This window comes from Luteibacter aegosomatissinici, assembly GCF_023078495.1.
GTDB classification, from domain to species: Bacteria; Pseudomonadota; Gammaproteobacteria; order Xanthomonadales; family Rhodanobacteraceae; genus Luteibacter; species Luteibacter aegosomatissinici.
Genome location: NZ_CP095742.1, coordinates 3,103,289 through 3,160,959, shown reverse-complemented (window position 1 = coordinate 3,160,959; position 57,671 = coordinate 3,103,289). Strand labels below are relative to the sequence as shown.

Genomic DNA, 57,671 nt, shown 5'->3' with positions numbered 1-57,671 from the left:
GTATGACGGATGTGGAGTACCGCAGCCACTTCAGCCTGTGGTCGATCATGGCCTCGCCGCTGCTGATCGGCACCGACCTGCGTACGATCAAGCCGGAGGCGCTGCAGATCCTGCTGAACAAGGATGTGATCGCGATCGACCAGGATCCGCTGGGCGTGCAGGGGCATCAGGTGCGTGATGCCGATGGCATTCATGTGATCGTGAAGCCGCTTAAGGATGGCGGTAAGGCGGTGGCGGTGTTCAACGAGGGGGATTCGGCCAAGGATGTCTCGGTGGCGCCTTCGGAGATTGGGCTGAAGCCAGGTGGCAGCCATACCGTGCGGGATCTCTGGGCGCATACCGACGCCAAGGGCGATGGGGCGATCAAGGTGACGCTCGCGCCGCATGCCACGGTCATGTATCGCATCAGCAAATAACGCCTCGCGGGCCTATCGTTAGCCCAAAACGGCACATTTGCTTCATTCGCGGTGGCAGGTCACACATCGGTGACCTGCCGCCTGCGAACCTGCATGGTGTCCCGTGGCACCTCACCCCGTCACGACGACCTGGCCGCGCCTGCCTCCTCAGCAGGCGCGGCCCCCTTCATTGTGACTTCTCGCAGGAGAGTTGCCGTGCAGATGCAGATGCATATCACCGATGAGCGTGGTCGCCGCAGAAGGGCGACAGTCAGCTATGACGCCTTTGACCACCAGGTGGCCTGGGTCGCCGAGGTAGAGGGCGATGGGCAAGATGTGCCGTTGTCCGGCACGGCGGCGGATGAGGCCGGGGTCGCGCCTGCGGTGCAGGTGGCGGCGCTGCGGTGGGGGATTGCGTCGCGAAGGGGCTGAAGGGACATCCCTGTCCGTCCAGCCCCTACGCCTTCCTGCATCGCGAAAATCAGAACTTATAGTTCGCTTCCACGTACATCGTCCGGCCATAGATGTTGTAGTCCAGCTCGTTCCACGGGCTCGACTCGGTACCGAGGTAGGAATGATCCTTCGGAGGCATCTTGTTGAAGACGTTGTTCATCAGGAAGGACAGCTCCAGGTCCTTGAAGCCCTTGTAGCTGACCGACGCGTTGTAAACGATCCACGGCTTCAGCTTGCCGGCTTTGCCGGTCACGTAGTCACCCGACTGGGTGGCTGCGTAGTTCGGCGTGGCGCCGTACCTGTTGAAGTACGCGGTGGTGCTCCACTGGTCGTTCGGGCTTATCCACGTGACGGAGCCATTCACCTTCGACTTGAAGTCGGTCGACCAGTCCGGCCGGCGCAGCAGGTCGATGTAGTCATCACCTGGCAGCGGCTGGTAGGTGTGCTTGAACAGGTCGCTGTAGCTGGTGTCGAACATGAACGTACCGAAGTGCGGGGTCGGTAGCATGTAGCTGAAGTCCGCATTGAGCGCATTCACCTTTTCGTTCGAGACGTTCACCTTGGGCGTGCTGATCGTGTCGATCGTGCCGAGCAGGCCATCAATCGTCGCCGGGTTGCGGGTGATCTTCGTGAACGCGTTCGTGCAGGTCGGGCTGCTCGGGTCGTAGTCACCGTTGTAGCAGTGGTATTCATCCAGCGAGAGCTTGTCTGCCGATTCCTCGGCGACCTCGTTGGAGATATCCCAATGCAGGTAATCCACGGAGAACTTCATGCGGGCTACCGGCGACCATACGAAGCCATAGCTCCACACCTTGGCAGTGATCGGCTGCAGTGCGGGGTTGCCAGACTGCTTGCCACTGAACTGCGCGTTGCTGTAGTTGCCATCGCACTGGTCAGAATGGGCCGGATCGAAGCCAAGTCGGGCGCAGTTCGCGTAATCGGTCACGCTGCTGTAGTAACCCGATTCACCCATGAACTGATCGGAGAGGTTCGGTGCCTTGAATGCCGTGCCGTACTTGCCGCGCAACAGCAGCGTATCGAACGGGCGCACTTCGATGCCGAAGTTGTAGGTGCCGTGGGCGATGGTCTGGTCGGCCACCTTGTAGCCGTCGTAACGGCCCGATACGTCGAAAGTCAGCCACGACAGGACTGGCGCACGGAACTCGGACGTCAGCGCGTAACGGCTGCGATGGCCCGCACCCTGTACATCCGACGCACCCCAGACGTTGCCATCCAGCATGTTGTCCGAAGGAACATAGGCCCAGCCCTGGTTTCCGCCTTCGGCGACCATGGCAATACCCGCGTCACCACCCGGGAGCGAGAACAACTCTCCGTTCGTCACCTGGAAGCGGAGCATGTTGTCCCAGGTCTTCGCCTTGGTATGGTCCCGCGTGGTGAAGCTATCGAAGTCGGCGGGCGTGATCGGCCGGTAGAACTGGTCGTAATTGACCGCGTACGTCGGGTATGAACCGTCGTACGGGTCCGGTCCCAGGTCGGGGCCCATCGCCTTGTTGATGAAGAAGTTGTCCATCGGATCCGCCAGGCGGTCCACCGATGACGTGTTCAGATGGTCTTCGCTATGGGTGAAGCCCAGGTCCCAGTTCCACTTCTGGTCCCAGACGCCATTGGCGCCCAGGGTAGCCATCACGCTGTTTTCCTTCTGCTTGGTCATGATGTTCTTGTAGCCACCGACTTCCTCATCGGTGAAGCCACGCTGGAGCGCCACGTAGTCGTCCAGGTTTGGATCGTAGATCGGACCAAAGTCAGACTGTGAGCCCCACCACATGTAACCCGGGCCCGAGCTCCACTTCTGCTCGCCGTGATGAAACAGGAAATCGCCGTACAACTGGGTATTGGGCGTGGCGTCGAAGGTCGCATGCGTATAAAAGTCGGCGTTCTTCGAGTCGTTCTGCACGGTGCGGAAGCCGGGGCTATTGAACGAACCGCAGTAGGGGTTGGCCTGGCCGGAGCGATACTGCTTGCCTTCGCCGCCATGCATAAGGCCAACCGTGTTGGCGCAATCATTGGGGTCGGCGAAGATGTAGCTGTTCTTGCTGGTGGTCAGTGAGTTGACCAGGAAGTCGCGACCTGCGGCAGCGGGGCTATCGGGGTTGCCCGTGAAGTACTGCTTTGACAGGTTGCGCTGCGAACCCCAGATGGGATCAACCTTCTCAAGCTGGGCGCCCACCAGCACATTCAACTTGTCCCACTGGAAGCTGTCGGCGAAGGAGATGCGATGCGATTGGGCGCCGCCGTTCGTCGTCCAGCCGTAGCGGTAATCGATGGTGGGGCGATCCACCTTCTTCTTCAGCACGATGTTGATGACGCCGGCGATGGCGTCCGAACCGTACAGCGAGGACTGGCCGCCGGGCAGGATATCGATATGGTCGACCAGGTCCGCCGGGATGCCCGAGATCGAGTTGAACGAATCGCTGCCGTTATAGAGGGCAGGGAAATTGCCCATGGGGCGGCCGTCGATCAGGTACTTGGTAAAGCCGACCGGCAGGCCAAACATCGAGAGCGACTGCGCGCCGGGCGTGAAGCCCTGGGTGAACTGAGCGCCCTGCACGGAGCCCGTGGCGAACGACGATGACTGCAGTACTTCCGCGATCGTCGAGAAGCCTTTCGCCTTGATCTGTTCGGCGGTGATGGTAATCGTCGGCGTCGCCGTTTCGATCTGCGAGATCGGAATCAGTGAGCCGGTCACGGTTACCGCGTCGAGCTTCTGTGCGTTCTTTCCGTCGTTCGTGGCATCGTTTGCCGTAGTGTCCTGTGCGTAGGCATGAGCGCTCATTAGCGACGATGCGATGGCAATGCCCAGGATCGAACGACGGAGATTCTTCGAAATATTCAACATGCGTTCCTTATGCAGAATTCAAAGCAAGGGCCGTACTCCAGGCAGACTGGTGGCGTAGTTCTCGCATGTCAGATCCCCCTGAAACGTCGAATCTGCCTGGGGCCCCCTAAGCGCCCAGGCAGCGAAGCGTTGGCCGAGTGGCTCGACCAAGCTGAAGGCCAGCATAACAACTTGCGTAATAAAATATAAAGAGCGCAGTAATCAGCGTGACAAGATTATTTGAAAAGCCGCGTCTTGTCGGGTTTGACGCAATATATTGCGACCTCGTGATTCACCGCGCGCGTTGGCGCATCGCGTCGTGCGATCCGTGCGCGGATACGTGGCGCTTGGGTGATAAGCGCGCGTGAGCGCCTGTGTTTTCGGGATCCCCAAAAGCAAAACGGACCAACGTTTCATCGTTGGTCCGCTGCTGAAGTGGTGGAGATGGCGGGAGTCGAACCCGCGTCCGAAGGCGTTTAATCCCCAGATCTACATGCTTAGCTCACCGTTAAGTCTCGTCCACCGACAGCACGGCGTGCTAAGCGCACCGGTGGACATACCTGATTAATCTGGCGTCAGCCCCACAGGCGGAGAGGCTATCGGCGGTCCCATGATAGTGACCCTACACCGGCGAGCATGAGCACAAGACCGGTTCGGGGGTTTGGCCTTTTTTAGGGGCCGGACAGCTTAGGCGGCGAGAGCCACCGAGTTGTCACCGTAGTAGTTGTCATTGGCAACTATATGTTTTGCGGCTGGTTTAACGAGGAAAGCTGCCCCCTCGGCATGCACCAGTAGATCGCACTACCCCCGTCGAAACCAAAACATCCCCGGGGAAAACGTGGTGTATCTACAGCCCACAGTATATGGCCGGGGCTAGGGTGTCACAATGGGCGAATGGCTTGTTGGTGTGTCAGTGTTGGCGTACGTTGGGGTAGGCGCCATCGCGCGCAAGCGCGCTCCTACAGGGTGGTCATCACCCCAGGCGGTTGTGCGAGCGCATGACGCGCTGCTTGTCGATCGCCCACTCGCGTTCCTTGTCGGTGTTGCGCTTGTCATGTTCCTGCTTGCCCTTGGCCAGGCCGATCTCGCACTTTACCTTGTTGTTCTTCCAGTACAGGGCGGTGGGGACCAGGGTGTAGCCCTTGCGCTCGACGGCGCCGATCAGGCGGTCGATCTCCTCGCGGTGCAGCAGCAGCTTGCGGGTGCGACGGTCGTTGGCGACCACGTGGGTGCTGGCGCTGATCAGGGGCGGGATCTGGGCGCCCACAAGGAATACCTCACCATCCTGGATGATGGCGTAGCAGCCCTCGCCGAAGTTGATACGGCCGGCGCGTAGCGATTTCAGTTCCCAGCCCTGCAGCGCCATGCCGCATTCGAAGCGCTGGTCGATGTGGTATTCGTGGCGCGCGCGCTTGTTCAGCGCGATGGTGCCGCCGCCTTCTTTTTCCGTGTCCTTTGCCTTCGCTTTTGCCATGTCCGCTAAAATCTTCCGAATCGGTCCCTGATACGAGGCCGGCGGGTCCGTGAGCCGGCAAAACAAGACGAGGTCTATCCAGTGATTGAAATCCGCCGCAGTGCGATCGTGCCGTTCACGCCCGCGCAGATGTTCGACCTGGTCAATGACGTTGAAGCATACCCAAAGCGCTTCGGCTGGTGTGACACCGCCACGATCGTCGAACGGGACGACAACGTGCTGGTGGCCCGGCTCGATCTCAAGTTCGCCGGGATGAAGCAGAATTTCACCACCCGGAACACCATGGAGCGCCCGGCCAGGCTCACCATGAAATTCGTGGAGGGCCCGTTCCGCTCGCTGGATGGGGTGTTTACCTTCCAGGCCCTGGGTGACGTGGGCTGCAAGATCGCCCTGGAGCTGGATTTCGACTATGCCGGGCTCGGCGGCTCCGTGCTGAAGATGGGTTTCCAGCAGCTCGCGAACAAGATGGTCGACGATTTCTGCGACGAGGCGCGCCGGCAGTATGGCTGACCTTGGTGTGGAAGTCGCTTACGCCGGGCCTGAGGGGCAGGCCGTGGTCGCCCTGGCGGTGCCGGTCGGCACGACGGTATGGGAAGCCGTAGGGCTGGCCTTGCCTCAGCTGCCGCCGGGCATCCGCCCTGATCAGGCGCGCCTGGGTATCTTCGGAAAAAAGGTGGAGCCGGGGCAGGTGCTGGGGCAGGGGGATCGGGTGGAGATTTATCGGGCCCTGACTTTGGATCCGATGGAGGCGCGTCGGCGGCGGGCGGCGCGGTAGCGTTTGGCGCTTTCGCGGGGGTGATCGCGCGCAAGCGCGCTCCTACAGGGGTGCGGCCGGGGTGGTTGGCCCCGGCCGGGTCCGCTTCTGGCTTACTTCTTGTCGTCGTCGCTCGAGGAGCCGCCGCCGAAGATGCCGCCGTCGTCCTTCTTGTCGTTGGCGCTGGTGTTCTTGTCACCCTTGGCGTCGTCGATCGGGTTGGACTTGTACTTCTTGGAGTCTTCCAGCAGCTGCTGCGCGTCCTGCTTGAAGAAGTCGCCCTCGGTCTTCACCAGCGTGTCGTTATTGAAGGTGAGGGTGAGGGTGCGCGTGGTCATCGGCTTGCCACGGTGCGAGAACGTGGAAACGTAGTCCCAGCGGTCGTTATCGAACGGGGAGATGACCGACGGGGTGCCGAGCAGGACCAGGACCTGGCGCTTTGTCATGCCGGGCTGCAGCTGGTCGACGTTTTTCTTGTCGAGCAGGTTGCCCTGCTGCACGTCGGGGGTATAGACAAGGCCACAACCGGCGGAGGCGGTTGCCAGGAGAGCCATACCCAGCGTGCGGATGAGCAGCTTTTGCATGCGTAGTAACGTCCAGATCGTGAAGCAAGCGATGATACACTAAGCGCCTGACGGCACCGCGAGAAGAGGTCTGACATGGACCAGGAAACCCAAGAGCTCCGCAAGGCGGGCCTTAAAGTCACCCATCCGCGCATGCGGATCCTGCAGGTCTTCGAAGAGGCGGACGAGCGCCACCTCACGGCTGAAGACATCTACAAGCGCCTGCTAGCGCACCAGGAGGACATCGGGCTTGCCACGGTGTACCGGGTGCTGACCCAGTTCGAGCAGGCTGGCATCGTGATGAAGCACAACTTCGAAGGCGGCCAGGCCGTCTACGAGCTGGACCGCGGCAAGCACCATGACCACATGATCGACATTGACAGTGGAAAGGTGATCGAGTTCACCAGTGATGAGATCGAGCGCCTGCAGCATGAGATCGCTGACCGGCACGGGTACATCATCGAGGAACACAGCCTCGTGCTTTATGTGAGGCCCAAGAAGAAATCCCGCTAAAGCATTGGTTGAAAAGAAAAAGCCCCTCGATCGAGGGGCTTTTTTTGTGTCGCGCAAATAAAAACGCCGCCGGTGGACTCCTGTCCACCGGCGGCTGATCCATTGCCGGGTAGTTCGTGGACCGCGAGTTGCTCGCAAATCCCGGTTCGCTACCCGACGCCGGCGAGGCTGACATCCTGTCGCCTCTTCGAGCCGATCGTCCCCACGATCGACTCGGGCTCACCGTCTCTCGACGGCGGCTCCCCCACATCGATGGAAGAATCGTAACGAAGCGTTCACGAACCGGCTATTGGAAAATTTCCTATGCTAGTTCCGATACTTGTGCTGCGAAGCAACACGCGCAGGTGAAGTCCGACCGGCTCCGGAACGATGCGGAAAACACCCCCCAGGGCCGTGATTCGGTCGCTCATGCCCTGCAACCCGCGGCCGCCGCCATCGGTCCGAACCGGGCGCGGGGTGGAGGGCAGGCCGTGGCCGTCGTCACGAATGTCGAGGACCGCCACCGGGCCGCTGTCGCGCAGGCCGATACGCAGGCGCAGGCGCATCTCTTTTGCACCGGAGTGGCGCACCACGTTGGTGGCGCTCTCCTGGACTACGCGGTAGATGGCGGTCAGGGTATCGTCATCCAGCAGCCGGGGCTCCCCGCGCAGATCGGTCACATAGTGGATACCGGCCGCGGTGAGCATGTCCCGGATCGGGCCCTCGTCCAGGGCGCGTAGCAGGCCGAACTCATCCAGCACCGAGGGTCGCAGGCTATCCAGCATCTTGTGCAGGGCCCGGCGCATGTGGCCCAGGATGCCGTTGATGGCGCTGCCGATATCGTCCATGCCCGCGTTACCCAGGCGGTTCTGGGCCAGCTTCAGGTGGGTCTGGATGGCGGTGAGGTTCTGGCCTAGCTCGTCGTGCAGTTCGGCAGCCATGTGCCGGCGCAGGTCCTCTTCGGCCTGCAGGTTGCCGCGGGCGGCATCGCGCAACTGTCGGGCCAACTGGTCCAGGCGCTGGTTGGCGGCGGCCAGATGGGTGTTTTGCTGGGCAACGCGTTCACTGCTGCGGCGGAGCGCGTCCGTCGCAGCGCCCAGCATCAGGGTGCCGGTGCCGGCCACGGCAAGGAACAGGTGGGCGGCGGCCGTGGGTGCGCCGCGGCCGATCATGTCCTCGGTGACGTTCAGGCCGACGCTGGTGATCAGCATGGCCAGGCCCGCGCCACGCCAGCCGTGGCGGAACGCGAAGAACAGCACAGGGGCCAGCGAAAGCACGCGGGCGAACTGCGGCTGCGGCGAATACTCGGCCAGGGTGACCAGGATCGCCAGCGAGGGCAGCATGACCAGCAGGCCATCCAATAAGAGTTCGGCCAGCGCGGTCTGGGTGGGTCGCTCGCGAAATACCAGCACCATCACCGGAACGACCAGTAGTACGCCCAGGTAATTGCCGAGCAGGTCACTGCCGAACGTGGTGCCCAGCATCTCCACGGGGGCGGCGGGGTGCAGGGAGGCCATCATCGCGGCATTGCCGGCCGTGGCCACGGTGGCAGTGACCATGGCCGAGAGCAGCAGGCGCGCCACATCCTCGGGGGTGTTCAGGCTGGCATGCAGGTGGGCCCGGCGCAGCAGCCACAGGCACGCGGCCACCATCAGCGGCTCGGGCGTATCGCCCAGCACAAAGCCCGCGCCACCGATCGGCAAGCCGCTGCGCCACTCGCAGAACGCGCTTGCCGCGATCTCGGCGCCCAGGATCCAGAACCAGTCGCGCGAACGGGTAAGTAGTAGGGCACCAAAGCGCAGGCCGAACGGGAGCACCCAGTACGGCTGCTCCGTCGGCCACAGCATCACCCAGGCGAGTGCATAGGCAATGGCAATGATGGGGCCGGCGAAGCGGTAGAAGGTGCGAAGGCGCATGAGCGTGAATGTTACACGGCCGATGTGGCGTCCTGACGCGGATCGCAGGCATATGCGCACATTCGGGCGAGTACTGTTACATTCTGCCCCATGCCAAGAATCGTCCTCGTAGATGACCACGCCATCGTCCGTGAAGGTTTCAAGCGGCTGATCCAGCTGGAACCCGACCTGGATGTGGTCGCTGAAGCCAAGAATGCCGACGAAGCGGTCGATGCCGTCACCCAGCACCGCCCCGATCTGGTTGCGGTGGATCTTTCCCTGCCCGACGGTAGTGGCCTGCCGCTGATCGAGCACCTGGGCAGCATCGAGCCGGGCATGCGCATCATCGTGCTGAGCATGCACGATGGCGAACCGTACGTTTCCGAAGCCATGCGCCGGGGCGCGCGTGGGTACGTGACCAAGGGCGTGGCGCCCGAAGAGCTGGTGGCCGCTGTTCGTGCGGTGCTGGCGGGCGACCAGTACCTGAGCTCGGATCTGCGTGAGCGCCGTTCCAGCCGCTCCACGCAGGATCTGGACCCCTTCAGCCGCCTGACCGCCCGTGAGCGCGAGGTGTTCCTGCTGCTGGCGGCCGGCCGTGCCCCCAAGCAGGTGGCGGCCGAGCTCGGCATTGGCCAGAAGACCATCTACATCCACCGCGCCGCGGTGATGAACAAGCTAAACGCAGGTTCGGAACTGGATCTGTACCGGATGGCGCAGGAGCGCGGGTTGATCCGCACCTGAAGGCCGGGTGCGGGATCACTCATTAGCTGGTGAAGCGCACCCTTGTGCGCGATCGTGTTTGCGAAAGTGCCGGGGCCCTGAGCCGGTGATGCGAGAGATGTCGCCCACAGGGTGGGCTCCTACATCAGCCTTGGGCGCGGTCGAGCATCTTCTTTGCGTGGGCCCGGGTTTCCTTCGTAATTTCCACGCCGCCGAGCATGCGCGAGATTTCCTCGCGGCGGCCGTTCGCATCCAGTGAACGGATGCGGGTGCGGGTGGATTCGCCATCGCTTTCTTTCGCCACCTGCAGGTGATTGTGGCCTTGGGCGGCTACCTGGGGCAGGTGGGTGACGCACAGCACCTGCACGCGTTCGCCGAGCGCCCTCAGTTTCTGGCCGACCACTTCGGCGACCGCGCCGCCGATGCCGGTATCCACTTCGTCGAAGATCATGCAGCCGATGTTGTCGTTGCCCAGCGTGGCCACTTCGATAGCAAGGCTGATGCGGGCCAGTTCGCCACCGGAGGCCACCTTGCGCAGGGCGCGCGGCGGCTGGCCGGGGTTGGCGCTGACCAGGAGTTCGCAACGCTCGCGACCCTGCGGATCCGGATCGTCGCCCTCGGCGGGCTCCAGCGCGACTTCGAGACGGCCGCCAGCCATGCCCAGCTCGCCCATCAAGGCGGCCACGGATGACCCGAGGCGGGCGGCCGCGTCTGCGCGAGCCTTCGAGAGCGCCGCGGCTGCGGTGTCGTAATCCGAACGCAGGCGGTCGCGCTCTCGGCCAAGGCGCTCAAGGGCATCGCCGGCACCTTCCAGTTCGGCAAGGCGCTCACGCAGTTCCTCGGCCTTCGCCGTCAGCTCCTCGATCGGCAGGCGATAGCGGCGCGACAGGTCGTGTAGATGAGTGAGGTGGGTATCCACCTCGGCCAGGCGCTCGGGGTCGAGCTCTACGTCCTGCGCGTAACGGCCCAGGCCATCCACGGCTTCGCCGACCTGGATCTGCGCGCTGTCGAGCAGTTCCAGCGTGGGTGCCAGCGTGGCGTCCAGTTCGGCCAGGCGGGAGAGTTCAGCATGGGCGCGGAGCAGGGCGCGGCCAATGGCGAATTCGCTTTCGCCATCCAGCAGTTCCACCACGCCGTTGGCGCCTTCGGCCAGGCGGCCGGCGTTGGCGAGGCGGCGGTGCTGGGCTTCGAGCTCCTCGAGCGCGGCGGGGGCCAGGGCCCAGCGATCCAGCTCTTCCAGCTCGTGGGCGAGCAGTTCGATCTGGTGTTCGCGATCATCGCCGCCTGACAGTGTTCGAATCTTCGCCACGGCATCCCGCCAGGCCTTCGCCAGCTCGCGCACACGCGCCTGGGCCTCCTCGTTGCCGGCGAAGGCATCGAGCAGGGCCATCTGGTGCTGGCGCGAGAGCAGGGCCTGGTGTTCGTGCTGGCCGTGGATCTCGACAATGAGGGCGGCCAGCGCGGACATCTGCGCCAGGCTGGCCGGGCGGCCGTTGATCCAGCCCTTGGAGCTGCCCTCGGTGCGGATCACGCGGCGCAGCTGGCAGGTCTCGCCATCGTCCAGCTCCTCCTGGCGCAGCCACCCCAGGGCTTCCGGCAGGCCGGCTAGGTCGAACTCGGCGGCCAGTTCGGCGCGGTCGCTGCCGGCGCGCACCATGCCGCTATCGGCGCGGGCACCGGCCAGGAGCATCAAGGCATCCACCAGCAGGGACTTGCCCGCGCCGGTTTCGCCGCTGACCACGGTGAGCCCGGGGCCAAAGGCCACCTCGGCTTCTTCAACGACGGCAAACTGGCGGACGTAGAGCGAGGTGAGCATGGGCACCGAAAGTGGCGAATGGAATCACGCCGATTGTAGCGGCAGGCGCGTCGCAGGAACCGAGACTTGCAAGCCGGGCGCGCAGACCTTATTGATAGCGCCTGTTACCGGACCCTTTAGCCCACCACGCGCATGAACCCGTTCTCTGGCCAAGATATCGATGCGCGCGCGCGGCGGCTGTTGCGTACCCTGATCTCACAGTACCTGTCAGACGGCGAGCCCGTCGGCTCACGTACCCTGGCGAAGTCCTCTGGCCTGGAAGTAAGCCCAGCCACCATCCGTAACATCATGGCGGACCTGGAAGAGGCCGGCCTGGTCGCTTCGCCCCACACCTCGGCGGGGCGTATTCCTACACCGCGTGGCCTGCGCCTGTTCGTCGATAGCCTGCTCGAGCTGAAGCCGCTGCCGCGTGACGACATGGCGCGCCTGCAGGGCGGCCTGCCGGGCCACCAGACCACCACGCGTGACCTGCTGGGCAATGTGTCCCACCTGCTTTCGGCGATGACCCACTTCGCCGGCGTGGTCACCGTGCCGCGCCAGGGCGATTTCCCCCTGCGCCACATCGATTTCGTGAACCTGCCCGATGCCAGGGTGCTGGTTATCCTCGTTTTCTCGGATAACCAGGTGCAGAACCGGGTCGTGCAGCTTTCCCGGCCCATTGATGGCCGCGAACTGGAGCAGGCTGCCAATTACCTCAATGCCCATTTTGCCGGGTTCCGCCTGGCCGATATCCGCGCCCACCTGGCCGCGGAACTGCGCGAGGCCGGCGGTGAGTTGAACCGCCTGCTGGCCAGCGCCGTGGAACTGGCCACGGCCTCGTTCGGCGATGAAGATACCGACGACGTGCTGGTGAGCGGCCAGACCAACCTGATGGGCTATTCCGAATTGGCTGATATCGACCGCCTGCGCGACCTGTTTGATGCATTCCAGCAAAAGCGTGAGCTGCTGCAGCTGATGGAAAACTGCGTCAAGGCGCCCGGCGTTCGGCTCTTCATCGGCGAGGAATCGGGCTTTTCGGCCCTGGATGGCTGCAGCATCGTCACGGCCACCTATGGGACCCCTGGGCGCATGCTCGGCGCGATCGGAGTTATTGGACCGACGCGTATGGCATATGAGCGGGTCATCCCGGTGGTGCAGGCCACGGCCGGATTGCTCAGCGACGCCTTGAATCGCGCCGTGGCGACCTCATAAACCGCCTCGGGAGGCGGGTTTAGTAATCCCCGCGAATGTCCGGCCCCTTCACGGGGGCCGCAGGCTTACATTTGGAGTAAACATGCAGAACCACGATCCCCACGCGACGGATCCGGCACAGGACGGCGAGAGCAACGTCAACGCCGATTTCGACGCCCTGGCCGCCAAGCTGGCGGTTGTCGAGGCCGAACTGGCCAGCGCGCGCGAGACCGTGCTGCGCGAGCGGGCGGAGATCGAAAACCAGCGCCGCCGCCTGCAGCGAGACCTGGAGCAGGCCCGCCGCTTTGCGAACGAGAAGCTGCTGGGCGACCTGCTGCCGGTGTACGACAGCGTGGCCCTGGGCCTCGCCAACGAAAACGCCGATGCGAAGACCCTGCGCGAAGGCCTCGAGCTGACGCTGAAGCAGCTGGAAAAGGTCACCTCGTCGAACGGGCTGGTCCTGGTCGATCCGCTGCACCAGCCGTTCAACCCGGAGCACCACCAGGCCATCAGCGCGGTCGATTCCACCGAGCACGCGCCGAACACGGTGGTCGCGGTAGTCCAGAAGGGGTTTGTGTTGAACGATCGCCTGCTGCGCCCGGCGCTCGTCGCGGTCGTCAAGGACAACTGAACAAAGCCCTGCGCAGCGCCGTTTGCGGCACGCCAGGGAGTCTCACCACATATTGAATCGATGGGGCACGTACCCCATTTCCAAACCAGTCGCGGCCGCGGGGGCCGCATTGAAATTCGGAGCAACTTTTATGGCCAAGATCATCGGCATCGACCTCGGTACCACCAACAGCTGCGTTGCTGTGATGGAGGGCACCACGGCACGCGTCATCGAGAACGCCGAAGGCGATCGCACCACGCCGTCCATCGTCGCGTTCACCAAGGACAACGAAGTCCTCGTGGGTGCGCCGGCCAAGCGCCAGGCTGTCACCAACGCCAAGAACACCTTCTACGCCGTGAAGCGCCTCATCGGCCGCAAGTTCACGGATGCGGAAGTCCAGAAGGACATCAAGCTGGTCCCGTACGGCATCGTCGCGCACGATAACGGCGACGCCTGGGTGCAGACCGCTGATGGCAAGAAGATGGCACCGCAGGAAATCTCCTCGAAGGTGCTGATGAAGATGAAGAAGACCGCCGAGGATTTCCTTGGCGAGTCGGTTACCGAAGCGGTCATCACCGTGCCGGCGTACTTCAACGACAGCCAGCGCCAGGCCACCAAGGATGCCGGCAAGATCGCCGGCCTCGACGTCAAGCGCATCATCAACGAGCCGACCGCGGCTGCCCTGGCTTATGGCCTCGACAAGACCGGCACGGCCGACCGCAAGATCGCCGTGTACGACCTGGGTGGCGGTACGTTCGACGTCTCGATCATCGAAATCGCCAACGTCGATGGCGAGAAGCAGTTCGAAGTGCTGGCCACCAACGGCAACACCTTCCTCGGCGGCGAAGATTTCGATAACCGCGTCATCGATTACCTCGTGGAAGAGTTCAAGAAGGAGCAGGGCATCGACCTGCGCCAGGATCAGCTCGCCCTGCAGCGCCTGAAGGATGCCGCTGAGCGCGCCAAGATCGAGCTTTCGTCGGCCCACCAGACCGACGTGAACCTCCCGTACGTCACCGCCGATGCCTCGGGCCCGAAGCATCTGAACATCAAGCTGACCCGCGCCAAGCTGGAGTCGCTGGTGGAAGACCTGGTGAAGGGCACCATCGAGCCGTGCCGCACCGCGCTGAACGATGCCGGCCTGCGCGTTTCGGATATCAACGAGGTCATCCTCGTCGGTGGCCAGACCCGTATGCCCAAGGTCCAGGAAGCCGTTAAGGACTTCTTCGGCAAGGAAGCGCGCAAGGACGTCAACCCGGATGAAGCCGTCGCCGTCGGCGCCGCCATCCAGGGTGGCGTGCTGGGTGGTTCGGTGAAGGACGTGCTGCTGCTCGACGTCACTCCGCTCTCGCTGGGTATCGAAACGATGGGCGGTGTCATGACCAAGCTCATCGAGAAGAACACCACGGTGCCGACCAAGGCCTCGCAGGTGTTCTCCACGGCCGACGACAACCAGACCGCCGTGACCGTGCACGTGCTGCAGGGCGAGCGTGAGCGCGCCAACGCCAACAAGTCGCTGGGCAAGTTCGATCTGTCCGGCATCCGTTCGGCACCGCGCGGCACCCCGCAGATCGAAGTCACCTTCGATATCGATGCCAACGGCATCCTGCACGTGTCGGCCAAGGACAAGGACACCGGCAAGGAGCAGAAGATCGAGATCAAGGCCGGTTCGGGCCTCTCGGACGAAGAGATCCAGCGCATGGTGGCCGATGCCGAAGCCAACCGCGAGGAAGACAAGAAGTTCCACGACCTCGTGCAGGTGCGTAACAAGGCAGACCAGCTGGTCCACCAGACCCGTTCGCAGCTGAAGGAGCACGGCGGCAAGATCCCGGCCGAGCAGCTCGCCAGCATCGATGGCGCCGTCTCGGATCTGGAGAAGGCGAAGGATGGCGACGACAAGTCGGCCATCGAGTCGAAGATCGCCAACCTCGAGCAGGTGGCGCAGTCGCTGTACGCCGCGGCCCAGTCGGGCGGCGCGTCGGATACCGCGCAGCAGTCGGCACCGGGCGGCGGTTCGGCCCAGCCGGATGACGTGGTCGACGCCGAGTTCACCGAAGTCAAGGACGACAAGAAGTAAGTCCGTGAAGCGGAAGGCGTAAATAGTCAGTAGAATCGCGCGGTCCTTTGCGGCCGCGCGATCCTTTTGAGGAGGCAAGGATGTCTCGACCGCACCACGATTTGTTGGTTTGGCGGCGCACGATGGAGTTGGCGAAGAAGGTCTACGAGTTGACTTCGCGGTTGCCGGTTGAGGAGCGGTTTGGGCTGTCTTCCCAGCTCCGGCGCTGCGCGGTGAGCATTCCTTCGAATATTGCCGAGGGCGCATGCAGGGGATCTCAGCGTGAACTACTTCGCTTCGTCCTGATCGCCCGGGGATCCCTGGGCGAGCTTGAGACCCAGCTTCAGTTGCTGGCAAGTCTCGGAATGGCGAAGGTTGGAGACCTGCTTGCCGAAGTTGAGTGCATCTTCGGACTCATGGGGGGCTTGGTAAAGAAGCTCCGCACCCAAACTAACGATTCACAGGCGGCTAGCCGCCGACTTACAAGCCGCGCAAGCGGCTGACTGACGGCAAAATGAGCAAACGCGACTACTACGAAATCCTCGGTGTGGAACGTACCGTCACCGACGGCGATCTGAAAAAGACTTTTCGTCGCGTCGCGATGAAGTACCACCCTGACCGCAATCCGGATGACCCGGAGGCGATCGACAAATTCAAGGAAGCCAAGGAGGCGTACGACGTCCTCTCCGACTCGCAGAAGCGCGCGGCGTACGACCAGTACGGCCATGCCGCCTTCGAGGGCGGTGGCTTCGGTCGTGGCGGTGGCGCCGGGTTTGGCGACGTCGGCGACATCTTCGGCGATATTTTTGGCGACATCTTTGGTGGCGGCGGCGGTGGTCGCCAGCGCGCACGCCGTGGCGCTGATTTGCGCTACATCATGGAGCTCGATCTCGAGGAAGCCGTGTTCGGCGTCGAGAAGAAGATCGAGATTCCCACCCAGGTCAACTGCCACCACTGCAATGGCACCGGTTCGGAAGACGGCAAGGTTTCCACCTGTTCCACCTGCGCCGGCCACGGTCGCGTGCGCATGCAGAACGGCATCTTCTCCATCCAGCAGGCATGCCCCACGTGCCACGGCTCGGGCCAGAAGATCGACAAGCCTTGCAAGAAGTGCCATGGCGAAGGCCGCCTCGAGGAAGAGCGCACGCTCTCGGTGCAGATCCCCGCGGGCGTCGATAACGGCGACCGCATCCGCCTCACGGGCCAGGGTGAAGCCGGCCCGGCGGGGTCGCCTGCGGGTGACCTGTACGTCGAAGTACGCGTGCGCGAGCACAAGATCTTCCAGCGCGATGGGTCGGATCTCCACTGCGAGATGCCCATCCGCTTCGCCCAGGCGGCGCTTGGCACCGAGCTGATGGTGCCGACCCTGGATGGCGAAGTCGCGGTAAACGTCCCGCCGGAAACGCAGACGGGCCAGCAGATCCGCCTGCGCGGCCGTGGCGTCAAGTCGGTGCGCGGCGGCCGCACGGGCGATCTCATCTGCACGGTCGTGGTCGAAACCCCGGTGCGTCTGACCAAGGAGCAGCGCGAGATCCTGCAGCAGCTGGAAGCGACCTTCGTTGGCGAAGAGGCTGCCAAGCACACGCCGCGCTCCAACAGCTTCATGGACGGCGTGAAGGACTTTTGGTCCAAGGTCACCTCCTAAGCATCCTGCCCATCCCTGTAGAAGCGCACCCTGTGCGCGACATCTTTCGCCCCGGATTCCGGGCGTTGTCGCAAAAGATGTCGCGCACAAGGTGCGCTCCTACATTACGATGGCCGTCTTCGTTTTGTTGAGGCCGCGCCATGACCCGCCCCGTACGTCTCGCCATCAGCGGCGCCTCTGGCCGCATGGGCCTCGCGCTGCTCAACCTCGTGCGTGATGACGAACGCTTCGAGCTGGTCCGCGCGGTGGTTTCCGCGCAGTCAGCGCGGCTGGGTAAGGCCGCTTACGGTGATGTCTCGGCGCTGCGCTTTACCGGCTGGGATGAGCCCAGCGGTGTGGATGTCGTCATCGATTTCAGTGGTCCCGAAGGGCTCGCTGCCGCGCTGGATGTGTGCGAGGCCACCGGTGCGGCGCTGGTGACGGGCACCACCGGGCTCGATGCCGCGATGGAAGATCGCCTTGCGCACGCGGCGGAACGCATCGCCGTACTGCGGGCGGCCAATTTCAGCCTGGGCGTGGCCGTGCTCTCGCGCCTGTTGCGTGAAGCGGCGGCCGCACTGCCGGGTTGGGATATCGACATCGTCGAAGCCCACCACAACCGCAAGGAAGATGCGCCTTCGGGTACTGCGCTGGCGCTCGGTCATGCCGCAGCCGCCGGTCGTAACGTGGCGCTCGGGGATGTGGCTGTCTACGCCCGTGAAGGCCGGCCGGGTGCTCGCGAACTGGGCACCATCGGCTTCGCCGTGGTTCGCGGCGGCGACATCGTCGGCGAGCACCAGGCCTTGATCATGGGGCAGGGCGAGCGCATCGAGCTGGGTCACCGCGCCACGGATCGCAGCATCTTCGCCCGCGGCGCCCTGGAGGCCGCGGCCTGGATCGCCGGGCGCGCCCCCGGCACGTGGACCATCGAAGACGTGATCGCCGCGAAGGTCTGACGAAACCGTGTTAACATCCGCGGCGATGTCATTGGGGAGTAGCCATCCTCGTTCCCCCTGAGGAGTTCGCGTCAACAGACTTGGTAGCCCCCGGGCTCCATGGCGCGAACGGCAGTAGCGTGTGGAGAGCACGCTGCCGGCCCGGCGAGACCTTTGGCCATCGACATGCTCACCCGGCCGGGCGAGCGGTGTCGTTGTGCCATCGGTTTTCGTGCGCTCGCCCGGCCCGTTCCTGAATCATGCTGCTGACCACCTTCCTGTTCCTGGTTTCCGCCGGGGCTATCTATTTCACCTGCGAATACTTCGTAAACGGCGTTGAATGGTTCGGGCGCAAGCTCAACCTGGGTGCCACCGCGACCGGCACGGTGCTGGCCGCGTTCGGCACGGCGCTGCCCGAGAGTGCGGTCACCTTTGTCGCCGTCATGTTCGGCAAGTCCCCTGAAGCGAGAGATATTGGCGTCGGCGCCGCGCTCGGTGGCCCACTGGTGCTGGCCACGATCGCCTACGCCGTCGTAGGTTTTGCTTTATATGCAGGCCGCAAGCGCCTGAATCGCGGCGATAGCCGGGTCCGCGTCGATCACCAGCGTCTTGCCCGCGACCAGTCCTGGTTTCTTGCCATCTTCATCGTGAAGGTCGGCCTTGGCCTCATTGCGTTTGCCTGGAAGCCGTGGCTGGGCGTGTTGTTCCTGCTCGCCTATGGCCTCTACGTGTGGCGTGAGATCGGCGATGACAGCTCAGCCCCGGAAGAGGAAGAGCTCGAACCCCTGTCGTTCCGGCCGCGCGACGCCGATCCGGCCATGAAGTGGGTGCTACTCCAGACCGGCCTGGCCCTCGTCGTGATCGCGATCGCGTCCCGGGTGTTCGTCTGGCAGCTCGAGGCCTTCGGCGAGTTCTTCCACCTTTCGCCGCACCTGGTGGCGCTGGTGCTGAGCCCGGTGGCCACGGAGCTGCCCGAAACCGTGAACGCGCTGATCTGGGTCCGTCAGGGCAAGGAGCGGCTTGCGCTGGCCAATATCTCCGGGGCCATGATGATTCAGGCCACCATCCCCAGCTCGCTGGCGCTGTTTGCCACGCCGTGGCTGTTCGATACGCCGCTGATCGTGGCCGGCGTGATCACCATGGTGGCGGTGATCGCCCTGTGGGCCATGTTCCGCCGTGGCGCTGTCGAGGCGCGCTGGCTGATGCCGATCGGGGCGCTTTACGGCGTATTCGCGCTGTTTGTCGCCTGGTACTTCGGCGCCCGCTAAACCGCCAGCCACTAAACCGCCAACCACTAGACCGCCAACCACCCCGGTAGGAGCCCACCCTGTGGGCGATATGTTTTCGCGAAAGAGCCTCGGGGCCTGTTCCCGTGCCGCGTAAAGATGTCGCCCACAGGGTGGGCTCCTACGCGGCGGGCGGTTAGTCGCGGTGCGAGGCGCTGCGGTCGCGGTCAGCGCCGACCTTGCGGTCGAGCTTGCCGAAGATCTTCTTGAACGCCCGCGAGAACTTGCCGCGCTTGGTCTTGCGGGCCTTTTCCTCTTCCGAGGTGAGCCAGGCGACCTGGATCACCCGGCGCTCGCCCTCGTAGGGCAGGTGGCCGTGGAAGGAGTTCTCGGCGCGGCGGAACACGGCGAACTCGCCGTAGAGCGGCTTCAGTTCGGGCGCCACCGTGTCATCGATGTTGTCGATCGAGGCCAGGAACCGCAGGCAGCCATCGCTGGTATCAGGCCACATCGGGTTCAGATAGATCAGCGCCGTGGCGATCTTCGATTTGCTATCGGTGTGGATCGTGCCATGGCGGCGGTTGAGCAGCCGGCACAGCGTAACCAGGGTGGGGTAGCTCTCGAGGCCTTCGATGCCCAGATGGCGCCCGACCGCGGCAGAAAAGGCGCGCGACGTCATCTGCCCCACCAGTTCGTTCACCGAGGGGCCGCAATCGGCTGCGTCGTAGGGAAAGAAGCCGGCGCTGGAATACTGCGGGAAGTCGCGGTCGAGCTCGCCGCGGGCTTCGTCGGGCAACTGGCCATGGGCGATCATGAACGAGAAAGGCTCGTGCCGGATGTCGGTATCAGGACGATCCAGGCGGGCGGGGTCGAGCAGCATGGCGGGCAATTCTCGGTCAGGTACCACTAATGGCAATTGTATCGTGCCAGAAGCGTGATCAGGCACGTAATCCTACGTAATCGTTCAGTCTAAGCCGGTGGACAGAAGGCCTCTTCACGCCTACAATTCTTACCCGCCCAAACGTTCCCATCCCCAAGGCCCACGAGCCGCTACTGAGCTGGCTTGCGGGCTTTGCTGCACCCGAAGGCGGCCATCCCATGCGTACTCCTGCTCTGCTTGCTCTTGAAGACGGCAGCGTTTTTCACGGCCACGCGGTCGGTGCCCGCGGTGAGACCGTTGGTGAGGTGGTGTTCAACACCGCCATGACCGGTTATCAGGAAATCCTGACCGACCCGTCGTACAACCAGCAGATCGTCACCCTCACGTACCCGCACATCGGCAACACCGGCACCAACGACGTCGACGTCGAAGCCGACCGCGTGCACGCGGCTGGCCTTATCGTGCGCGATGTACCGCGCCTGGCCAGCAACTGGCGTAGCCAGGAACCGCTGCCGCACTACCTGGAACGCCACAACGTCGTGGCTATCGCCGGTATCGATACCCGCCGCCTCACCCGCATCCTGCGTGAGAAGGGCGCCCTGAACGGCTGCATCGTGGCGGGCGACGCCATCGATGCCGACGCCGCCGTGGCCAAGGCCAAGGGCTTCCCGGGCCTCAACGGCATGGATCTGGCCAAGGTGGTCAGCACCACGAAGACCTACCAGTGGAACGAGGGCGTTTACGACCTCGACAAGCAGGCCTTCTACAACGCGCCGAAGAAATTCCGCGTGGTGGCGTACGACTACGGCGTGAAGCAGAACATCCTGCGCCTGCTCGCCGGCCGTGGCGTCGATATCACCGTGGTTCCGGCACAGACGCCGGCGGCCGAGGTGCTCGCGATGAACCCGGATGGCATCTTCCTCGCCAACGGCCCGGGCGATCCGGCCGCGTGCGACTACGCCATCGAATCGACGAAAACCATCCTCGATACGAAGATCCCGGTGTTCGGCATCTGCCTGGGCCACCAGATCATGGCGCTGGCCATCGGCGCGAAGACGCTGAAGATGAAGTTTGGCCACCACGGCGCGAACCACCCGGTGAAGGACCACGACACCGGCCGCGTGTTGATCAGCTCGCAGAACCATGGCTTCGCCGTGGATCCGGCGACGCTGCCGGCCAACGTGCGCGTCACCCATACCTCGCTGTTCGACGGCTCGCTGCAGGGCTTTGCCCTCACCGATCGCCCGGCGTTCTGCTTCCAGGGCCACCCGGAAGCGAGCCCCGGCCCGGAAGACGTCGGCTACCTGTTCGATACGTTCATTGCCGCGATGGAAGCGCACAAGGCGAAGCAGGCGTAACCCGCCGCGCGCCCACACCTTCCATCCAGCCTTCGATTCGCGAGAAAAACCATGCCAAAGCGCACCGACCTAAAGACCATCCTCATCATCGGCGCCGGCCCGATCGTCATCGGCCAGGCCTGTGAGTTCGATTACTCCGGCGCCCAGGCCTGCAAGGCGCTGAAGGAAGAGGGTTACCGCGTCGTCCTGGTCAATTCGAACCCGGCGACGATCATGACCGATCCGGACACGGCCGATGCCGTGTACATCGAGCCGATCAACTGGCAGACCGTCGAGCGCATCATCGCCAAGGAGCGCCCCGATGCAGTGCTGCCGACGATGGGCGGCCAGACCGGCCTGAACTGCGCGCTCGACCTGGCCGATAACGGCGTGCTCGAACGCTACGGCGTCGAGCTGATCGGTGCCTCGCGCGATGCCATCCGCATGGCCGAAGACCGTGACCTGTTCCGCAAGGCCATGGCCGATATCGGCCTGGAATGCCCCAAGGCCGCCGTGGCCCGCTCGATGGAGCAGGCGCTGGAAATCCAGCAGACGGTGGGTTTCCCGACCATCATCCGCCCGAGTTTCACGTTGGGCGGTTCCGGCGGCGGCATTGCTTACAACAAGGAAGAATTCGTCGAGATCGTCGGCCGCGGCCTCGAGCTTTCGCCGACGCACGAAGTGCTGGTGGAAGAATCGGTGCTGGGCTGGAAGGAATTCGAGATGGAAGTGGTCCGCGATACCGCGGATAATTGCATCATCGTCTGCTCGATCGAAAACTTCGACCCGATGGGCGTGCACACGGGTGACTCGATCACCGTGGCCCCGGCCCAGACGCTGACCGACAAGGAATACCAGCGCCTGCGCAACGCCTCGATCGCCGTGCTGCGCAAGATCGGCGTGGATACCGGTGGCTCCAACGTGCAGTTCGGCATCAACGCCGAAGATGGCCGCGTGGTTGTCATCGAAATGAACCCGCGCGTGTCGCGTTCGTCGGCGCTGGCCTCCAAGGCCACTGGCTTCCCGATCGCCAAGGTCGCGGCCAAGCTCGCCGTCGGCTACACGCTCGATGAACTCAAGAACGACATCACCGGCGGCCTCACCCCGGCCTCGTTCGAGCCGAGCATCGATTACGTCGTCACCAAGATCCCGCGCTTCGCGTTCGAGAAGTTCCCGGCTGCCGATGCCCGCCTCACCACCCAGATGAAGTCGGTGGGCGAGGTGATGGCCATGGGCCGCACGTTCCACGAATCGATGCAGAAGGCCCTGCGTGGTCTCGAGATCGGCAAGACCGGCCTGAACCCGACCGGCCTGGATATCGGCAGCGAAGAAGGTTTCCAGACGCTCAAGCGCGAACTGCGTGAGCCGCGCCCGGATCGCGTGTTCCACGTGGCCGATGCGTTCCGCGCCGGCCTGTCGCTGGAAGAAGTGCACGACCTCACGCGCATCGATCCGTGGTTCCTCGCCGCGTTCGAAGACATCGTGATGACCGAGGGTGAAGTGCAGCGCCAGGGCCTCACCGCGCTGGATGAGCCGCGCATGCGCGAACTCAAGCGCATGGGCTTTGCCGATGCACGCCTGGCCGAACTGGTTGGCACCGATGAAAACGCGCTGCGCCACCTGCGCCGCACCTTGGGCGTGCGCCCGGTGTACAAGCGCGTGGACAGCTGCGCGGCCGAATTCGCCACCACCACCGCGTACATGTACAGCACGTACGAGGAAGAGTGCGAAGCCAACCCGACCAACAAGGACAAGATCATCGTCCTGGGTGGCGGCCCGAACCGCATTGGCCAGGGTATCGAGTTCGATTACTGCTGCGTGCACGCGGCGCTCGCCCTGCGCGAGGATGGTTTCGAAACCATCATGGTCAACTGCAATCCGGAAACCGTTTCGACCGACTACGACACCTCCGACCGCCTGTATTTCGAGCCGCTGACGCTCGAAGACGTGCTGGAAATCGTGGACCTGGAAAAGCCCAAGGGCGTGATCGTGCAGTACGGCGGCCAGACCCCGCTGAAGCTGGCGCGCGCGCTTGAAGCGGCCGGCGTGCCGGTCATCGGCACCAGCGCGGATTCGATCGACCTGGCGGAAGACCGCGAGCGCTTCCAGAAGATGATCCAGAAGCTGGATCTGAAGCAGCCGCCGAACCGCACCGCGCGCAACGCCGACGAAGCGCTGGCGCTGGCCCGCGAGATCGGCTACCCGCTGGTGGTGCGTCCGAGCTACGTGCTCGGTGGCCGCGCCATGGAAATCGTCTACGCCGATGCCGACCTCTCGCGCTACATCCGCGAGGCCGTGCAGGTGTCGAACGAGAGCCCGGTGCTCCTCGATCGCTTCCTCGACCATGCGGTGGAAGTGGACGTGGATATCGTCGCGGATGCCGAAGGCAACGTGCTGGTCGGCGGCATCATGGAGCACATCGAAGAGGCCGGCGTCCACTCAGGCGATTCCTCGTGCTCGCTGCCGCCGTACTCGCTCAGCCAGGAAGTGCAGGATGAAATGCGCCGCCAAGTGAAGCTGATGGCGCAGGAGCTGAAGGTCATCGGCCTGATGAACACCCAGTTCGCCATCCAGGGCGATGACGTGTTCATCCTGGAAGTGAACCCGCGTGCCTCGCGTACCGTACCGTTCGTGTGCAAGGCCACCGGTATGTCGCTAGCCAAGATCGCCGCGCGCGCCATGGCCGGCATCTCGCTGGTGAAGCAGGGCACGACGAAGGAAATCATTCCCTCGTACTACTCCGTGAAGGAAGCGATCTTCCCGTTCCTGAAGTTCCAGAACGTGGACCCGATCCTCGGCCCCGAGATGCGTTCCACCGGCGAAGTGATGGGCGTGGGCCGCACGTTCGGCGCCGCGTTCGCGCGTGGCCACGAGGCCGCTGGCATCAAGGCCCCGCCGAAGGGCAAGGTGTTCATGTCGGTGCGCGATGCCGATAAGGATCGCCTGCTGCCGATCGCCCAGGAAGTGGCCGAGCGCGGTTACACCGTGGTGGCCACGGCCGGTACGGCGCAGTTCCTGCAGGACAACGGTGTGGCGTGCGAGCGCATCAACAAGGTGCTTGAAGGCCGCCCGCACATCGTCGACCTGATCAAGAACGGCGAAGTGGTCTATATCGTCAACACCACGGAAGGCAAGCAGGCCATTTCCGATTCGTTCTCGATCCGCCGCGAAGCGCTGCAGCAGCGCGTCACGTATTCCACGACTGTCGCAGGCGCGCGTGCCCTGGTGCACTCGCTTGATTTCCACGCGGAACCGGAAGTCAACAGCCTGCAGGATCTGCACAAGGAGCTGAAGGCATGAGCGCAACCCGTCCTCCCATGACCGCGGTAGGTGCCGACCGCCTGCGTGATGAACTGGAATACCTGAAGCGCGTGAAGCGCCCGGAAATCGTTGCGGCCGTGGCTGAAGCCCGTGCGCACGGCGATCTGAAGGAAAACGCGGAGTACCACGCTGCGCGCGAGATGCACGGCTTCAACGAGGGCCGGATCAACGAGCTGGAGGCCGCGCTTTCCAACTCCGAGATCATCGATACCGAGCGCCTCACCGTGGGCTCGCGCATCGTGTTCGGGGCCATCGTGGACCTGATCGACCTGGACAACGATGCCGAGGTGACCTACCAGATCGTGGGTGACCTGGAAGCGGACATCAAGAAGAACCTGATCGCCGTGAGTTCACCGATCGCGCGTGCGCTGATCGGCAAGAACGAAGGCGACGAGTTCGACTTCAACGCGCCGAACGGCACGAAGACGTACGAGATCAAGGGCGTTCGTTACAAGTGATAAAAGGGCCCTTCGGGGCCCTTTCTTTTATACGGCCTTGAATCCTGCCTGGCCTGCGACGAAGCGCGACAGCTTCTCAGGATTGCGTTGTACGTGGATCGCCGTGATCCGGCCGCCTTCGGTTGCGAAGGTCTGTACCGATTCCAGTGCGCCACCGAAGTAGCGCAGTACCGCCAGTTCGCCATTGACGCTGGCGACTTCCACGCGCATGCCGCGGTCGTTGCGGATGCTGGGCGCGTAAAGCAACTGGGCGATGCGCACACCCCCTTCCATTGGCTTGGGGAAGCTGGAGACAAACCCGCCACCGTCGCCCATCAGCACGGCATCCGGTGCGAGGATCTCGCGCATGCCGCGGAAATCGCCACTGGCCATGGCCCCGGCGAAGCGTTGCACCAGGTCCGCATGCAGGGCCCGGTTCACCTCGAACCGGGGCCGCTCGTCGCGCAGTTGTTCCCTGGCACGGTGAACGAGCTGCCGGCAGGCGGCCTCGCTCTTGCCCAGTACGTGGGCGATCTCGGGGTAATCCTCGTCGAACACCTCACGCAGGAGGAACGCCGCGCGGGCCTCGGGGGCAAGGCGCTCGAGCAGGGCAAGGAACGCCACGGATACATCGCTGGCCAGCTCCTGCAGGTCTTCCGGTGTCGCGCTATCGTCGGTGAGCACCGGCTCGGGGAGCCAGATGCCTACATAGTGCTCGCGTCGGGTCCGCGCCGCCCGCAACTGGTCGATGGCGCGGCGGGTGGTGGCCGCCACCAGCCACGCCTCGGCGTTCTCGATCCGCTCCGCATCCGCCCCGTGCCAGCGCAGCCACACGTCCTGCACCACATCCTCGGCCTCGGGCACTGAGCCGAGCATGCGGTAGGCAATGCCGTGCAGCCGGGGGCGCAGGGCGGTGAAGGTGGCGGTAGCGGTGCTCATGTCACTCCAGACGTATCAGCCCTGTGAGTTGTGACACGAGCCTGCACGGCCGTCCAGCAAGTTCCTGCGCTTTTTGACCGAAGCGGCGCCTCGCAGGAGCGCTTACCGACCCTTGGCGCCCGGCAGCACGATGGGCTTGCCCTTGTCGTGGACGATGAAGACCACGAACCGGGCAGGCTCGGTCTGGCTGGCGTTGCGGCCGATGGTGTGGGTGTCGTTGGGGCCTTCGTAGAAGGTATCGCCGGCCTTCAGGTGTTGCTCCGGCTGGCCTTGCACACCTTCGATGATGTTGCCTTCCAGCACGTAGACGATGGCGTTGGCGTCGTGGTGGTGCACGTGCTCGACCACGCCCGGTGGGTAGTCGACGGTAATGGTGGTGATTTCCTTGCCCGGCACGTCGGGCATGTCGTGGTTGCTGAGCAGGGTGACCTTCGGCTGCACCGTCGTGGGTGCATGTTCGTCACCGTGTGCCAGCGCGCTGCCTGTGGCAACGAGCAAACCCAACGCGGCGATCTTGTAGATGGCGTTCATAGACACGTCCTCAGTAAGTAGGTGCGATCAGCCGACGGCGACCTTGTCCAGTCCGTAGGCCTTATCCAGCGAGCCCGGCACGGTGTGGAACGCCACGTTGACGCGATTCCAGGCGTTGATGGTCATGATTGCGAAGGTCAGGTCGGAGAGCTCCTTTTCCGAGAACTGCTCGCGTACGGTCTTGTAGAGCTCGTCCGTGATGCCTTCCGGTTTGAGGTGGGTCAGGGCTTCGGTATACGCCAGCGCGGCACGTTCGCGCGGGGTGAACTGGTCCGATTCGCGCCAGATGGCCACGTGGTGCAGGCGCAGCTGGCGCTCGCCGCCAGCGATAGCTTCCTTGACATGCATATCGACGCAAAAGCCGCAGCCGTTTATCTGTGAGGCACGCAGGTCGAGCATGTGCTTCAGGCCGGGCTCGATGCTGCTGCCCTTGCGCTGCGCCATCGAAAGTTCGACCAGCTTCCTGGTGAACTCGGGCGATTGCAGCTGGTAATCGAGACGGTCGCTCATGGGTGGATCCTTGCGGTAGGGAAGGGAGGGCCCGGTGTGCCGGGACGGGTACAAGCTAGGCTCCGCTTCCCGTGTTCGGTAGCCACGACGGCGTCTGCACGGTGTTGCGTTGAACGCACCAATGCCGTTGTCACAACGCCGGGGGCTGCCTCGTCTGATAGGCATGGATACCCACGACACCATGCCGTCGCCCATCGCAGACGCCTACAGCCAGGTTGGGTGCGACCGTGTCTGGACCGAGTTCCAGGCGGCCCTGCAGCAGGTGCCCCCGCTGCCTCGCCTCGCCTTCCTGCTGAGCGATGTGCTTGGCAAGCCCCTTGATGAAGTTGCCGCCTTGCTCGGTCGCGATGGACGGGCATGCCGCCAGCTGATCGACGACGCCCGATCGCGCCTGCGTGCCCTGCACGCCGGCACCCATGGAGACACGCCATGAACGTCACGCCCTTCCCACAAGCCGCCCGCGTGGGTGCCGATGCGCTCACCTCGAGCTTCTCCGCCAGTTACGCCGGCGTGATCGCCTTTATTGCGGTCGTCAACGAAGGAAGCTTCGCACGTGCCGCCGATCGCCTTGGCATCGGTCGTAGCGCGGTGAGTCGTAGCGTGCAGAAGCTGGAGCAACAGGTCGGTGCACGGCTGTTTTCACGCACCACGCGCAGCACGTCGCTCACGCCGGAGGGCTCGTTGTTTTTCGAGAACTGCCAGCCAGGCGTCGAGCGAATCGCCCAGGCGCTGGAGGACATGCGTGAGCTGCGTGAGGGCCCGCCGCGCGGGCGGCTGCGCATCAGTGCCGCGGTCGGGTTTGGCCGCAAGGTGGTGGCGCCGCTGCTTCATGGCTTCCGCGCCGCTTACCCCGATGTCGCCGTGGAGCTGCTGCTGGATGACCGCCCGGCGGATTTCATCACCGATCATGTGGATGTCGCCTTCCGCAATGGCCGCATGGAGGATAGCCAGGTGATCGCGCGGCAGATCGTGCCGATGCGCATGTTCCTGTGTGCCTCGCCCGGCTACCTGGCGCGGTACCCCGCGCCCCGTTCGCTGGATGACATTGCCGCGCACGAATGCCTGGGTTACCGGCTGACAAATGGGCGCACGTTCGACTGGGAATTCCGCGTGGATGGCCGTGACAAGAAAGTGCGCCCGGCCTCCATGCTGTCGTTCAACGATGCCGACCTGGTGTTGCAGGCGGCCCTGGATGGGGAAGGGCTGGCGCAGCTTGCCGGTTACCAGGTGTGTGACCACATGAAGGCGGGGCGCCTGGTCGCATGCCTTCCCCAGCATGCCCCGGAAGACCGTGGGCACTACGTGTGCTACCTGAGCCGCCAGCAACTGCCCTCGCGTATTCGCGTGTTCGTGGATTACATGATCGCAGCCATCCGCTCGCTCGATTTTGAATGCGGTGACGACAATCGCATTGGTGCATCCGCGGCAACACGGTGAGGACGTGTGCGGGTCTACCCGCACCCCGGCCGGGAGCCTAGCCTTCCCTTCCAAAGCGACGTTCGGAGATAGCCATGAAGATCCTTGTTATCGGCGGTACCGGCCTTATCGGCAGCAAGGTGGTCGCGCGCCTGCGTGAACACGGCCACGACGCGGTGGCCGCGGCACCTTCCACTGGTGTGAATACGCTTACGGGGGAAGGGCTCGATGCCGCGATGGCGGGCGTGCATACCGTGGTGGATGTGGCGAACTCGCCATCCTTCGCCGCGGATGACGTGATGCATTTCTTTACCACCGCCGGGCACAACATCGCCGCGGCGGAGCGCAAGGCTGGCGTGGCGCATCACGTGGCCTTGTCCATCGTGGGTACCGACCGCAAGCCGGGCAACGCCTACTTTGCGGCCAAGGATGCGCAGGAAGGGATCATTCGTGACGCGGGGGTGCCCTACAGCATCGTGCGCGCCACGCAGTTCCTCGAATTCACAGGCGGTATCGCCAACGAGGCGGGGCAGGGCCCGGCTATTTCCGTATCGACCGGAGGCATCCAGCCTATTGCCGCCGAGGAGGTCGCCGCCGCCGTCGCCGACGCAGCCATGGCCCCGCCCATCAACGGGTTCACCGAGATTGCTGGGCCAGAGGCCCTCCCCATGGACGAACTCGTGCGGCGCTATCTGCGCGCCAAGGGCGACGCACGCCAGGTGAAAGGCGATCCCGGCGCACCGTATTTCGGGGGCGTCATCAGCTGGGGTTCGCTGCTACCTGGCCCAGGCGCGCACCTGGGCAAGGTGGGTCTCGATGCGTGGCTGGCCGCCCAATCCGCAGGCGCGCACGGCGCAGCCTGAGGGGAGGTAGCGTTGCCATGGAGCCCAGGGCGCCCCACGTTTCTTTCCTCGACCGGTACCACGGCGATGCCTTCCAGCCGCTCTATACGGCAGATGTCACCGTGACAGGTGGTGTTGCCGCCCACGCGAGGGCATCGGGCATCGCACGTTCTTCCGACGGCGAACTGGATGTCGCGTTGCGCCTGCCCATGGCCCTCGGTGGCCCTGGTGGTGGGACGAATCCCGAGCAACTGTTCGCGGCGGGATTCGCCGCGTGCTTCCACGGCGCGCTTACGTTGCTCGCCGAGCGTTCCTCGATTGCCATACCGGATGCAGCCGTGAAGGCCCGGGTCACGTTCGGCCGTGACCCGGTGGACGGCCAGTTCACGCTCGTGGCGGATGTGCGTATTGCCCTGCCCGGTGTCGCGCGGCCGCTCGCGGAGGAGCTGGTGCGTTGTACCGAGCGGCTCTGCCCGTACGCCAAGATGGCCCGCCAGGGTATCGATTGCACGGTCGCTCTGGAGCCCTGAGCACCCGGGTGGTGTGACCGTGGTCTCGACCCTTTGGGCCCGGCCGGGTGGCCTACTACTGCACCGCAGCCCGGGGCGGTATGATCGCGCCATGATTTGCCTCGAGGGGAGGCGAGCCAAGCGGGCCGGGGGCAAGGCCTCCGGTCCAACGGACAGGTGCGATGGGAAACGTCATGGACTTTCTCGCCCGCGTCGGGCAGGACGCGGCATTGCGATGGGGCCCCGCGGCTGATCGCGATGCGCTGCTCACGGCGCTGGGGATTGATGACGAAGCAACGCGCGAGGCCCTTGCCGGCGGCGATGCGGGCGCGCTGCGCGCGTTGCTTGGCGGCGCCCGGTTTATCGCCACCCAGATGCCGGGTCCGGATGAGGAAGAGGCGCCGGATGAGGATGGCGGCGAGGACGACGACGACGGTACCGAGCCGTTGAAGAAAAAGGGGCCCGACGCTCCACCAAGGAAGGGACATTGATGCCTGTGAGCCGCTGGATCCGCCATGCATTGTTCCTGTTGGCCGTACCCGTTGCGGGTATGGCGGCCGCGCATGCAGAGGCGGCCAGGACACCTGCGCAGGCCGCCGAGATGCTGGAGCGCGCCGACCAGGTCAAGCACGCCGATTTCGACGGCTTCACTCATTTGCTCCAGGATGCCGCCCCCATGCGGGCGCAAATGGACGCGGCAACCGCCACGAAACTCGCGTTCCTCGAGGGATGGCGTGCGACGTGGGTGGGTGATTTCGACAAGGGCCGCGGCCTGTTGGAGAGCGTGGCCGATACGTCGCCTGATGCGGTGTTGCGCGTCCGCGCACTCGCCACCTTGATCAACCTGTTCGGCGTGTCCCACCGTTACGAGGACGCCTTCCGCCGCCTCAACCAGATGCAGGAGCTGCTGCCGTCAATTCGTGATGCGCGGGCGCGCTTCGCCGCACTGGGCGAGGCGTCACAGTTGCTCAGTTCGGCCGGGCAGTTCGATGCGGCCGAAGCGTATGCGAAGCAGATGGTGGATCAACCGCCGGAAGATGAAACCGAATGCAAGGGTATGCAGCACCTGTTGCGTGCCCGCAGCGAGGCGAACCGGCTGGTATCGATCGACCCGGAATATCAGCGCGCCATTGTCTCGTGCGACAAGGCGGGTGACACGGTGTTCGCCGATACCATGCGCGCCGACATCGGGTCGTTCTACCTCCGCCATGGCCAGCCGCGGGCCGCGATCGACCTGCTTGAACCGCACCGTGATGACCTGCGCGATACCAGCTACGCAACCCTGCTTGCAGAGTTCGATGCGAGCCTGGCGAGCGCCTACCTGGCCATGGATGACCTGGCGAATGCGCGGCGTTATGCCCTTTCCGCCGTGGCGGGCTCGGTGCGTGACGAGTTCACCGACCCGAAGCGCACCGGCTTCAAGGTGTTGTACGAAGTGGAGCAGCGGTTGGGCAATGCGCAGGCGGCGCTTAATTACCACGAACAGTATATGGCGGCGGACAAGGCGTACCTGGACGATATCAGCGCACGCAGCCTGGCCTTCCAGATCGTCGATCAGCAGGTGGTGGCTCGCAAGGCCGAAGTGGATGCCCTGAACAAGAAGAACGAGATCCTGCGGCTGTCCAATGCGCTGGACAAGAAGGAAGTGGAAACCGGTCGCCTGTACATCTTCGTGCTGGGTCTTTGCCTGGTCGGTATCGTGGCGCTGGTGCTGCGCCTGCGCCGTTCCCAATTGCGCTTCATGCGCATGGCGCGCCGGGATGGCCTGACGGGCATCTGCAACCGCGAGCATTTCGTGGAGCAGTCGGAGCGGGTACTTGCGTACGGTGCGCGGTCGGATCGTGGGGCGTGCCTGATCCTGTTTGACCTGGATCACTTCAAGAACGTGAACGATACCTGGGGCCACTCGGTGGGCGACGAGGTGTTGAAGCGTGCGGTGGATGTGTGCCGCCGTGCGTTGCACGCATGTGATGTGTTTGGCCGGCTGGGCGGTGAGGAATTCGCGGTGCTGTTGCCCGATTGCAGTCCGGCGCAGGCGCGGGCGCGTGCGGAGCAGCTGCGTTTGTCGATCTCGGCAACGTCGGCGACGCCGTCGCGGCCGGAGTTGCTGGTGACCGCGAGCTTTGGGGTGGCGTCCACGTTGCAATGCGGTTTTGAGTTGCACCGTTTGCTGGTGGTGGCGGATGGCGCGCTTTACCGCGCCAAGCGCTCCGGTCGCAATTGCGTGTTCATGGGCGATAGCGGGGACATCCCGGATTCGCCGTACCCGGTCGCAGCCTCGGGCTAAGCGGTTCATGCGCCGTGCCTCGGCGCGCTGGCGTAAGCTGGGCCCCGCCGAGCGGGCAACAAAAAAGGCCGCTTGCGCGGCCTTTTAAGCAGAACCCATCGCGGCTGTAATTAGCGCTGACGGGCCTTGAAACGCGGGTTCGACTTGCAGATCACGAACACCTTGCCGCGACGGCGAACGACTTTGCAGTCACGGTGACGCGACTTCGCGGACTTCAAAGAAGAAAGCACCTTCACGGCCAGCTCCTGATACAAATGAGATACGGGAAAAACGGGATTGTAACCATCCCCTTGGGATAACGCAAGCGCCGGAATCAACTCGCGTTTCAGCCGAGGCCCAGCTTCGCCCGGGCCTCGCGCACCGTGCGCAGGAAGATCTCCAGCACGGGGGACGTATTGTCGGCCCGCCAGCCCACTGCAAGCAACATCCACGCTTCCGGGTCATCGATCGTCACGAAAGCCACCTTGTCCAGGGTGACCGCGCGGAGCGACGCCGGGACCAGCGCCACGCCCATGCCTGCGGCGACCAGGGGGAGCAGGGAGGGGATCTGCTGCGCTTCCTGATAGATATTCGGGCGGAAATTTGCCTTGCCTGCCAGCATGTTAAGGCGATCAATGAGAGTGGCAGCATACGCCCGCGGCGGTGCGACGAAGCGCTCGCCAGCGAGGTCGGCCATGGTCACCGAGGGTTGCCTGGCCAGGCGGTGGCTGGCGGGCAGGGCAAGCACCAGGGGCTCCTGGTCGATCACTTCCATCTTCAGCTGGCGCGCGTTGGCGACGCCCTCCGGCGGTGCGCGGAGCAGGCCCACATCGATCTGGCCGCTAAGCAGCGCGTCGTATTGGGCATTGGTCGGCATCTCGACCAGGTGGAGGCTGACGCCTGCCGCCGCATGCGAGAAGCGGATAAGGGTCTCGGGCAGCGCCCGGTGGAAAGAAATGGAGAGCGCGTAGGCCAGCTTGAGGTTGCCCGTGAACCCGGCCGCGGCTTCCGCCACCACGGTTCGCGCGGCCTCGGCGCGTGCGAGGATCGCCTTGGCCTCGATCAGGAAGATCCTGCCGGGCTCGGTCAGGGCCACGCGGCGCCGGTTACGGTCGAGCAGGCGAACGCCGAGATCGGCCTCAAGCGCCTGTATTTGCTGGGAAAGTGGGGGCTGCGAAATGTGCAGGCGCTGCGCTGCCTGGGTGAAGCTCAGGGTTTCCGCTACCTCGACGAAGTAGCGCAGCTGGCGCAGGTCAAACATAGTTGAATTTCATATAAGTGATCGCTGAAAGATATATTGGCGAACATTTCCTAGGAAATCTATTATTTGTCTCGCCCTACCACCAACCCCTCCCCCTGGGTCGGTAGTGGCCCTCGCTCCGTACTGGCGCTATACCCGGTGTTTTGGCCTACCTCCCCCCCCGAGGCCCACACTGAGGCGCCCTCTGCGGAGCGACTTTATTCTGAAAGCCCCGGTCGTGAGACCGGGGCTTTTCTTTTATACCTTCGATGTGAACTCGCAACCCGTAGCGTCGCGCAGCTTGGCCACATCCACATCCGGTGCCAGCTCGATCAGCTCCAGGCCGCCCGGGGTCACATCGAACACGCCCAGCTCGGTGATGATGCGATCGACCACGCCCTTGCCGGTGAGGGGCAGGGTGCATTCCTTCAGGATCTTGTGGCCGCCATCCTTCGCGGTGTGTTCCATGACGACCACGACGCGCTTCACGCCAGCCACCAGGTCCATCGCGCCACCCATGCCCTTCACCATCTTGCCGGGCACCATCCAGTTCGCGATGTCACCTTCGCAGGTGACCTGCATGGCGCCAAGGATCGAAATATCGATGTGGCCGCCACGAATCATCGCGAACGAATCCGCGCTGGAGAAAAACGCCGCGCCCTTGCGCGCGGTGACGGTCTGCTTGCCTGCGTTGATCAGGTCGGCGTCCACTTCATCCTCGGTGGGGAAGGGGCCGATGCCGAGCAGGCCGTTTTCGGATTGCAGCCACACATCCACACCCTCAGGCAGGTGGTTGGCCACCAACGTGGGCAGGCCAATGCCGAGGTTCACATAATCGCCGTCGGAGAGTTCCTTGGCGGCGCGCTGCGCCATTTGTTCGCGGGTCCAGGCCATGATGATCTCCTCAGGCGCGCACGGTGCGCTGTTCAATGCGCTTGGATGGCGCGGGGTTGTGCACGATGCGGTCGACGTAGATGCCCGGCGTGTGGATCTGGTCCGGATCGAGCTCGCCCACCTCCACCATGATTTCCACCTCGGCCACGCAGACCTTGCCGGCCGTGGCGACCATCGGGTTGAAGTTGCGCGCGGTCTTGCGGAACACCAGGTTGCCCGACGGATCGGCCTTCCACGCCTTCACCAGGGCCACGTCGGCCACGATGGAGCGCTCCATCACGTACATCTGCCCGTCGAACTCGCGGGTCTCCTTGCCTTCGGCCACCTGGGTGCCGTAGCCCGTGCGGGTGAAGAAGGCCGGGATGCCGGCGCCGCCGGCGCGCAGCTTCTCGGCCAGGGTGCCCTGCGGGGTGAATTCCACCTCCAGCTCGCCGGCCAGGAACTGGCGCTCGAATTCCTTGTTCTCACCCACGTAGGACGAGACCATCTTGCGGATCTGCCGGGTTTCCAGCAGCAGGCCCAGGCCCACCCCATCGATACCAGCGTTGTTGGACACGGCGGTGAGCTGCTTCACGCCCGAGTCCCGCAGCGCTTCGATCAGCAGCTCGGGGATGCCACAAAGGCCGAAACCGCCGACGGCGATGATCTGCCCATCGGCCACCAGACCTTTCAGCGCCTCGTGGGCATTGGCCACACGCTTGTCGCGCTTGTGCGACGTCACCTGGTTCATGCGTACCTGTTTCCTTCATGGCGGGCCGGCCGCCGGTTCGCCGGCCATGATAGCCGACCGCCATCACGTTCCGTCGCCGTTTTCCCGGGCATGCTTGGGAGAAGTGATGCTGCAATGCGGCGAATCTCGCGCGAATTTCGCCAATCGCGATGGCATCGGCGCATCTATCCTCGACCCTTTCCGTTGGCTTCGTCGGAGTGACCCGTGAGCAAGCAGAAGATTGGCGTGATCGGCATGGCCGTGATGGGCCGCAACCTGGCCTGGAATATCGAAAGCCGCGGCCACGCGGTTTCCATCTATAACCGTACCAAGTCCCGCACCGATGAGGTGATGGAAGAGAGCAAGGGCAAGAAGCTCATTCCCACCGATACCCTGCAGGCCTTCGTCGATTCGCTGGAGAAGCCCCGGCGGATCCTGTTGATGGTGCAGGCGGGCAAGGGCACCGATGCGGTGATCGAGGAATTGCGCCCCCTGCTGGATAAGGGCGATATCGTGATTGACGGCGGTAATACCTATTACAAGGACACCGTGCGCCGTGGCGAAGAACTGGCAAAGGACGGGCTGCATTTTATCGGCACCGGTGTTTCCGGCGGCGAGGAAGGTGCACTCAAGGGCCCGTCGATCATGCCGGGCGGCCCGCGCGATGCGTATGACCTGGTGGCCCCGATTCTCACGGAAATTGCTGCGAAGGCCCCCGATGGCGAGCCCTGCGTTACGTACATCGGCCCGGACGGCGCCGGGCACTACGTTAAGATGGTGCATAACGGCATCGAATACGGCGATATGCAGCTCATTGCCGAAAGCTATGCGGTGCTGAAGCACGTGGTGGGGCTTTCCAATGAAGAACTGGCCGCGGTTTACGATGAATGGAACAAGGGCGAACTCGACAGCTTCCTGATCGATATCACGGCGAAAATCTTCCGCCGCAAGGATGAGAAGACGGGCAAGATGCTGGTCGATGTGATCCTGGACCGCGCCGCGCAGAAGGGCACGGGCAAGTGGACCAGCCAGAGCGCACTGGACCTGGGCGTGCCGCTCACGCTCATCACCGAATCGGTCTTTGCCCGCGTGCTGTCCTCCATGAAGGATGAGCGCATGGAGGCCAGCAAACAATTGAAGGGCCCCGGGGCCGGCAAATTCAGCGGCGACCGCAAGGCCTTTATCGAGGCCGTGCGCAAGGCGCTGTATATGAGCAAGCTCATTTCCTATGCTCAGGGCTTCGCCCAGCTGCGTGCGGCATCGGAGGAGAATCACTGGGATCTTCATTACGGTGAGATCGCTAAGATCTTCCGCGCCGGCTGCATTATCCGCGCCCGTTTTCTCCAGAAGATCACCGATGCCTACCAGCACGATCCGAAGCTGAAGAACCTCCTGCTGGATCCGTATTTCCGCGATATCGTCCAGGGTTACCAGGGCGCCTTGCGCGAGGTGGTGGCCGAGGCCGTGCGGATGGGGGTGCCGGTACCGGGTTTCTCGGCGGCTATTGCTTATTACGACAGCTACCGCGCCGAGGTACTTCCTGCCAATCTCATTCAGGCACAGCGCGATTTCTTTGGTGCCCACACGTTCGAGCGGATTGACGAAAAAGGCAGTTTCCACGCCGAGTGGGCCGCTGACTGAACAGGCCCGCATCGCCCCGAATGGCGCGCCGGACCTCATTCCGGCGTGCCGTTAATGTGCGCCAGTCGAGTTTTGCAATGACACGCTAGCGCTGGAAGGGAACCTCCCTATAGAGTTGGGCCTCTAACGAGGCGGCCGCCCGAGGGGTAACGGCCACCGAGTCCAACGAGGGAGTACGTTGTTCCATGTTCAAAAAGCCCGTGATCAGCGTTACGGCGCTGGCGGTAGCGCTTGCCGGATGCACCACGCTACCGCAACCCAAAGACGATGGCGCACTGCAGCGAGAAGCCCTGGCCGGTACCGAAAAGCCGGCGCCGCGCCCGGTAATCGCCCCGCCGGTTGGCCCGCAGAATGCCGTCGTCGCCCCCGCACAGATCACCACGGGAACGGGCGAGTTCGTCAAGCCCGTGGGCCTGGCCGAACCGAAGCCGGTGGCCGAGGGGCAGGGCACCGTCACCTTCAATTTTGAGAACCAGCCGGTCGAGTCGGTGGTGAAAGCCATCCTGGGTGACCTGCTGCACGAAAACTATTCGATCGTCCCGGGCGTCCAGGGCAACGTCTCGTTCTCCACCTCGCAGCCGGTGACGGCCGAGCAGGCGCTGCCTATTCTTGAAACCTTGCTGTCGTGGACCGGTAATGCGCTGGTCCGCACCAATGGCCGCTATGTGGTGATGCCCTCCAAGGATGCCGTGCCGGGCAACGTGGTGCCGAGCATCGGCGCCACGGCACCGCCGGGCGGCCTGCAGGCCCGCCTGTTCCCGTTGCACTTCATCTCGGCCACCGAGATGCAGAAGCTGATCAAGCCCTTCGCGCGGCCCGAAGCCACGCTGTTGGCGGACCCGACGCGCAACGTGATCGTCATGGCCGGTACCGCGAGTGAGCTGGATAACTACTCGCGTACCGTCAAGACTTTCGACGTGGATTGGCTGCGCGGCATGTCCGTGGGCGTCTTCAGCCTGCAGCGCGCCGAAGTGAAGGACCTGACCCCCAAGCTGGATTCCATCTTCGGCGACAAGGGCAATACGCCCATGGCCGGCATGCTCCGTTTCATCCCGATCGAACGCACCAATTCGCTGGTGGTGATCAGCCCGAATGCTACGTACCTCGAAGAGGTGAAGAGCTGGATCGACCGCATCGATCGTGGCGGTGGCAACGAGCCGCAGCTGTTCGTCTATGACGTGCGTAACGTGCAGGCTTCCGACCTGGCCGATTATCTCTCGGATATCTATGGTGGCGGCTCGGGCAGCAGCGGCGGCGATCGCGGCGGCCGCGTCGGCCCGGGGCTTAGCTCGGGCACGCTGGGCAGCAGCGGTGATAGCGATCTTGGCAATCGCGGTGGTTCGGGCCTGGGCAGCACCACGGGTTCGTTCGGTAACAGCTCATCGTCGTCGAGCTCCGGCTACCTCAACACCTCAAACAATGGCGGCCTTTCCACGTTTGGCTCGAATGGCACCAGTGGCACGGGCAGTTCCTTCGGCGCTGGCTCCTCGGGGAGCAGCGGCTTCGGCGACGACGATTCCTCCGGTCGCCGTCAGCACAGCGGTGGCATCACTACGGACGATGGCGTGCGCATCACCAGCGTCGATACCAACAACCAGCTGATGATCCGCTGCCGTCCGTCGCAGTGGGCCGAGATCGAACAGGCCATCAAGCGCCTCGATACCGTTCCGCTGCAGGTGCAGATCGAAACGCGCATCCTGGAAGTGAACCTTACGGGTGACTTCCAGTTTGGCGTGCAGTGGTACCTGGAAGGCCTGGTCGGCGGCACGAATGGCTCGGTGGGGCAGCCCGGCAACAAGCAGCAGTGGGCCATTGGCAATGCCGGTAATGTTTACACGCCCGCCACCGACTCGTTCTTCTATTCGTTCGTGAACAACAACCTGGCCGTCGCCCTGCATGCGATGGAGCAGAATGGCAACACGAAGACGCTCTCGGCGCCGTCGCTGGTGGTGTTGAACAACCAGAAGGCGCACATCCAGGTCGGTGACCAGATCCCGATCCAGCAGACCTACATCAACACCAACGCCAATACCGACAACACCATTGGCCAGGTGGAGTACAAGGACACGGGCGTGATCCTCAACGTTCGCCCACGCGTGAATCCGGGCGGCCTGGTGTACATGAACATCAACCAGGTCGTGAGCGCGCCGGGGCAGAAGGATGCAACCACCGGCAACTTCCCGATCCAGCAGCGTGAAGTGGCTACGCAGGTCGCGGTGCAGAGCGGCCAGACGGTGTTGCTGGGTGGCCTTATCCGCCAGATCGATAACACGACGGACACTGGCGTGCCGGGCCTCAACCGCATTCCCATCTTCGGGCGCCTTTTCGGTAGCACAACGCGCGGCAAGAACCGCACGGAACTGATCGTGTTGATCACGCCGAAGGTGATCACTAACGGCGACGAAGCCAAGCAGGTCACCGACGAATACCAGCAGAAGTTCGAATCGCTGCGTCCGTTCCGTCCCGGCTCACCGGGCACCGCCGCGCCCGGCACCGCGCGACTCGGCAATGGCGAACCCACCGTCACCGTTCCCCTGAAGTAATACTCCCCCCTCCAGACCGTGCCATTGGTCAGCCAACCAATGGCACGCTTCCATGTGGCGCTCCCGTTATAAGGTCGGCCCCTGGGTGGCTGAAAGGGAGTTTCAGGGCAGTGATGAATGTATTCGCACCTCTGATCAAGCGTCCGGCGGGCGCTTCGCTGCTCGGCATCGGGTTGGTGCTGGCGGGACTCTGGGCCTACCTGCAACTCGGCGTCGCGGCGTTGCCGAATGTCGAATTTCCCGCTGTCGTGGTGTTCGCCCAGGTGCCTGGAGCCAATGCCGATACGATGGCCAACACGGTCATGGCACCGCTTGAGCGCCATCTGGGGCGTATTCCGGGCATCAGGCAGATGGCGGGCATCGCCGATGCGGGGTCGGCGCAGGTGCAGCTGCTGTTTGAGTTCGGAACCGATACCGATGCCGCGGCACGCGATGTGCAGATGGCCATCAATAGTGCGGCCACCGACCTTCCGCCGGGCATGCCCGCGCCGCCACAGTATTTCAAGTTCGATACGTCCCAACTGCCCGTGCTGTTGATCACGCTGAGCTCCGATAGCGTGCCGCCCGATCGTCTCTTTGACCTGGCGGACAGCCTTGCCAAGCCCGCCATCGCGCAAGTGGACGGGGTGGCGAATGTCACGGTGTCGGGTGGATCGCCCCACGCTGTCCGGGTGGAGCTGGATAGCCTGGCATTGGCAGCCAAAGGCATAACCGCGAATGACATCAGCAACGCGCTCATCGCCGCCAACGTGACCTCTGCACTCGGCACGATCGGCACGAGCGCCTCGCAGATGACGGTGCTCGCCAATGACTCGCTGCGAGATCCCGCCGCGTTCGCCCAATCCATCGTCGCCGTGCGCCATGGCACGCCGGTGCGGCTGGCCGATGTCGCCTCGATCAGCAGCGGGCAGGAGGACCTTCATCAGAAGGCATGGTTTAACGGCCAGCGCAGTGTCGTCTTACAGGTAAGCAAGCGCGCCGAGGCCAATGCCGTCGCGACGGCCGATGCCATACGATCGCGCCTGCCGGCGCTGCGCGGCCTGTTGCCGGCCGATACGCGCATCACTCCCATCTTTGACCTGACCCAGTCGACGAAAACGGCCTTGCATGAAGTGGAGCTTACGCTGGGCGTCAGTGTGCTCATGGTGGCCGGGGTCATGCTGCTGTTCCTTCGCAGGTGGGGGCCCACGCTTATCGCGATGGCGAGCGTGCCACTCTCGCTCGCAGGCGCATTCGTTGCCATGTACCTCCTTGGCTATACGCTCAACACGCTCTCCCTTGTAGCGCTCGTGCTCGCCATCGGGTTCGTGGTCGATGACGCGATCGTGGTCATTGAGAACATCGTGCGACATATGGAAATGGATATGGCGCCGTTGGATGCGGCCCTGGTCGGTACGCGTGACATCGGCTTCACGGTCGTCTCGATCACGCTGTCATTGATCGCTGTCTTCGCACCCATGGTATTCGGCCATAACATCTTTGTATCGCTGGTCCACGAGTTTTCAGTGACGCTGGTGGTCGCGATTGTGGTTAGCGCAGCGGTGTCCCTGACCATCACGCCGGCCTTGTGCGGACGGTACTTGCGGCACCAGCCACGGGGCGGTGAGTCAGGCTGGGCGGCGATGCTGGCGCGGTGGGACGAGCGCGTTCTCCGCCACTACGAGCGAATGCTCGCGTGGGCCATGCGCCACCGCCGCGTCATGCGCTGGCAACCCGTGCTCCTGATCGTGTTGACCGCTGCGCTGGCCGTGGTGGTGGCTGCGACGGCAGGCGGCGGGATCATGCCCGATGAAGACCTGGGCATGCTGCAGGCGACCCTGCGCACGGATGCCAATGTATCCCCTGAGCGGCTGGCCGAACGTAGTCGCGCTGTCGCCGAAACGCTGCTCGCGGACACTGCGGTGGCCGATGTCACCGCGATACTTGGAGGTGGGAACGGCCCCGGGGGTGCCGTGGGGAGCACCGCCTCGTTCTACGTCGATTTGAAGCCGCCCGCTCAGCGCAGGGTAAAGGTAGGCGACGTTATCAAACGGCTGGCCAGCCGCTTCAAGGGCCTCAGCGACGTTACCGTGGTGATGTCGCCGGTACAGTTCTTTGGCGGTAGTGGCGATACACGCTCCGGTGGCGCCCAATACCAGGTGCAGCTCACCAGTTCATCCGGGCAGGGTTTGCAGGACACGACGCTGGCGCTGGCGCGGCGCATGCGCACGTTGCCACAGGTACGAGACGTGGGCACCAGCTTCGACGCGATCGGCAAGGAGCAGGCAGTAACAGTCGATCGCGATGCCGCAGCCCGCCTCGGGGTGAGCATGGCTGCGGTGGACGAGGCCCTGTACAGCGCGTTCGGCCAGCGCCAGATTGCGAACATTTATTCGGAAACGAACACCTACAAGATCGTGCTCACGGCGTCGGGCGCCGAAGCGCTGCAGCCCGGCGCGCTCCTCACTACGTACCTGCGCAGCGACAAGGGCGCCATGTTGCCGCTTTCCGCCGTTGCGAGCATCGCCCCAGCGATCACGCCTACCGGCATCAGCCACTACAACCAGCTGGAATCGTCGTCGATCAGCTACAACCTGGCCCCCGGCGTGAACCAGGTGCAGGGGATGCGCATCGTCGATGACCTGGTCGCCCACGCCCGGCTCCCGCCTGGTGTGCAGAACGACTATTCGGGTTCAAACCAGAAACTGATCGAAGCCGTGGTCGGCGCCATGCTTATGTTGATGGCGGTGATCGTCATCATGTATGTCCTGCTGGGCATCCTGTACGAGAGCCTCCTCCACCCACTCACCATCCTTTCCACACTGCCCGCAGCCGGTATGGGGGCTTACCTCGCCATGTTCGTGACGCAGACGCCACTCACGCTCATGTCGGTGATCGCGGTGTTGATGCTGATCGGCATCGTGAAGAAGAACGCCATCATGATGGTGGACTTCGCCTTGGTGGCGGAGCGGGAGCGGGGCATGTCGCCGGTCGATGCGATCCGCGAGGCGGCACTGGTGCGTTTCAGGCCCATCACAATGACTACGCTCGCCGCCATGGGAGCCGCGCTGCCGTTGGCGATCGGGTTTGGCGTCGGGTCGGAAATGCGCGTGCCGCTGGGCATCGCCATCCTCGGCGGGTTGCTCGTGTCGCAGCTGCTTACCTTGCTAAGTACGCCGGCAATCTATCTGTGGCAGCACGATCGGCGGGCGGCAAAGGCGCTTCGGCGCGAACGCCGCCTGGCAAAAGGGCAGCTTTCCTCGTCGCCATCCCTGTAGGAGCGACGTTTAGTGGACAGGTGAGGGGTAGGTCGGAGCGGGTGGCCGGTACGGTTGCACGCTTTGCCCCAGGTTCGTGCTCATGCGGTGGCCGAGCGCAGCGGCGTTGTAGAGGCCAAGCTTGTTGCTCGGTACGTTGCGCACGTCGTTGGCATCCAGCGGCGAAGGCATCGGTGTCCCCGTGGCCAGTGCCTGGTTGAGGCAGGTGTAGGAGAGGGCGGCGCTACCGGTGAGCGCGGGCTCCACGCAAGAGGTATTCGCCTGGGCATGGACACCGGGAAGATCCACCACGGATTGCGAATGCACGCTCGCCGCAGCGGACAAACTGACAAGCAAAAGACAACTTTGCCGAATCCACATATACCTTCCCCATAGGCCTCGGCGCGTTGGATACCACGGTATGACGCGAAAGAGGAAGCACGTCACGGCTGTCATGGCCGCGTCATCAACCTTGTCACTGAACCGGCGCCTTTGTGTCATGTGCGCTACCTAGCCTTGCGCCCGATAACCCTGTGATGCGTTGGCTTGCCCGAGGACCGATCGTGACACGTTGTGTCCTCGCGCTACTGGCCTGTGTGCTGTGCTTTGGCACGGTGCAGGCGGCGCCATGGGGAGGGGATACCACGCCAGGGATTACGCATGGACCGACGCGCTTTGATATCGATGCCCAGCCGCTGGCCGGCGCATTGCGCGCGTTCAGCGAAACCACGGGTATTGCGGTGCTTTTCGATGATGCACTGGTGGCTGGTCGCGACTCGCCAGGCCTGCATGGTGATGCGAGCCCGCGCGATGGACTACGCATTCTGCTGGTCGGCACCGGCCTCAACGCGCATTTCAGTTCGATGAACGCGTTCACGGTTAATGCCACACCGGCGGATGCCACGGAACTCGTGGGCGCGCCACCACCCGCCACTCCCGAGCTTGCCGAAAACGATGCTGCCGAATTGCAGCGTGCTGTTGAGCAGGTGCTATGCGTGCGCAGGGATACTCGCCCAGGCAGTTTCCGTCTTGCGCTGCAAATTTGGATCGATGCGAGTGGTCACGTCGCTGATGTGGTCGCGCTGGCCCCTTCCGATGATGGCGAGCGCGATGCCCGCGTCGTGGGTGCCATACGCCGCGCCCGCGTGCCGGCACGCCTCGCCGCCGCCAGCCCATTTACTGTGTTGCTCGCGCCCTCGCGTATCGACGCGTGCGGGGCGGCATGAACGGTGATGCATCGCTCCTGGGCCTGTTCCTCGCCAATTACGAGGATTTCCGCCGCCGCCTGCGCCGCCGGCTGCGCTCGGATGACCTCGCCGACGATGTCATGCAGGAGACCTACCTGCGCGTGGAAAAGCTGGCCATGCCCGAGGGCCATGCTACGCACCCCACGAGTTACCTGTTCCGCATGGCGCTTAACATGGCCGCCGACCATCACCGTGCGCAGGGCCGCCTGCTAACCGGGGAGGAGGTCGATGAATTACTGCACGCCGTGGATGATGTGGTGGAGCCCTCCATCGTGCTGACGGCCCAGCAGGACATCGCTGCGCTCAGCGTGGCGCTGGATGCCCTGACCCGGCGGCAGCGGGACATCCTGATCGCCGCGCGCGTGGATGAGCTTCCGCAGGCCGATATCGCGGCCCACCACGGCATCTCCGTGCGCATGGTGGGCAAGGAACTGAAGAAGGCCCTTGAGACCTGTGCCACGAAAACGGGGCGTCGAGTGTTCCAGCGGTTCGGTCCCGGGGCGCGGGAAACGTCTTGACGGTTATGGAACCCTTACACCGCCATGACAGCGACAGCCACGCGCACGCCTGGCTGGTCCACCTCACCTCAGGCACCGCTACCCGCGAGGATGGCGAGGCTTTTCGCCGCTGGTGCGCCGAAAGCCAGGAGCACGCCCTGGCATTCGCACGGGCGCGTGCCCTGTGGGAGGCGCTTGGGCCCGCCGCCGCCCTGCGTGAGCACGAGCAGCGAACGCGCGGCCGGGCCAGGGCACGGCACGATGTGCGCATGTCACGCCGCGCGTTCATTGGCGGCGCGCTGGCGGCATCGGTGGCGGGCTTGCTCATGGTACGCAGCGATGTGTTCGGCCAGGGCTCCACGCCCGATGGCCGTACCCTGCGTACCCGGGTAGGCCAGCAGAAGACGCTTTCCATCGCGCCCGGCGTGTCGCTGGAAATGAACACCGATACCGATATTGCCGTACGCGAGCAAGGCGGCACGGTGACCGGCATGCACCTGCGCCAGGGCGAGGCCGTGGTAAGGATTGATGCGGCCCGCAAGGAGCCGTTCGTGGTCGAGGTGGCCGATGGGCGGCTGTTCTCGTCACCGGGTGCCTCGTTCGCCGTGCGTTGCGCGGATGCGACCGCCACCGTGACCTGCCTGGGTGGCCAGACGGTGATCAACCGTGCGGGCGCCAATGTGCCCGTGAAGCCATCGCAGCAGGTGGCGTTCGACGACAGCGGCATAGGCGCACCCGTGGCGGTGAATCTTGATACCGCACTTGCGTGGCGCGATCGCGTGCTTATCTATGACAACCAGCCACTGGCCGATGTCGTGGCGGATATCAATCGCTACCGGCCAGGGCGCATCGTCATCACCGACCGCACCTTAGGCGAGCGCCGCGTCCATGCGCGTTTCACGCTGGATCAGATGGGTGAGGTAGCCACGCTGATCGAGGATGCCTATGGCGCGCATGCCACGCATTTGCCCGGTGGCTGGGTGCTTTTGAGCTAGGCGGCGCGCGGGCCATGCGGGGCCGCATGAATTTTTCGTGACACCGGTTCAGTGCCACCCCAGCCCACGCGTCTAAGGGGCAAACGGAACACAGGGGAAAGTCCGCGTGGGTACACGAGCATTTCGGGTGAACGCATGAAGCGTGCCGCAAACCCGCGGGTGTTGGCCCTGGCCACCGCCATCGCGTTGGGGCTTACCGCCCATGCCACCGCGCAGGATGCGCCGCAGTCGTTCGATGTGAACGAATACGTCGTCGACGGCAACACCACGCTGCAAGCCCTCGATATCGAAACCGCGGTGTACCCGTTCCTGGGTCCCGGCAAATCGATGAATGATGTAAGTGGCGCGCGCGATGCATTGCAGAAGGTGTACCAGGCGCACGGCTTCCAGTCGGTAGTGGTGGATATCCCGCCGCAGCAGGTGAAGGAAGGCGTGATCCGCCTGCAGGTCACGGAGAACACCATCGGGCGCGTGCGCGTGGAAGGCGCGATATACCGTTCGCCCAAGGAGATTCGCGAGGGCGTACCGGCCCTGACCGAAGGCGACGTGCCGAACTTCAGCGCGGCGCAGCAGCAGCTCACCGATGTGAACCGCCGCGCTGGTGCGCAGGTGGTTCCGGTGCTCACCCCGGGCAAGCTGCCCAACACGATGGATGTCACCCTGAAGGTCAATGACAACAAGCCGGTCACCGCCAGCCTGGAAGTCAACAACGACCACAGCGTGAACACGCCGGAACTGCGCACCGTCGCCAGCATCCGTGATGACAACCTGTTCCAGCAGGGCCACGCGGCCTCGCTCACCTATATCGTCGCACCGCAGGACCGTAACAGCTCGGAAGTGTGGGCCGGCTCGTACCTCGTGCCGTTCAACACCGACTGGAGCATGCTGGCCTCCGGCTACAAGTCCAACAGCAACGCCAACGCCGTGGGCGGCACTACCGTGCTGGGCAAGGGCAATGCGTTCGGTTTCACCTTCGTGCGCAACCTGCCTACCCATGGCGAGTACTCGCAATCGCTCTCGCTTGGCGTCACCCGCAAGCACTTCGACCAGAACCTTGTACTGGGCGAGGACACCTCGAAGGCGCCCATCACGTACATCCCGGTGAGCGTGACCTACCAGGGGCAGCGCGTCGGCGAAAAGTCGCTGAGCACCATGTCGCTCGGTGGCGTCGCTGGCTTCCGCGCGGGCGGCAGCAGCGCTGCGGAGTTCGATAACCAGCGCTACAAGGCGCGGCAGAACTTCTTCTACGTCAAGGCCGAAGGCGGGCACACCCGCAACTTCGACAATGGCTGGAGCCTGGTCGGCCGCCTAGCGCTGCAGCTCTCCACGTCATCGCTCGTATCCAGCGAACAGTTCGCCGCCGGCGGCGAGAGCACGGTGCGCGGCTACCTTGAGGCCGAAGAGACGGCCGACCACGGCGTCATCGGATCCATGGAACTGCGTACGCCGTCGATCGGCTCGCACATCGGTGGCTGGGTGAACGACTGGCGCTTCCTCGCGTTTGCCGATGGCGCGCACCTGCAGCTGATGAACGCACTACCGCAGCTCATCGATGCGAACAACCCGGATGCCGGCAGCCGCACGGTGAAGACCTACGACCTATCCAGCGTGGGCGTAGGCACGCGCTTCCAGCTGTTCAACATCGCCACCGGCGCCTTCGAGATCGCTTACCCGCTCAACGACGGGCAGGCCACGAAGGCCCACGACACCCGTATTCATTTTTCTCTCAAGGCCGAGCTCTGACCGGGCGCTAGGGCAACCACCCAGGGGTACCACCGTGAAACGACTTCTGTTCCTCGCCTCCATGTTGATCGGCCTTGCGCCGGCTGCCCATGCCGCCGATGCGTCGTGGTGGAACCAGGATTTTGCCTACCGCAAGGCCATCACCCTCGATACCACCGCCAAGGGCGGCAATGTATCGACGGCCGTGGGCCGTGTGCCCATGCTGATTCGTCTGCACTCAGGCAACTTCACGTTCGATGGCGTTTCGGAATCCGGTAACGACATCCGTTTCGTCGCCGCCGATGACAAGACGCCGCTGAACTACCAGGTCGAGAGCTTCGATCCGGTGCTGGGCGTGGCCCTGGTCTGGGTGGATGTGCCGCAGCTGGGCGCCGATGCGCAGCAGCAGGTGTGGATGTACTACGGCAACCCGAAGGCGCAGGGTGGCGACAAGGGTGCGGCCACGTTCGATGCCGACTACGCCGCGGTCTACCATTTTGAAGACGCCGCGGGTAGCGCCCCGCGCGATGCCACGGCCTACGCCAACAACGCGGCGGGCAGCGTTGCCACCGTGGACGGTATCATTGGCAAGGCCGCCCGCTTCGATGGCAAGCAAGGCCTCAGGATCCCGGGTGCGGTATCGATGGCCCTGGCCCAGGGCGGTGCGTTTACGTTCAGTGCGTGGGTGAAGCCGGATGCGGTGAGCGATGGGCGTGTCACGCTGTACGCTCGCCGCCAGGGCACGCAAGAACTGATCATCGGCCTGCAGAACGGTGCGCCGTTCGTGCAGGTAGGCGAGGGCGATGCCGCTCCCGCCAGCACGCCGGGTGAGCCGCTGAAGGCCGCCGCGTGGGCACACGTGGCCGTGACCGCCGCCGATGGCAATATCCAGCTCTTCGTGGATGGCAAGCCGTATGCAACGCTCGCCGCCGCACTGCCAGCGCTGAACACGGAAGCCACGCTCGGAAGCGATAGCGCCGATGCGCCGAACGCCGGTACGGCGTTCGCGGGCCTCATGGATGAAGTTCGCATTTCCCGCGTGGCACGCCCCGCCGCGCTGATCGCCGTCGATGCACAGGCGCAGGGTGCGGAATCGAAGTTGGTGGCCTACGGCACGGACGAGAAGCAGGCCGGTGTCGGCTTCGGCTACTTCGGGATCATCGTGAAGTCGGTGACGGCGGACGCCTGGGTCGTGATCGGCATCCTGCTCGTCATGGCCGTGATCTCGTGGGTCGTGATGTGGCAGCGCGCTTCGTACGTGAACCGCGTGAGCCGCGCCAACGATGAGTTCCTCGATGCGTTCCGCAAGCAGGGCCGCAACATCCTTGCTCTCTCGCGTGACCCGGCCGCCGCGCGCCTCGGTGATGCCTCGCTCTACCGCCTCTACAAGGTGGGTGCCGGTGAAGTGTGGAACCGCCGCGACGCGGACGGTCATGACCATATCGCCCCGGAATCGATCGAAGCCATCCGCGCCACCATGGATTCCACGATGGTGCGTGAAAACCAGCGACTGGCCAAATCGATGGTGATGCTCACCATCGCCATCTCCGGCGGCCCGTTCCTTGGCCTGCTCGGTACCGTGGTCGGCGTCATGATCACGTTCGCGGCGATCGCGGCGGCCGGCGACGTGAACGTCAACGCCATCGCCCCGGGTATCGCCGCCGCGCTGCTCGCCACCGTGGCCGGCCTGTTCGTCGCCATCCCGGCGCTGTTTGGCTACAACTACCTGCTCATCCGCAACAAGAACGTCACTGCCAACATGCAGGTGTTCGTGGATGAGTTCGTGACCCGCCTGGCCGAGCAGCAGCGCACCGTGGCTCCCGCCGCGGTCGCCGCGTAAGGACACGCCGCCATGCGCGCCCAGGACGACGACAAGCCGTATGACGACATCAACATCACGCCGATGCTCGATCTGGCGTACGTGCTGCTCGTCATCTTCATCATCATGACGACCGCGTCGGTGCAGGGCATCAAGGTGAACCTGCCCAAGGCATCGGCCGCGGTGAGCATGGCCAAACCGCAGACCAAGGCCATCACCATCTCCGACACCGGCCAGGTGTACCTCGATGCGTATCCGGTGACCCTGGCCGAACTGGAGCAGCGCCTGCGTTCGCTGAAAGCACTGACGCCGGATTTCCCGGTGGTGGTGAAGGGCGATTCCACCGTGCAATACCAGAAGGTGATGGACATCCTGGACCTGCTACGCAGGGTAGATCTGCCGCAGGTGGGCCTCGTGACCGGCAAGGCGCCGAAGGGTTAATGGCGTGGACGTTTTTGAACCACGCCGCCCACCACGCCGCTGGCTCGGCCCCGCCGTTGGCGCGGTGGTGTTCCTCGGCCTCGTCGCGCTGATCTGGCATTTCGCGGCCAGCACGGTCGGCGTGCGCCGCGAGGCGCCGCGCGTCGCGACGATTACACCGTTGCCGTCGCCCCCGCCGCCGCCGAAGGAAAAGCCGCCGGAGCCGACCAAAACCGAAGAGAAGATCAAGCCGGTGGAGGAGAAGCCGCTCGATCAGCCGCAAAAGCCGGTGGATGCGCCCAAGCCCAGTAACGATGTGGCCAAGGCCGTGACGATGAATACCGATGCCCAGGCCGGCAGCGATAGCTTCAACATCGGCGCGGGCACGGGTGGCGGCATGGTCGGCTCCGGTGGCGGCAACGGCACCGGTACCGGCAGCTACGACCAGTACCTCGGCTATGCGATCCAGCAGGCCATCCAGCGCAACGACAAGGTCAACCGCCTGTCGTTCGATGTGCACGCCGATGTGTGGCTGGATGCCGATGGCCGCCTGGTCCGCGCCGAGCTCTCGCAATCCAGCGGCAACCCGCAAACCGATGAAGCACTGATCGAAGCGCTGCGCGCGATGCCCCGTATCGATGTCGCGCCGCCTTCGTCACTGCATTTCCCCCTCCGCGTGTCCATTCGCGGGAAACGCCCCGCATGAACCTCGCTACCTCATCCAAGCCCCTTGTTTCCCGGAGATCCCGCATGACCATCGGAAAGGCACGCCAGCGACCCACGCGCGCCCTGCTGGCCGCCGCCATCGGTTTGGCCATTTGCGCCGGAGGCGCGCACGCCCAGTCCGCACCGTCGGACAACGCCACGATCAACCTGGTCCGCTTGCTGGTGAAGCGCGGCGTGCTGACCCAGGCCGATGCCGATGGCCTGATCGCCCAGGCCAACGCCGATGCGGCCGCGGCGCAGAAGGCGGCCGGCACCGCCAATGCCGCACCGGCCACGCCGGGGCAGGTGCGGGTGACCTACGTGCCAGAAGTCGTGCGCAACCAGATCAAGGATGAGCTGCGCCAGGAAGTGGTGGCGCAGGCGAAGAGCGAACATTGGGCCGAGCCCGGCAAGCTGCCCGAGTGGCTGGACAGGATCGAGTGGACGGGCGATATGCGCGTGCGCGACGAGTTCCACTACTACGACAAGGGCAATGCCGCGCAGGTGGTCGATTTCGCCGCGCTCAACCGCAACGGCCCGTACGACCTCAACGGCGTGGTGCCGCCGCCGCAGCTCAATACGCTGGAAAACCGCACCAACTCGCTGCGTATCCGCGCACGGCTAGGCGTCAACGTGAACCTGGGTGATGGCGTGACCGCCGGCATCCGCCTGGGCACCGGCAACGACAACAACCCTGTATCCACCACGCAGAACCTCGGTGGTGGCCTGGGCAAGAAGAACGTGTGGCTCGACCAGGCCTGGCTGGCATGGAGTCCGGCCGAATGGGTGAAGGTCACCGGCGGCCGTATGCCGAACCCCTTCCTCAGCACCAACCTCGTTTATGCCGACGACCTGAACTTCGATGGTATCGCCAGCCACTTCGATGTCGCAGCAAGTGACGAGGTGAAGACCTTCGCCACGGTAGGCATGTTCCCGATTGAATACCAGTCCGACGACTTCCCGTCGCAGGCGGGCACCAAGAACGCCAGCCGCGACAAGTGGATGACGGGTGCCCAGGTCGGTGCTTCGTGGAAGTTTGCCGATGACGCGGAGTGGAAGTTCGCCCTGGCGTATTACCGCTTCGATCACATGCAAGGCCAGCTTTCCGATCCGTGCCCGATTTACCTGGGCGTGACCTATTGCAGCACGGATGCCACGCGCCCGACCTTCATGCAGAAGGGCAACTCGCTGTTCCTTCTGCGCGACATCATCCCCGACCCGAACTCGCCCAGCAGCTACGCGCAGCCGCAGTTCGTCGGCCTGGTGTACGACTACCACGTGGCTAATGCCACCACTCGCCTGGACATGAACGTGGCGGATACGCCGCTGCGCCTGGAAGGCGATTACATCCGCAACATGGCCTACCACCGCAGGGATGCGTTCCGCGACGACGTCGGCATCAACCGCCTGGTTAACAACTTCGGTGCGGGCGATGTTTCTGAGTCCACCTACAAGAGCGGCCCGGTGGGCTGGATGTTCCGCGCCACCCTGGGTAATCCGGACCCGCATGCGGCTGGCGACTGGAACGTGAGCCTTGCCTACAAGTACCTGCAGCCCGACGCCACGCTGGATGGCCTGAACGATCCGGATTTCCACCTCGGTGGCACCAACGCCAAGGGTTTCATCCTGGGCGGCAGCTACAGCATCTCGAAGTACTCATGGTTGAGCCTGCGCTACTTCAACGCGAAGGAAGTGTTTGGCCCGCCGCTCTCGATCGACGTGTTCCAGCTTGAAATGAATGCCCGGTTCTAAGGAGGCGATATGAAACGCTCGCTGATGGCCATCGCTCTGCTCGCAGCCGCGCCTGCCGTGTTTGCGCAGCAGGCCAGCCTGGAAAGCCGGATCCGTGACCAGCTGCGCGAGACGCGCACGCAGCTGCAGGATCTGCAGGCGCAACAAGCCAGTTGGGCGGCCGAGAAGGCCCAGCTGGAAAAGGAGCGCGACGCCGCAAAGGCCGACGCGGAAGCGGCGCGCGCCGAGTCGAAGAAAGGCAGCACGGTTTCCCCCGACAATAGCCGCGCGCTCGCGGCCGAGAAGCAGCGCCGTGAGGCGGCCGAGACGGCCGCGCAGAAGGGCAGGGCCGATGCGGATTCGGCGGCGGTGGCGTTGCGCACGGCCGAAACGGAGCGAGCGCGACTGACCAAGGCACTGGATGCCGCCAATGGCCAGGTGGATGCCTGCACGGCCCGCAATGTCCAGATGTACCGCGTGGGCCAGGAGGTCATTGCGGCCTACGAGAATCTTGATGTAGGTGACGTGCTGGCCTCGCGCCAACCCTTCGCCGCGAAATCGCGGGTGAAGCTGGAGGCGGCGGCACAGTCGTTTGGCGACCGGTTGTACGACCAGCGCTTTGATCCACGCGCCGGCCAGGCCAGCGCCAACCCATGATCAAGGATAAGTCAGCCCCGCGGAGGGTCGCCATGGACGACAGAGGATACCGCCATGGACAGGGAAGTCCCCTCACAGAGGCGCGCATGAGCAGCCTGCATGCCCTCGCGGAAATGCTGCGCCAGTTGTACACGGCGCGGCAGGCCAAAGCGGCCGACATCCTGCTCGAGCGCGTGCCGCGTTCGGCGCTCGAACAGCTACTGGGTGAATCTTCGGCGTTCCTTGGCGCGCGTGTGCGTTACGCCGTGGAAGACAGCCTGCGCCACCGTAAACCGTCGGCCGATGATAGCGAGCACGCCACGCTGCGCGCGCTCGCCGCCGTGCTTAACGCCTGGCTGCACGATGGCCGCCGGCTAGCTATACGCGCCGTATTGCGCGAACTCAGCGTGGGGGAGCTCACGGAGCTCGCCCACCTGCCCGACATCCACGATGAAGTGGCGTCGATGACCAGCGATTTCACGGGCGGAATCGCTCCGTCAACCGACGCCCAGCCATAACGCGCTCCACGAGGCCTGCCATGATCGTTCGCCACCAGCCTGCCAACACCACGCGCCGCCCGGCACCCACGCCACGGCCGACCTTGCGCCGCCGCGCCATGTGCCAGCTCATTCTGGCGGCGCTCTTTGGCGGTGGCGCCGCGCACGCGGCTACACCACCGGCGTTTAGCCAGGCCTGGTTTGCCGCGAAACAACAACAGGCGGCGACGGCGCCCTCACAGCAGGGAGGCAGTGCCGGGAATGTGGTCAGCTACACGCCAGGGAGCGCGTTGCTGCAACAGCGTGTGCAGCAGTCGATAACCAACCTCAACAACGCGGCGGCAGCGCTCGCCGCGCAGATGCAGCAGCAGAAGGATGCGCAGGCTGCAGCGGCGCAACTGGTTTCCACGGTACCCAACGGCCTGGGCGACGGTGCACTGAAACCCGCGGCCGGCATCGCGGCCGACCCCACGTTGTGGCAGAACGCGCTCGCACCGAAGGACACGGTGGCTGGCGGCAAGCACACGGTAGAGGTCAGGCAGACCGCGAAAAAGGCCATCCTCACCTGGGATAGCTTCAACGTGGGCCGCGATACGACGTTGTACTTCAACCAGAGCGCGGGCAACCAGTCCGGCGGTGGTAACGACTGGATCGCGCTGAACCGCGTCAACGATCCTTCCGCGAAGCCGAGCCAGATCCTCGGCGCGATGAAGGCCGAGGGTACGGTCTACGTGCTCAACCGCAATGGCGTGATCTTCGGCCAGGGCGCGCAGGTGAACACGCGCTCGTTGCTCGCCAGCTCGATGAACCTGTTCTCGAATGACCTGAAGACGAGTAACAGTGTGTTCCTCAGTTCGGGTATTTCGGACCCGGCCCGCGTCAATGGCGCGGTTTTCATCACCGATACGACCGCGCCCACGGTTGGCGACGTCGTGGTGGAGAAGGGGGCTTCTGTAACGAGCGGCGCTGACGGCTTCGTGCTCATCGCTGCACCGAACGTGGTGAATCGCGGTGCGATCGTGGCCGATGATGGCCAGGTGTTCCTGGCGTCTGATCGGAAGATTTCGTCCAACTCCAGCGACGGTAGCCTGAGCCTGGTCCCTGCTTCAGATAGCCAGCCAGACGACACCAGCCACGGCATTGATAATACCGGCCTGATCCAGGCCCGGCGCGGGTCGATCACACTGTTCGGGCCGCACGTTGCGCAGGACGGCGTCGTTGTGGCGTCGACCAGCATCAGCCGCCCGGGTAACGTGACGATTCGCGGCAGCAGTGCAGGGCGCTACGGTCCGGTCGAATTCGGCGCCGGCTCGGTCACCGCTGTGCTTCCAGAGAAGGACGGGGCTACGACAACGTCATCCGCCGCTGCGGATAAAGTGTTCGTGCCTGGCAGCGTCACCGTCGTGGGGTCCTCCATCACCATGGATGGTGGCTCGCTCATCGAGGTTCCGGGTGGGAAGGTTTCGTTGACGGCCATCGGCCTTGGCGGGGCCAACCCGCCGGCCAATGAGGGGCGTGTCTACCTGGACTCAGGTTCCACGATCGATGTGTCCGGCCTGGCCAATATCGAATTGCCGATGTCGGCGTTGCTGGTCAGCATTCCACGTATTGGCCAGAACGAACTCGCCGATTCGCCGTTGCTGCGCAATAGCTTTCTCTACACGCAGAAGAATGTGCAGCTCGACAGTACGGTATCGGGGACGCGCGCCGACGGGCTGGACTGGATCGGTAGCCCGATCCTCAACGCAGCGGGTTACGTGGAAAACATGCCGCGCGACATTTCGCAGATGCTCACCCAAGGCGGCTCCATCACACTGGACGGCAGGGATGTGATCGCGCGCTCCGGTTCGCGAATGGCGCTGGATGGTGGCTACCTGGCGTATCAGTCGGGATGGATCACTACGCCCAATCTGCTCGGTGCAGACGGCCTCATCCATGACATCGCGTCGGCAGATCCTGATGTGAACTACGTCGGCTTTGCCGGGCAGTTCACGAGTTCACACGCTCGCTGGGGCGTGAGTCAGACATACAACTCGCCGCTGCTGGGCGGAAGCCGTCGCTACGAAGAAGGTTTCGTCAAGGGTGCTGATGCGGGCACCATGACCATCCGTGCGAGCGAGGGCTTGGCCCTGGATGGGGATATCTCGGCACAGGCCACGCCGGGCACGCGCCAGACCGGCGATGGTACGCAGCCGGATGGCGGTGCCTTCATCTTCGACACGACGCCTGCATCCATCGGTGGTGGGTTGAATCCAGGGCTGCGGATTCGGCAATCGTCGCGGACCCTTGATTCACTGCTCCCGGAGTTCGGTCGCGATACGCTCTGGAGCGATCTGGATGTCGCCGCGGGACAGGATGCCGGCTGGATGGTGGTCAGTGCCGATACGCTAGGCAAGGCAGGCTTCAGCTCACTGGACCTCACCGCGACCTCGGTCATCGACGAGGCGGCGGGCACGCATCTTGTCGTGCAGCCCGGTGGCAGTGTCTCCCTGCGGGCGGCGCGGGTGGACATCCATGGCACTATCGAGGCGCCCTCAGGAGCCATCGCGGTGACCGTGAGCGGCATCGCAGCAACGCCGGGGCAGCCGAGCGAGTCCGCACCGCAGGATTCGAACATTACGCTATATGACGGGGCGCTCCTTGATGTACGGGGCATGTGGGTTAACGATACGGGCGCCGATGCAGAGCATAAGGTGGGCGCCCGTTGGATCAACGCCGGCCAGGTCAACCTGACCACCCGCCAGTTGCAAATCGACGGCGTGGATCGGACGGGCGCGATCGTGCTCGCACCAGGAAGCGTGATCGACGTGTCGGGGGGTGGTTATGTGGACACCCGCGGCGACGTGATGCTTGATCACGGCATGCCCGCCGGGCGCGGCGGTGATGTGTCGTTGCTGACCTACGATGATCACGATATCGACCAGTTGTTCGGCAGAAGCGTGGCCGCTCCCGCGCGCCTGGATAGCGGGTACATCGACATGGGCGGCACCATCCGTAGTCGGGGCTTCTCCGGAGGCGGCACGCTCGCCCTCAGAACTAGTGAGATCCTGATAGGGGGTGACGCGAGCGAACTGACCGTGCCCAGTGGCCTGTGGCTCTCGCCTGCGTTCTTTAGTGAGCAGGGTTTCACCCGGTATAACCTCGATTCGCTGACTGACGTTACTGTCGCGGATGGCACGCGCGTGCTCGTACGCCCCGAGAACATGCTGGCGGACCTGAATGGTCTCCGCGCGTTGGGTAGCGGTGCGGACCTGTCGGCCTCGACGGATGTCGTGGGCGTGGGCGTGCTGGACGATTGGCAACGCTGGGCCACGCGTGGCACGACTGCAGACGACGCGCCGGGTCTTTCAATCCAGGCCGGTGAGTACCTGAACTGGAATACATTGTTCGCGTCGCCGGGCCAGAAGCCAACGCCGGTGGCCTTTGACGGCGTGACCGGCTCGGTTCGGATCGGTGACGGCGCTTCCGTCGATGTCGATGCTGGTGGTGTGGTGTCGCTGTCCGCTCTAAGGAATATTGAAGCCGAAGGAAGCATTAGCGCTCGCGGCGGCAGCATCGACATGTCGACCGTGCAGCCGGATGCGCTGCAGGGCGCGACCGCGCGCATCTGGATAGGTAAGGATGCCGTGCTCGACGCGAGTGGTGTATCGCTTATCGACACGCGTGCGGCACCGGTGAGTTCGGCGGGCGGGCGCATCGTACCCCGCACGGGTGATGTGCTTTCCGGCGGCTCGATCAGCCTCACCGGTGCGGACAGCACCTTCATCGTGGCTGATGACGGCGCACGCCTGGATGTCTCCGGCGCTGCGGATACCTTCGAACTACCGGAAGCGTCGCGTCGCCTCAATGGCATCACCCAGGATGTGGCGCCCACGGCCGTATGGAGCGACGCGGGAAGCATCGTGTTCGGCGCATCGGCCGGCCTGTACGTTGGCGCCACGTTACTCGGCGAGGCTGGTTCCGCCAGCGCCGAAGGCGGTACGTTGCAGATCGTTGCCATGCATACGGACGATCCCTTCGCCGCCATCAAGACGAAGGGCATCCTCGTTCGCCAGGCGTATCTGGACAAACCCGATTTCGCCAAGGCGTTCGATGGCACCGACGGCACGGCCGACGGCACGCTCGCCTTCGCCGCCGATGTGCTGAACGGATCAGGCATTTCGACCCTGCAGCTTGGCATGACCGCCGGTCCGAATGTGGGCCAGCAGGCGGTAGCACCGCTTGCGTTCGCTGGCGACGTGAATCTTCAGCTCGATCGCCAGGTGATCATCAACGCGTCGGGCATCACGGCGCTGCGGGCGGATGCCACGAGTACCGACATTCCTTCGGGGTATGTCCAGGGCGCGGGACACGTCAGCATCAGTGCGCCTTATGTGCACATCACGGGCGCCTCCGCCAATCCTGTTGCGGTGGCAGGTGATGGCATCCTCGATGTCAACGCCTCCGCCATCGACATGGGAGGCATGATTAACCTGCAGGCGTGGCGCCAGGCCAGCTTCAATGCCGCGGATGACTTGCGCTTCACCCTGCCGGCGGTCCTTGCCGCGCCGGGCCAATCGTCCACGGTGGCACCTGGCATGTTGTTCTCCACGGGCGATCTTGCCTTCACTGCCGGCCAGGTGTACCCATCCAGCGCCTATAAGTTCGCGATCAATGCGAATGCGTCGGGTCTTCCGGATGCGGACGGGCAGGCGCGCGAGACCACGATCACGTTCCGTCCCTCGGGCGAGACCGCCGCCACACCGCTTTCCGCAGGTGGGGCACTGTTGGTGAGTGCCAATCACATCGAACAGCAAGGCGTGATCCGCGTCCCATCCGGTACCCTCGTGCTGGGCACCGCGGATCCCGCCACCGACGCGATGACCTTTGGACTTGCCACGGGCCTCCCGGTGCTGGCGAACACCCAGTCGGTACACCTTGCGCCCGGCAGCGTTACTTCCGTCTCGCTCGATGGGTTGACGGTGCCGTATGGCAACACCATCGATGGCGTGGACTGGCGTTACGCCGTGAACAGCGTGTCGGCAGCGCCCGCGGTGACGGCACCGCCCGCCAAGCAGATCCAGATTCATGGCAACGCGGTAGCGCTCGATAGCGGTGCGACGATTGACCTTGATGGCGGCGGCCACCTGCAG

Annotated in this window: 50 protein-coding genes, 1 other RNA gene and 1 riboswitch (2 of these 52 running past the window's edge); of the genes, 36 read left to right on the top strand and 15 right to left on the bottom strand. The window is 64.1% G+C overall.

Annotation, left to right across the window (positions count from 1 at the left end):
* Positions 1-416, top strand: partial view of a glycoside hydrolase family 27 protein gene (locus L2Y97_RS14100; protein ID WP_247427677.1) — the 3' portion only. It extends 787 nt beyond the left edge of the window; only the last 416 of its 1,203 coding nucleotides appear in the window; the start codon falls outside the window, past its left edge; it ends in the stop codon at positions 414-416.
* Between the two features lie 195 nt (positions 417-611).
* The gene (locus tag L2Y97_RS14095; protein WP_247427674.1) at positions 612-827 is read left to right on the top strand and encodes a hypothetical protein; all 216 of its coding nucleotides are present in this window, start codon (positions 612-614) and stop codon (positions 825-827) included.
* 49 nt (positions 828-876) lie between these two features.
* On the opposite strand, the gene L2Y97_RS14090 is transcribed toward L2Y97_RS14095, so the two are convergent.
* From L2Y97_RS14090 to smpB, 3 genes are all read right to left on the bottom strand, one after another.
* Positions 877-3,705 carry a TonB-dependent receptor plug domain-containing protein gene (locus L2Y97_RS14090; protein ID WP_247427671.1) on the bottom strand — a complete coding sequence of 943 codons (2,829 nt, stop codon included), beginning with the start codon at positions 3,703-3,705 and terminating at the stop codon, positions 877-879.
* A 415-nt stretch (positions 3,706-4,120) separates the two neighbouring features.
* Positions 4,121-4,513: a transfer-messenger RNA gene (gene ssrA / locus L2Y97_RS14085) on the bottom strand.
* Between the two features lie 144 nt (positions 4,514-4,657).
* On the bottom strand, positions 4,658-5,158 hold the full coding sequence (gene smpB / locus L2Y97_RS14080) for an SsrA-binding protein SmpB (RefSeq protein ID WP_247427668.1): 501 nt from the start codon (positions 5,156-5,158) through the stop codon (positions 4,658-4,660).
* 81 nt (positions 5,159-5,239) lie between these two features.
* Here smpB and L2Y97_RS14075 point away from each other — a divergent pair, with 81 nt between their 5' ends.
* Together L2Y97_RS14075 and L2Y97_RS14070 are read left to right on the top strand one after the other, a co-directional pair.
* The gene (locus L2Y97_RS14075) at positions 5,240-5,668 is read left to right on the top strand and encodes a type II toxin-antitoxin system RatA family toxin (RefSeq protein ID WP_247427665.1); all 429 of its coding nucleotides are present in this window, start codon (positions 5,240-5,242) and stop codon (positions 5,666-5,668) included.
* A complete protein-coding gene (locus L2Y97_RS14070; RefSeq protein ID WP_247427662.1) occupies positions 5,661-5,933 on the top strand; it encodes an RnfH family protein in 273 nt (90 codons plus the stop codon). The genes L2Y97_RS14075 and L2Y97_RS14070 overlap by 8 nt, the downstream gene beginning before the upstream one ends.
* Positions 5,934-6,025: 92 nt before the next feature.
* Here L2Y97_RS14070 and L2Y97_RS14065 read toward each other — a convergent pair whose 3' ends face one another.
* On the bottom strand, positions 6,026-6,496 hold the full coding sequence (locus L2Y97_RS14065; RefSeq protein WP_247427660.1) for an outer membrane protein assembly factor BamE: 471 nt from the start codon (positions 6,494-6,496) through the stop codon (positions 6,026-6,028).
* A gap of 75 nt (positions 6,497-6,571) precedes the next feature.
* On the opposite strand from L2Y97_RS14065, the gene fur reads away from it, so the two are divergent.
* Positions 6,572-6,988 carry a ferric iron uptake transcriptional regulator gene (gene fur, locus L2Y97_RS14060; RefSeq protein ID WP_247427657.1) on the top strand — a complete coding sequence of 139 codons (417 nt, stop codon included), beginning with the start codon at positions 6,572-6,574 and terminating at the stop codon, positions 6,986-6,988.
* A 275-nt stretch (positions 6,989-7,263) separates the two neighbouring features.
* On the opposite strand, the gene L2Y97_RS14055 is transcribed toward fur, so the two are convergent.
* On the bottom strand, positions 7,264-8,883 hold the full coding sequence (locus tag L2Y97_RS14055; RefSeq protein WP_247427654.1) for an MASE1 domain-containing sensor histidine kinase: 1,620 nt from the start codon (positions 8,881-8,883) through the stop codon (positions 7,264-7,266).
* A gap of 90 nt (positions 8,884-8,973) precedes the next feature.
* Between L2Y97_RS14055 and L2Y97_RS14050 the strand changes: the two genes are divergently transcribed.
* Complete coding sequence (locus L2Y97_RS14050) at positions 8,974-9,603, top strand: response regulator transcription factor (protein ID WP_247427651.1); 630 nt, start codon at positions 8,974-8,976, stop codon at positions 9,601-9,603.
* 124 nt (positions 9,604-9,727) lie between these two features.
* Here the strand turns inward: L2Y97_RS14050 and recN are convergent, their stop codons facing one another.
* Positions 9,728-11,398, bottom strand: coding sequence for a DNA repair protein RecN (gene recN, locus L2Y97_RS14045; protein ID WP_247427648.1), 1,671 nt, complete (start codon positions 11,396-11,398; stop codon positions 9,728-9,730).
* 132 nt (positions 11,399-11,530) lie between these two features.
* On the opposite strand from recN, the gene hrcA reads away from it, so the two are divergent.
* The 7 genes from hrcA to L2Y97_RS14010 all read left to right on the top strand — a co-directional run bounded on the left by hrcA (position 11,531) and on the right by L2Y97_RS14010 (position 19,061).
* Positions 11,531-12,589: a heat-inducible transcriptional repressor HrcA gene (gene hrcA, locus L2Y97_RS14040; RefSeq protein WP_247427645.1), complete on the top strand. Its 1,059-nt coding sequence runs from the start codon at positions 11,531-11,533 to the stop codon at positions 12,587-12,589.
* A gap of 82 nt (positions 12,590-12,671) precedes the next feature.
* On the top strand, positions 12,672-13,199 hold the full coding sequence (gene grpE / locus L2Y97_RS14035; protein WP_247427642.1) for a nucleotide exchange factor GrpE: 528 nt from the start codon (positions 12,672-12,674) through the stop codon (positions 13,197-13,199).
* A 130-nt stretch (positions 13,200-13,329) separates the two neighbouring features.
* Entirely contained in the window at positions 13,330-15,255 is a 1,926-nt protein-coding gene (gene dnaK, locus L2Y97_RS14030) for a molecular chaperone DnaK (RefSeq protein WP_247427639.1), read from the top strand.
* 80 nt (positions 15,256-15,335) lie between these two features.
* Complete coding sequence (locus L2Y97_RS14025) at positions 15,336-15,737, top strand: four helix bundle protein (RefSeq protein WP_247427636.1); 402 nt, start codon at positions 15,336-15,338, stop codon at positions 15,735-15,737.
* A gap of 11 nt (positions 15,738-15,748) precedes the next feature.
* Positions 15,749-16,879, top strand: coding sequence for a molecular chaperone DnaJ (dnaJ, locus tag L2Y97_RS14020; RefSeq protein ID WP_247427633.1), 1,131 nt, complete (start codon positions 15,749-15,751; stop codon positions 16,877-16,879).
* Positions 16,880-17,019: 140 nt separating this feature from the next.
* Positions 17,020-17,814 carry a 4-hydroxy-tetrahydrodipicolinate reductase gene (gene dapB / locus L2Y97_RS14015; RefSeq protein WP_247427630.1) on the top strand — a complete coding sequence of 265 codons (795 nt, stop codon included), beginning with the start codon at positions 17,020-17,022 and terminating at the stop codon, positions 17,812-17,814.
* Positions 17,815-17,827: 13 nt separating this feature from the next.
* Positions 17,828-18,025: riboswitch (yybP-ykoY riboswitch) on the top strand.
* Between the two features lie 28 nt (positions 18,026-18,053).
* On the top strand, positions 18,054-19,061 hold the full coding sequence (locus L2Y97_RS14010; protein ID WP_247427627.1) for a sodium:calcium antiporter: 1,008 nt from the start codon (positions 18,054-18,056) through the stop codon (positions 19,059-19,061).
* 154 nt (positions 19,062-19,215) lie between these two features.
* Here L2Y97_RS14010 and L2Y97_RS14005 read toward each other — a convergent pair whose 3' ends face one another.
* Complete coding sequence (locus L2Y97_RS14005; RefSeq protein ID WP_247427624.1) at positions 19,216-19,899, bottom strand: 2OG-Fe(II) oxygenase family protein; 684 nt, start codon at positions 19,897-19,899, stop codon at positions 19,216-19,218.
* A 218-nt stretch (positions 19,900-20,117) separates the two neighbouring features.
* On the opposite strand from L2Y97_RS14005, the gene carA reads away from it, so the two are divergent.
* From carA to greA, 3 genes are read left to right on the top strand one after another with little or no spacing between them, the layout of a single operon-like run.
* A complete protein-coding gene (gene carA, locus L2Y97_RS14000) occupies positions 20,118-21,257 on the top strand; it encodes a glutamine-hydrolyzing carbamoyl-phosphate synthase small subunit (RefSeq protein WP_247427621.1) in 1,140 nt (379 codons plus the stop codon).
* A 51-nt stretch (positions 21,258-21,308) separates the two neighbouring features.
* A complete protein-coding gene (gene carB / locus L2Y97_RS13995; protein WP_247427618.1) occupies positions 21,309-24,536 on the top strand; it encodes a carbamoyl-phosphate synthase large subunit in 3,228 nt (1,075 codons plus the stop codon).
* Positions 24,533-25,015: a transcription elongation factor GreA gene (gene greA, locus L2Y97_RS13990; protein ID WP_247427615.1), complete on the top strand. Its 483-nt coding sequence runs from the start codon at positions 24,533-24,535 to the stop codon at positions 25,013-25,015. The genes carB and greA overlap by 4 nt, the downstream gene beginning before the upstream one ends.
* Positions 25,016-25,042: 27 nt before the next feature.
* Here the strand turns inward: greA and L2Y97_RS13985 are convergent, their stop codons facing one another.
* The 3 genes from L2Y97_RS13985 to L2Y97_RS13975 form a co-directional block, all read right to left on the bottom strand.
* Positions 25,043-25,933, bottom strand: a complete 891-nt coding sequence (locus tag L2Y97_RS13985; RefSeq protein ID WP_247427613.1) for an RNA polymerase sigma-70 factor — start codon at positions 25,931-25,933, stop codon at positions 25,043-25,045.
* A 102-nt stretch (positions 25,934-26,035) separates the two neighbouring features.
* Entirely contained in the window at positions 26,036-26,464 is a 429-nt protein-coding gene (locus L2Y97_RS13980; RefSeq protein WP_247427611.1) for a cupin domain-containing protein, read from the bottom strand.
* Positions 26,465-26,491: 27 nt separating this feature from the next.
* Positions 26,492-26,974, bottom strand: coding sequence for a carboxymuconolactone decarboxylase family protein (locus L2Y97_RS13975; protein WP_247427608.1), 483 nt, complete (start codon positions 26,972-26,974; stop codon positions 26,492-26,494).
* 163 nt (positions 26,975-27,137) lie between these two features.
* Between L2Y97_RS13975 and L2Y97_RS13970 the strand changes: the two genes are divergently transcribed.
* From L2Y97_RS13970 to L2Y97_RS13945, 6 genes are all read left to right on the top strand, one after another.
* Positions 27,138-27,407 (top strand): sigma factor-like helix-turn-helix DNA-binding protein, encoded by a 270-nt coding sequence (locus L2Y97_RS13970; RefSeq protein ID WP_247427606.1) that lies wholly within the window; start codon positions 27,138-27,140, stop codon positions 27,405-27,407.
* Positions 27,404-28,411 carry a LysR family transcriptional regulator gene (locus tag L2Y97_RS13965; protein WP_247427604.1) on the top strand — a complete coding sequence of 336 codons (1,008 nt, stop codon included), beginning with the start codon at positions 27,404-27,406 and terminating at the stop codon, positions 28,409-28,411. The genes L2Y97_RS13970 and L2Y97_RS13965 overlap by 4 nt, the downstream gene beginning before the upstream one ends.
* Before the next feature lie 74 nt (positions 28,412-28,485).
* Positions 28,486-29,253, top strand: coding sequence for an SDR family oxidoreductase (locus L2Y97_RS13960; RefSeq protein ID WP_247427601.1), 768 nt, complete (start codon positions 28,486-28,488; stop codon positions 29,251-29,253).
* Positions 29,254-29,270: 17 nt separating this feature from the next.
* Positions 29,271-29,762, top strand: coding sequence for an Ohr family peroxiredoxin (locus tag L2Y97_RS13955; RefSeq protein ID WP_247427598.1), 492 nt, complete (start codon positions 29,271-29,273; stop codon positions 29,760-29,762).
* Positions 29,763-29,935: 173 nt separating this feature from the next.
* Positions 29,936-30,232: a hypothetical protein gene (locus L2Y97_RS13950; protein ID WP_247427595.1), complete on the top strand. Its 297-nt coding sequence runs from the start codon at positions 29,936-29,938 to the stop codon at positions 30,230-30,232.
* Entirely contained in the window at positions 30,232-32,028 is a 1,797-nt protein-coding gene (locus L2Y97_RS13945; protein WP_247427592.1) for a GGDEF domain-containing protein, read from the top strand. The genes L2Y97_RS13950 and L2Y97_RS13945 overlap by 1 nt, the downstream gene beginning before the upstream one ends.
* Positions 32,029-32,138: 110 nt before the next feature.
* Here the strand turns inward: L2Y97_RS13945 and ykgO are convergent, their stop codons facing one another.
* The 4 genes from ykgO to L2Y97_RS13925 form a co-directional block, all read right to left on the bottom strand.
* Complete coding sequence (gene ykgO / locus L2Y97_RS13940) at positions 32,139-32,264, bottom strand: type B 50S ribosomal protein L36 (protein WP_029213509.1); 126 nt, start codon at positions 32,262-32,264, stop codon at positions 32,139-32,141.
* A gap of 89 nt (positions 32,265-32,353) precedes the next feature.
* Positions 32,354-33,268 (bottom strand): LysR substrate-binding domain-containing protein, encoded by a 915-nt coding sequence (locus tag L2Y97_RS13935; protein WP_247427590.1) that lies wholly within the window; start codon positions 33,266-33,268, stop codon positions 32,354-32,356.
* 237 nt (positions 33,269-33,505) lie between these two features.
* Positions 33,506-34,141: a 3-oxoacid CoA-transferase subunit B gene (locus L2Y97_RS13930; protein ID WP_247427588.1), complete on the bottom strand. Its 636-nt coding sequence runs from the start codon at positions 34,139-34,141 to the stop codon at positions 33,506-33,508.
* A 10-nt stretch (positions 34,142-34,151) separates the two neighbouring features.
* The gene (locus tag L2Y97_RS13925) at positions 34,152-34,871 is read right to left on the bottom strand and encodes a CoA transferase subunit A (protein WP_247427585.1); all 720 of its coding nucleotides are present in this window, start codon (positions 34,869-34,871) and stop codon (positions 34,152-34,154) included.
* Between the two features lie 204 nt (positions 34,872-35,075).
* Between L2Y97_RS13925 and gndA the strand changes: the two genes are divergently transcribed.
* From gndA to L2Y97_RS13910, 3 genes are all read left to right on the top strand, one after another.
* The gene (gene gndA / locus L2Y97_RS13920) at positions 35,076-36,491 is read left to right on the top strand and encodes an NADP-dependent phosphogluconate dehydrogenase (protein ID WP_247427583.1); all 1,416 of its coding nucleotides are present in this window, start codon (positions 35,076-35,078) and stop codon (positions 36,489-36,491) included.
* 185 nt (positions 36,492-36,676) lie between these two features.
* Positions 36,677-39,034, top strand: coding sequence for a type II secretion system secretin GspD (gene gspD, locus L2Y97_RS13915; protein WP_247427581.1), 2,358 nt, complete (start codon positions 36,677-36,679; stop codon positions 39,032-39,034).
* A 113-nt stretch (positions 39,035-39,147) separates the two neighbouring features.
* Positions 39,148-42,291 carry an efflux RND transporter permease subunit gene (locus L2Y97_RS13910; RefSeq protein WP_247427579.1) on the top strand — a complete coding sequence of 1,048 codons (3,144 nt, stop codon included), beginning with the start codon at positions 39,148-39,150 and terminating at the stop codon, positions 42,289-42,291.
* 9 nt (positions 42,292-42,300) lie between these two features.
* On the opposite strand, the gene L2Y97_RS13905 is transcribed toward L2Y97_RS13910, so the two are convergent.
* Positions 42,301-42,597 carry a hypothetical protein gene (locus tag L2Y97_RS13905; RefSeq protein WP_247427577.1) on the bottom strand — a complete coding sequence of 99 codons (297 nt, stop codon included), beginning with the start codon at positions 42,595-42,597 and terminating at the stop codon, positions 42,301-42,303.
* Positions 42,598-42,833: 236 nt separating this feature from the next.
* Here L2Y97_RS13905 and L2Y97_RS13900 point away from each other — a divergent pair, with 236 nt between their 5' ends.
* From L2Y97_RS13900 to L2Y97_RS13850, 11 genes are all read left to right on the top strand, one after another.
* On the top strand, positions 42,834-43,496 hold the full coding sequence (locus L2Y97_RS13900; RefSeq protein ID WP_247427575.1) for an STN domain-containing protein: 663 nt from the start codon (positions 42,834-42,836) through the stop codon (positions 43,494-43,496).
* Positions 43,493-44,035 (top strand): RNA polymerase sigma factor, encoded by a 543-nt coding sequence (locus L2Y97_RS13895; RefSeq protein ID WP_247427574.1) that lies wholly within the window; start codon positions 43,493-43,495, stop codon positions 44,033-44,035. Before L2Y97_RS13900 ends, L2Y97_RS13895 begins: the two co-directional genes overlap by 4 nt.
* A gap of 5 nt (positions 44,036-44,040) precedes the next feature.
* Positions 44,041-45,009, top strand: coding sequence for a FecR family protein (locus L2Y97_RS13890; RefSeq protein WP_247427572.1), 969 nt, complete (start codon positions 44,041-44,043; stop codon positions 45,007-45,009).
* A gap of 135 nt (positions 45,010-45,144) precedes the next feature.
* Complete coding sequence (locus L2Y97_RS13885) at positions 45,145-46,752, top strand: ShlB/FhaC/HecB family hemolysin secretion/activation protein (RefSeq protein ID WP_247427570.1); 1,608 nt, start codon at positions 45,145-45,147, stop codon at positions 46,750-46,752.
* Between the two features lie 34 nt (positions 46,753-46,786).
* On the top strand, positions 46,787-48,571 hold the full coding sequence (locus L2Y97_RS13880) for a DUF2341 domain-containing protein (protein WP_247427568.1): 1,785 nt from the start codon (positions 46,787-46,789) through the stop codon (positions 48,569-48,571).
* Positions 48,572-48,583: 12 nt separating this feature from the next.
* Positions 48,584-48,991, top strand: a complete 408-nt coding sequence (locus tag L2Y97_RS13875) for an ExbD/TolR family protein (protein ID WP_139983309.1) — start codon at positions 48,584-48,586, stop codon at positions 48,989-48,991.
* Between the two features lie 4 nt (positions 48,992-48,995).
* Entirely contained in the window at positions 48,996-49,676 is a 681-nt protein-coding gene (locus tag L2Y97_RS13870) for an energy transducer TonB family protein (protein WP_247427567.1), read from the top strand.
* 44 nt (positions 49,677-49,720) lie between these two features.
* Complete coding sequence (locus tag L2Y97_RS13865) at positions 49,721-51,427, top strand: putative porin (RefSeq protein ID WP_247427565.1); 1,707 nt, start codon at positions 49,721-49,723, stop codon at positions 51,425-51,427.
* A gap of 9 nt (positions 51,428-51,436) precedes the next feature.
* Positions 51,437-52,063 (top strand): hypothetical protein, encoded by a 627-nt coding sequence (locus tag L2Y97_RS13860; RefSeq protein WP_247427563.1) that lies wholly within the window; start codon positions 51,437-51,439, stop codon positions 52,061-52,063.
* A gap of 86 nt (positions 52,064-52,149) precedes the next feature.
* Positions 52,150-52,560: a hypothetical protein gene (locus L2Y97_RS13855; RefSeq protein WP_247427561.1), complete on the top strand. Its 411-nt coding sequence runs from the start codon at positions 52,150-52,152 to the stop codon at positions 52,558-52,560.
* 20 nt (positions 52,561-52,580) lie between these two features.
* Positions 52,581-57,671, top strand: partial view of a filamentous haemagglutinin family protein gene (locus L2Y97_RS13850; RefSeq protein WP_247427558.1) — the 5' end (the start) only. Its footprint extends 7,737 nt past the window's final position; 5,091 of the gene's 12,828 nt are visible here — the first part of the coding sequence; it begins with the start codon at positions 52,581-52,583; its stop codon lies off the right edge, out of view.

Excerpts from the sequence above, each read along its gene's own strand:
- L2Y97_RS14090 (WP_247427671.1), bottom strand. The coding sequence starts at position 3,705 with ATGTTGAATATTTCGAAGAATCTCCGTCGTTCGATCCTGGGCATTGCC.
- smpB (WP_247427668.1), bottom strand. The coding sequence starts at position 5,158 with ATGGCAAAAGCGAAGGCAAAGGACACGGAAAAAGAAGGCGGCGGCACC.
- L2Y97_RS14070 (WP_247427662.1), top strand. The coding sequence starts at position 5,661 with ATGGCTGACCTTGGTGTGGAAGTCGCTTACGCCGGGCCTGAGGGGCAG.
- L2Y97_RS14065 (WP_247427660.1), bottom strand. The coding sequence starts at position 6,496 with ATGCAAAAGCTGCTCATCCGCACGCTGGGTATGGCTCTCCTGGCAACC.
- fur (WP_247427657.1), top strand. The coding sequence starts at position 6,572 with ATGGACCAGGAAACCCAAGAGCTCCGCAAGGCGGGCCTTAAAGTCACC.
- L2Y97_RS14055 (WP_247427654.1), bottom strand. The coding sequence starts at position 8,883 with ATGCGCCTTCGCACCTTCTACCGCTTCGCCGGCCCCATCATTGCCATT.
- L2Y97_RS14050 (WP_247427651.1), top strand. The coding sequence starts at position 8,974 with ATGCCAAGAATCGTCCTCGTAGATGACCACGCCATCGTCCGTGAAGGT.
- recN (WP_247427648.1), bottom strand. The coding sequence starts at position 11,398 with ATGCTCACCTCGCTCTACGTCCGCCAGTTTGCCGTCGTTGAAGAAGCC.
- hrcA (WP_247427645.1), top strand. The coding sequence starts at position 11,531 with ATGAACCCGTTCTCTGGCCAAGATATCGATGCGCGCGCGCGGCGGCTG.
- grpE (WP_247427642.1), top strand. The coding sequence starts at position 12,672 with ATGCAGAACCACGATCCCCACGCGACGGATCCGGCACAGGACGGCGAG.
- dnaK (WP_247427639.1), top strand. The coding sequence starts at position 13,330 with ATGGCCAAGATCATCGGCATCGACCTCGGTACCACCAACAGCTGCGTT.
- L2Y97_RS14025 (WP_247427636.1), top strand. The coding sequence starts at position 15,336 with ATGTCTCGACCGCACCACGATTTGTTGGTTTGGCGGCGCACGATGGAG.
- dnaJ (WP_247427633.1), top strand. The coding sequence starts at position 15,749 with ATGAGCAAACGCGACTACTACGAAATCCTCGGTGTGGAACGTACCGTC.
- dapB (WP_247427630.1), top strand. The coding sequence starts at position 17,020 with ATGACCCGCCCCGTACGTCTCGCCATCAGCGGCGCCTCTGGCCGCATG.
- L2Y97_RS14010 (WP_247427627.1), top strand. The coding sequence starts at position 18,054 with ATGCTGCTGACCACCTTCCTGTTCCTGGTTTCCGCCGGGGCTATCTAT.
- L2Y97_RS14005 (WP_247427624.1), bottom strand. The coding sequence starts at position 19,899 with ATGCTGCTCGACCCCGCCCGCCTGGATCGTCCTGATACCGACATCCGG.
- carA (WP_247427621.1), top strand. The coding sequence starts at position 20,118 with ATGCGTACTCCTGCTCTGCTTGCTCTTGAAGACGGCAGCGTTTTTCAC.
- carB (WP_247427618.1), top strand. The coding sequence starts at position 21,309 with ATGCCAAAGCGCACCGACCTAAAGACCATCCTCATCATCGGCGCCGGC.
- greA (WP_247427615.1), top strand. The coding sequence starts at position 24,533 with ATGAGCGCAACCCGTCCTCCCATGACCGCGGTAGGTGCCGACCGCCTG.
- L2Y97_RS13985 (WP_247427613.1), bottom strand. The coding sequence starts at position 25,933 with ATGAGCACCGCTACCGCCACCTTCACCGCCCTGCGCCCCCGGCTGCAC.
- L2Y97_RS13980 (WP_247427611.1), bottom strand. The coding sequence starts at position 26,464 with ATGAACGCCATCTACAAGATCGCCGCGTTGGGTTTGCTCGTTGCCACA.
- L2Y97_RS13975 (WP_247427608.1), bottom strand. The coding sequence starts at position 26,974 with ATGAGCGACCGTCTCGATTACCAGCTGCAATCGCCCGAGTTCACCAGG.
- L2Y97_RS13970 (WP_247427606.1), top strand. The coding sequence starts at position 27,138 with ATGGATACCCACGACACCATGCCGTCGCCCATCGCAGACGCCTACAGC.
- L2Y97_RS13965 (WP_247427604.1), top strand. The coding sequence starts at position 27,404 with ATGAACGTCACGCCCTTCCCACAAGCCGCCCGCGTGGGTGCCGATGCG.
- L2Y97_RS13960 (WP_247427601.1), top strand. The coding sequence starts at position 28,486 with ATGAAGATCCTTGTTATCGGCGGTACCGGCCTTATCGGCAGCAAGGTG.
- L2Y97_RS13955 (WP_247427598.1), top strand. The coding sequence starts at position 29,271 with ATGGAGCCCAGGGCGCCCCACGTTTCTTTCCTCGACCGGTACCACGGC.
- L2Y97_RS13950 (WP_247427595.1), top strand. The coding sequence starts at position 29,936 with ATGGACTTTCTCGCCCGCGTCGGGCAGGACGCGGCATTGCGATGGGGC.
- L2Y97_RS13945 (WP_247427592.1), top strand. The coding sequence starts at position 30,232 with ATGCCTGTGAGCCGCTGGATCCGCCATGCATTGTTCCTGTTGGCCGTA.
- L2Y97_RS13935 (WP_247427590.1), bottom strand. The coding sequence starts at position 33,268 with ATGTTTGACCTGCGCCAGCTGCGCTACTTCGTCGAGGTAGCGGAAACC.
- L2Y97_RS13930 (WP_247427588.1), bottom strand. The coding sequence starts at position 34,141 with ATGGCCTGGACCCGCGAACAAATGGCGCAGCGCGCCGCCAAGGAACTC.
- L2Y97_RS13925 (WP_247427585.1), bottom strand. The coding sequence starts at position 34,871 with ATGAACCAGGTGACGTCGCACAAGCGCGACAAGCGTGTGGCCAATGCC.
- gspD (WP_247427581.1), top strand. The coding sequence starts at position 36,677 with ATGTTCAAAAAGCCCGTGATCAGCGTTACGGCGCTGGCGGTAGCGCTT.
- L2Y97_RS13910 (WP_247427579.1), top strand. The coding sequence starts at position 39,148 with ATGAATGTATTCGCACCTCTGATCAAGCGTCCGGCGGGCGCTTCGCTG.
- L2Y97_RS13895 (WP_247427574.1), top strand. The coding sequence starts at position 43,493 with ATGAACGGTGATGCATCGCTCCTGGGCCTGTTCCTCGCCAATTACGAG.
- L2Y97_RS13890 (WP_247427572.1), top strand. The coding sequence starts at position 44,041 with ATGGAACCCTTACACCGCCATGACAGCGACAGCCACGCGCACGCCTGG.
- L2Y97_RS13885 (WP_247427570.1), top strand. The coding sequence starts at position 45,145 with ATGAAGCGTGCCGCAAACCCGCGGGTGTTGGCCCTGGCCACCGCCATC.
- L2Y97_RS13875 (WP_139983309.1), top strand. The coding sequence starts at position 48,584 with ATGCGCGCCCAGGACGACGACAAGCCGTATGACGACATCAACATCACG.
- L2Y97_RS13865 (WP_247427565.1), top strand. The coding sequence starts at position 49,721 with ATGACCATCGGAAAGGCACGCCAGCGACCCACGCGCGCCCTGCTGGCC.
- L2Y97_RS13860 (WP_247427563.1), top strand. The coding sequence starts at position 51,437 with ATGAAACGCTCGCTGATGGCCATCGCTCTGCTCGCAGCCGCGCCTGCC.
- L2Y97_RS13855 (WP_247427561.1), top strand. The coding sequence starts at position 52,150 with ATGAGCAGCCTGCATGCCCTCGCGGAAATGCTGCGCCAGTTGTACACG.